38 protein-coding genes are annotated in these 42,123 nt (G+C 59.7%); 22 read left to right on the plus strand and 16 right to left on the minus strand.

The genetic code is table 11. The features are described from left to right. Positions 1 to 421 precede the first annotated feature (421 nt). Genes HX873_RS23960 through HX873_RS23970 form a run of 3 tightly spaced genes read left to right on the plus strand, consistent with a single transcriptional unit; the run spans position 422 to position 3,052 of the window. Positions 422 to 1,861: a cytochrome ubiquinol oxidase subunit I gene (locus HX873_RS23960; protein ID WP_008432808.1), complete on the plus strand. Its 1,440-nt coding sequence runs from the start codon at positions 422 to 424 to the stop codon at positions 1,859 to 1,861. A 3-nt stretch (positions 1,862 to 1,864) separates the two neighbouring features. Then, a complete protein-coding gene (gene cydB, locus HX873_RS23965) occupies positions 1,865 to 2,872 on the plus strand; it encodes a cytochrome d ubiquinol oxidase subunit II (protein WP_008432810.1) in 1,008 nt (335 codons plus the stop codon). A 12-nt stretch (positions 2,873 to 2,884) separates the two neighbouring features. After that, the gene (locus HX873_RS23970; protein ID WP_003215809.1) at positions 2,885 to 3,052 is read left to right on the plus strand and encodes a DUF2474 domain-containing protein; all 168 of its coding nucleotides are present in this window, start codon (positions 2,885 to 2,887) and stop codon (positions 3,050 to 3,052) included. A gap of 41 nt (positions 3,053 to 3,093) precedes the next feature. Here the strand turns inward: HX873_RS23970 and HX873_RS23975 are convergent, their stop codons facing one another. Together HX873_RS23975 and HX873_RS23980 are read right to left on the minus strand one after the other, a co-directional pair. Beyond that, entirely contained in the window at positions 3,094 to 4,218 is a 1,125-nt protein-coding gene (locus HX873_RS23975) for a methyltransferase (protein ID WP_003215811.1), read from the minus strand. Between the two features lie 128 nt (positions 4,219 to 4,346). After that, on the minus strand, positions 4,347 to 5,057 hold the full coding sequence (locus HX873_RS23980) for a LuxR family transcriptional regulator (protein WP_003215813.1): 711 nt from the start codon (positions 5,055 to 5,057) through the stop codon (positions 4,347 to 4,349). Positions 5,058 to 5,462: 405 nt separating this feature from the next. On the opposite strand from HX873_RS23980, the gene HX873_RS23985 reads away from it, so the two are divergent. Next, the gene (locus HX873_RS23985; protein WP_177123311.1) at positions 5,463 to 6,239 is read left to right on the plus strand and encodes a ferredoxin--NADP reductase; all 777 of its coding nucleotides are present in this window, start codon (positions 5,463 to 5,465) and stop codon (positions 6,237 to 6,239) included. A 40-nt stretch (positions 6,240 to 6,279) separates the two neighbouring features. On the opposite strand, the gene mscL is transcribed toward HX873_RS23985, so the two are convergent. Beyond that, complete coding sequence (mscL, locus tag HX873_RS23990) at positions 6,280 to 6,696, minus strand: large-conductance mechanosensitive channel protein MscL (protein ID WP_003215816.1); 417 nt, start codon at positions 6,694 to 6,696, stop codon at positions 6,280 to 6,282. Positions 6,697 to 6,982: 286 nt separating this feature from the next. Here mscL and katB point away from each other — a divergent pair, with 286 nt between their 5' ends. From katB to radA, 3 genes are all read left to right on the plus strand, one after another. Further along, positions 6,983 to 8,524 (plus strand): catalase KatB, encoded by a 1,542-nt coding sequence (katB, locus tag HX873_RS23995; RefSeq protein ID WP_003215817.1) that lies wholly within the window; start codon positions 6,983 to 6,985, stop codon positions 8,522 to 8,524. 105 nt (positions 8,525 to 8,629) lie between these two features. Further along, positions 8,630 to 9,169: an ankyrin repeat domain-containing protein gene (locus HX873_RS24000; RefSeq protein WP_102369936.1), complete on the plus strand. Its 540-nt coding sequence runs from the start codon at positions 8,630 to 8,632 to the stop codon at positions 9,167 to 9,169. A gap of 35 nt (positions 9,170 to 9,204) precedes the next feature. Further along, positions 9,205 to 10,572, plus strand: a complete 1,368-nt coding sequence (gene radA, locus HX873_RS24005) for a DNA repair protein RadA (RefSeq protein WP_003215821.1) — start codon at positions 9,205 to 9,207, stop codon at positions 10,570 to 10,572. Positions 10,573 to 10,687: 115 nt separating this feature from the next. Here the strand turns inward: radA and HX873_RS24010 are convergent, their stop codons facing one another. Beyond that, on the minus strand, positions 10,688 to 11,056 hold the full coding sequence (locus HX873_RS24010; RefSeq protein WP_177123312.1) for a PilZ domain-containing protein: 369 nt from the start codon (positions 11,054 to 11,056) through the stop codon (positions 10,688 to 10,690). A gap of 173 nt (positions 11,057 to 11,229) precedes the next feature. Between HX873_RS24010 and HX873_RS24015 the strand changes: the two genes are divergently transcribed. The 3 genes from HX873_RS24015 to yjiA all read left to right on the plus strand — a co-directional run bounded on the left by HX873_RS24015 (position 11,230) and on the right by yjiA (position 14,616). Beyond that, positions 11,230 to 13,296: a carbon starvation CstA family protein gene (locus HX873_RS24015; RefSeq protein ID WP_003215826.1), complete on the plus strand. Its 2,067-nt coding sequence runs from the start codon at positions 11,230 to 11,232 to the stop codon at positions 13,294 to 13,296. 15 nt (positions 13,297 to 13,311) lie between these two features. Further along, complete coding sequence (locus HX873_RS24020) at positions 13,312 to 13,509, plus strand: YbdD/YjiX family protein (RefSeq protein ID WP_003176208.1); 198 nt, start codon at positions 13,312 to 13,314, stop codon at positions 13,507 to 13,509. A 147-nt stretch (positions 13,510 to 13,656) separates the two neighbouring features. After that, complete coding sequence (yjiA, locus tag HX873_RS24025) at positions 13,657 to 14,616, plus strand: GTPase (protein ID WP_003215828.1); 960 nt, start codon at positions 13,657 to 13,659, stop codon at positions 14,614 to 14,616. Positions 14,617 to 14,813: 197 nt separating this feature from the next. Here yjiA and glyA read toward each other — a convergent pair whose 3' ends face one another. Both glyA and HX873_RS24035 read right to left on the minus strand, forming a co-directional pair. Then, positions 14,814 to 16,067 (minus strand): serine hydroxymethyltransferase, encoded by a 1,254-nt coding sequence (gene glyA, locus HX873_RS24030; RefSeq protein WP_003215829.1) that lies wholly within the window; start codon positions 16,065 to 16,067, stop codon positions 14,814 to 14,816. 241 nt (positions 16,068 to 16,308) lie between these two features. Further along, complete coding sequence (locus HX873_RS24035) at positions 16,309 to 20,160, minus strand: bifunctional diguanylate cyclase/phosphodiesterase (protein WP_023659180.1); 3,852 nt, start codon at positions 20,158 to 20,160, stop codon at positions 16,309 to 16,311. A 285-nt stretch (positions 20,161 to 20,445) separates the two neighbouring features. Here HX873_RS24035 and ettA point away from each other — a divergent pair, with 285 nt between their 5' ends. Together ettA and gdhA are read left to right on the plus strand one after the other, a co-directional pair. Continuing rightward, complete coding sequence (gene ettA / locus HX873_RS24040) at positions 20,446 to 22,110, plus strand: energy-dependent translational throttle protein EttA (protein WP_003215833.1); 1,665 nt, start codon at positions 20,446 to 20,448, stop codon at positions 22,108 to 22,110. 349 nt (positions 22,111 to 22,459) lie between these two features. Further along, the gene (gene gdhA / locus HX873_RS24045) at positions 22,460 to 23,797 is read left to right on the plus strand and encodes an NADP-specific glutamate dehydrogenase (protein WP_003215835.1); all 1,338 of its coding nucleotides are present in this window, start codon (positions 22,460 to 22,462) and stop codon (positions 23,795 to 23,797) included. Here the strand turns inward: gdhA and HX873_RS24050 are convergent. Together HX873_RS24050 and HX873_RS24055 are read right to left on the minus strand one after the other, a co-directional pair. Further along, positions 23,794 to 24,291 (minus strand): GreA/GreB family elongation factor, encoded by a 498-nt coding sequence (locus tag HX873_RS24050; protein WP_003215837.1) that lies wholly within the window; start codon positions 24,289 to 24,291, stop codon positions 23,794 to 23,796. The genes gdhA and HX873_RS24050 overlap by 4 nt on opposite strands. Before the next feature lie 70 nt (positions 24,292 to 24,361). After that, positions 24,362 to 24,718 (minus strand): hypothetical protein, encoded by a 357-nt coding sequence (locus HX873_RS24055; RefSeq protein WP_102369931.1) that lies wholly within the window; start codon positions 24,716 to 24,718, stop codon positions 24,362 to 24,364. A gap of 427 nt (positions 24,719 to 25,145) precedes the next feature. Here HX873_RS24055 and HX873_RS24060 point away from each other — a divergent pair, with 427 nt between their 5' ends. Beyond that, the gene (locus HX873_RS24060; RefSeq protein WP_177067053.1) at positions 25,146 to 25,442 is read left to right on the plus strand and encodes a DUF3077 domain-containing protein; all 297 of its coding nucleotides are present in this window, start codon (positions 25,146 to 25,148) and stop codon (positions 25,440 to 25,442) included. 67 nt (positions 25,443 to 25,509) lie between these two features. Here HX873_RS24060 and HX873_RS24065 read toward each other — a convergent pair whose 3' ends face one another. The 4 genes from HX873_RS24065 to HX873_RS24080 all read right to left on the minus strand — a co-directional run bounded on the left by HX873_RS24065 (position 25,510) and on the right by HX873_RS24080 (position 29,872). Next, positions 25,510 to 26,595, minus strand: coding sequence for a type I restriction endonuclease (locus tag HX873_RS24065; protein ID WP_177067054.1), 1,086 nt, complete (start codon positions 26,593 to 26,595; stop codon positions 25,510 to 25,512). A 389-nt stretch (positions 26,596 to 26,984) separates the two neighbouring features. Next, positions 26,985 to 27,281 carry a chorismate mutase gene (locus HX873_RS24070; protein WP_177123313.1) on the minus strand — a complete coding sequence of 99 codons (297 nt, stop codon included), beginning with the start codon at positions 27,279 to 27,281 and terminating at the stop codon, positions 26,985 to 26,987. Between the two features lie 154 nt (positions 27,282 to 27,435). Next, positions 27,436 to 29,289 (minus strand): DUF4105 domain-containing protein, encoded by a 1,854-nt coding sequence (locus HX873_RS24075; protein WP_087695249.1) that lies wholly within the window; start codon positions 29,287 to 29,289, stop codon positions 27,436 to 27,438. A 94-nt stretch (positions 29,290 to 29,383) separates the two neighbouring features. Beyond that, positions 29,384 to 29,872 carry a DUF3015 domain-containing protein gene (locus HX873_RS24080; RefSeq protein ID WP_003215845.1) on the minus strand — a complete coding sequence of 163 codons (489 nt, stop codon included), beginning with the start codon at positions 29,870 to 29,872 and terminating at the stop codon, positions 29,384 to 29,386. A gap of 267 nt (positions 29,873 to 30,139) precedes the next feature. Between HX873_RS24080 and HX873_RS24085 the strand changes: the two genes are divergently transcribed. Next, positions 30,140 to 32,578, plus strand: a complete 2,439-nt coding sequence (locus HX873_RS24085) for a Lon protease family protein (protein ID WP_003215847.1) — start codon at positions 30,140 to 30,142, stop codon at positions 32,576 to 32,578. Positions 32,579 to 32,778: 200 nt separating this feature from the next. Continuing rightward, positions 32,779 to 33,105, plus strand: a complete 327-nt coding sequence (locus tag HX873_RS24090) for a hypothetical protein (RefSeq protein ID WP_003215849.1) — start codon at positions 32,779 to 32,781, stop codon at positions 33,103 to 33,105. Positions 33,106 to 33,156: 51 nt separating this feature from the next. Here the strand turns inward: HX873_RS24090 and HX873_RS24095 are convergent, their stop codons facing one another. Continuing rightward, positions 33,157 to 34,992: a hypothetical protein gene (locus HX873_RS24095; RefSeq protein WP_003215851.1), complete on the minus strand. Its 1,836-nt coding sequence runs from the start codon at positions 34,990 to 34,992 to the stop codon at positions 33,157 to 33,159. 166 nt (positions 34,993 to 35,158) lie between these two features. On the opposite strand from HX873_RS24095, the gene HX873_RS24100 reads away from it, so the two are divergent. Both HX873_RS24100 and HX873_RS24105 read left to right on the plus strand, forming a co-directional pair. Beyond that, complete coding sequence (locus tag HX873_RS24100) at positions 35,159 to 35,647, plus strand: TIGR00645 family protein (RefSeq protein ID WP_003215853.1); 489 nt, start codon at positions 35,159 to 35,161, stop codon at positions 35,645 to 35,647. A gap of 113 nt (positions 35,648 to 35,760) precedes the next feature. Beyond that, positions 35,761 to 36,378 (plus strand): FKBP-type peptidyl-prolyl cis-trans isomerase, encoded by a 618-nt coding sequence (locus HX873_RS24105; protein ID WP_003215854.1) that lies wholly within the window; start codon positions 35,761 to 35,763, stop codon positions 36,376 to 36,378. A gap of 54 nt (positions 36,379 to 36,432) precedes the next feature. Here HX873_RS24105 and HX873_RS24110 read toward each other — a convergent pair whose 3' ends face one another. The 3 genes from HX873_RS24110 to HX873_RS24120 form a co-directional block, all read right to left on the minus strand. Further along, a complete protein-coding gene (locus tag HX873_RS24110) occupies positions 36,433 to 36,690 on the minus strand; it encodes a hypothetical protein (RefSeq protein WP_003215856.1) in 258 nt (85 codons plus the stop codon). Positions 36,691 to 36,887: 197 nt separating this feature from the next. Continuing rightward, complete coding sequence (locus HX873_RS24115; RefSeq protein ID WP_003215858.1) at positions 36,888 to 37,229, minus strand: zinc ribbon domain-containing protein YjdM; 342 nt, start codon at positions 37,227 to 37,229, stop codon at positions 36,888 to 36,890. Between the two features lie 188 nt (positions 37,230 to 37,417). Further along, positions 37,418 to 38,386: a polyprenyl synthetase family protein gene (locus tag HX873_RS24120; protein ID WP_003215860.1), complete on the minus strand. Its 969-nt coding sequence runs from the start codon at positions 38,384 to 38,386 to the stop codon at positions 37,418 to 37,420. A 239-nt stretch (positions 38,387 to 38,625) separates the two neighbouring features. Here HX873_RS24120 and rplU point away from each other — a divergent pair, with 239 nt between their 5' ends. The 5 genes from rplU to HX873_RS24145 all read left to right on the plus strand — a co-directional run. Continuing rightward, positions 38,626 to 38,940 carry a 50S ribosomal protein L21 gene (gene rplU / locus HX873_RS24125; protein WP_003176051.1) on the plus strand — a complete coding sequence of 105 codons (315 nt, stop codon included), beginning with the start codon at positions 38,626 to 38,628 and terminating at the stop codon, positions 38,938 to 38,940. A gap of 34 nt (positions 38,941 to 38,974) precedes the next feature. After that, a complete protein-coding gene (gene rpmA / locus HX873_RS24130) occupies positions 38,975 to 39,250 on the plus strand; it encodes a 50S ribosomal protein L27 (RefSeq protein WP_003215862.1) in 276 nt (91 codons plus the stop codon). A gap of 193 nt (positions 39,251 to 39,443) precedes the next feature. Next, complete coding sequence (gene cgtA / locus HX873_RS24135; protein ID WP_003215864.1) at positions 39,444 to 40,667, plus strand: Obg family GTPase CgtA; 1,224 nt, start codon at positions 39,444 to 39,446, stop codon at positions 40,665 to 40,667. A 123-nt stretch (positions 40,668 to 40,790) separates the two neighbouring features. After that, entirely contained in the window at positions 40,791 to 41,909 is a 1,119-nt protein-coding gene (gene proB / locus HX873_RS24140) for a glutamate 5-kinase (protein ID WP_003215866.1), read from the plus strand. 17 nt (positions 41,910 to 41,926) lie between these two features. Next, positions 41,927 to 42,123: CreA family protein (locus tag HX873_RS24145; protein WP_173909392.1), on the plus strand; the 197-nt coding region annotated here is incomplete at its 3' end.

A 42,123-nucleotide genomic window follows, 5' to 3' on the forward strand; every position in this document is an offset into this window, starting at 1 on the left:
GAGGGCACACCGAGCCTAGGCGAGGTGCCGAGTGGTGGGGCAAGAGCGTTTTGCTTACTTTTGCGCTTTTCAAAAGTGAGCCGCTGTAAGAGCGGAACCAATACCAGCCATCACCCAAATAACGGATATACACCCAAAACACGCCCAATCTCACCAAAGACAACACCCAGTGACCACTGAGGCAACCTGTCACGCGGCAAAAGACCACGCCTTGCTCTCGCGAAAATGGGACTACTCTTTCAGCAATGCTTGATCCAGATCAAAACCTTCGCCGGGATTGCTCTGGCGGCCGCAAGGCCAGAATCCCTGCGTGGTTGGTTATAAAAAGAAACGAATTTGAATTCGCCACACTCCATATCCGTGGGGGCAGTGGGTGCAGGCCTCCAGCCAGCATTCGGTATTACCTGACAGAGGAAGACTTATGTTCGGTTTGGAGGCGCTAGATCTCGCCCGAATTCAATTCGCGTTCACCATCTCATTCCATATCCTGTTCCCGGCCATCACCATCGGCCTGGCCAGTTACCTTGCGGTGCTGGAAGGCCTGTGGCTCAAGACCCACAACGACACCTACCGTGACCTCTACCATTTCTGGTCGAAGATCTTTGCCGTCAACTTCGGCATGGGCGTGGTCTCCGGCCTGGTCATGGCCTATCAATTCGGCACCAACTGGAGCCGCTTCTCGGACTTCGCCGGTGCCGTCACCGGGCCGTTGCTGACTTATGAGGTGCTCACGGCGTTCTTCCTCGAAGCCGGCTTCCTTGGGGTCATGCTGTTCGGCTGGAACAAGGTCGGACGCAAGCTGCACTTCTTTGCCACGGTGATGGTGGCCGTCGGCACGCTGATCTCGACTTTCTGGATTCTTGCCTCCAACAGCTGGATGCAGACGCCACAGGGCTTTGAAATCATTGATGGCCGGGTGATTCCAACCGACTGGCTGGCCGTGATCTTCAACCCGTCGTTCCCCTACCGCCTCATGCACATGGCCACGGCCGCGTTCGTCGCTACCGCGTTCTTCGTCGGCTCCTCGGCGGCCTGGCACTTGCTGCGCGGCAAGGACAACCCGGCGATCCGCACCATGCTGTCGATGGCAATGTGGATGGCGCTGATCGTTGCGCCGATCCAGGCGGTCATCGGTGACTTCCACGGCCTGAATACCCTCAAGCATCAACCGGCGAAGATCGCCGCGATTGAAGGCCACTGGGAAAATATCGGCAACGAGCCCACGCCGCTGATCCTGTTCGGCTGGCCGGACATGAAGGCTGAAAAAACCAAGTTCGCGGTGGAAATCCCATACCTGGGCAGCCTGATCCTGACCCACTCCCTGGACAAGCAGGTGCCGGCCCTCAAGGAGTTCCCGCCTGAGGATCGTCCGAATTCGACCATCGTGTTCTGGTCGTTCCGGGTCATGGTGGGCCTGGGCTTCCTGATGATCTTCACCGGCCTGTTCAGCCTCTGGCTGCGCCGTGGCGACAAAATGTACACGTCCAAGCCGTTCCTGTACCTGGCGCTGTGGATGGGCCCGTCCGGCCTGATCGCGATTCTCGCCGGCTGGTTCACCACCGAGATCGGCCGTCAGCCGTGGGTGGTCTACGGGCTGATGCGCACGGCGGACGCCTCGTCCAACCACAGTTTTGCGCAGATGAGCATTACGTTGGTGTTGTTTGTGGTGGTGTACTTCGCGCTGTTCGGCGCGGGCCTGGGCTACATGATGCGCCTGGTGCGCAAAGGGCCTGTGACCCACGAAAGCACCGAGCCTACTCACGGTGGCCCTGGGCAGAAACGCACACCGGCGCGTCCGTTGTCGGCGGCTGATGACAGTGCCGATGCCGATCACGGCGACACCTTGAACAAGGGGAACTGAGCCATGGGTATTGATCTTCCGCTGATCTGGGCCGTGATCATCATCTTCGGCATCATGATGTACGTGGTCATGGACGGCTTCGACCTGGGGATCGGCATTCTCTTCCCGTTCATCCCGGGCAAGACCGACCGTGACGTGATGATGAACACCGTCGCCCCCGTGTGGGACGGCAACGAAACCTGGCTGGTACTCGGCGGCGCGGCGTTGTTTGGCGCGTTCCCGCTTGCCTATTCGGTGGTGCTCTCGGCGCTGTACCTGCCACTGATGCTGATGCTGATCGGGCTGATCTTTCGCGGCGTGGCGTTTGAGTTCCGCTTCAAGGCCAAGGACGACAAGCGTCACCTGTGGGACAAGGCCTTCATCGGCGGCTCGCTGGCAGCGACGTTCTTCCAGGGCGTGGCGCTGGGGGCGTTCATTGATGGCATCCCGGTGGTCGACCGGCAGTTTGCCGGTGGCTCCCTGGACTGGCTGACGCCGTTCACGATGTTCTGCGGCGTGGCCCTGATCGTGGCGTATGCGCTGCTGGGCTGCACCTGGCTGATCATGAAGACCGAAGGCAGCTTGCAGGAGAAGATGCACAACCTGGCTCGGCCCCTGGCCTTCGTGGTGCTGGCGGTGATCGGTATCGTCAGCCTCTGGACGCCGCTGGCCCACCCGGAAATCGCCTCGCGCTGGTTCACCCTGCCGAACCTGTTCTGGTTCCTGCCGGTGCCGATCCTGGTGCTGGTGACCATGTACGGCCTGATTCGCGCCGTGGCCCGCAATGCGCACTACACGCCGTTCCTGCTGACACTGGTGCTGATCTTCCTTGGCTACAGTGGCTTGGGGATCAGCCTGTGGCCGAACATCATCCCGCCGTCAGTTTCGATCTGGGACGCCGCCGCACCGCCGCAAAGCCAGGGCTTCATGCTGGTGGGCACCTTGTTCATCATTCCGTTCATCCTGGGCTACACCTTCTGGAGCTACTACGTGTTCCGCGGCAAGGTCACCCACGAAGACGGTTATCACTAGGAGGATTGACTCATGTCCGGCAAACCTTCGTTGCACGACATCGAACAGGCCGAGAAAAAGCCGCTCTGGCAGCGCCTGGGCTGGCTGGCGATGATCTGGACCGGCAGCGTCCTGGCCCTGTTCGTAGTGGCCAGCCTGATGCGCATGTTCATGAATGCCGCGGGCCTGACCACCCACTGACATCCCGTTGTAACTATTGCCCTCCTTTGTGGAGGGCTTTTTTATTTGCGCGCCTTGAGGACCACGAACTTCGGCGTGGTCGCCACTTGCTCGACGCCACGGAACAACCGCGCCAACTTGGTGTGATAACCCAAGTGACGGTTGCCGACGATATACAGGGCGCCGCCCACTACCAACGCTTCCCGCGCCTGCTGGAACATGCGCCAGGCGAGGAAGTCTCCCACCACTTGCTGCTGGTGGAACGGCGGGTTGCACAGCACCACATCCAGTGACTGCGCTTCCTGATCGGCCAGGCCGTCGCCGGGGCGAATCAGCACGTCACGTTCGCCCAGCGCCGCGCGCCAGTTCTCGGCCGCCGATTGCACCGCCATATAAGACTCGTCGACCAGCGTGTACTGCGCCTCGGGGTTTTGCAGCGCGCTGGCAATCGCCAGGACGCCATTACCGCAACCCAGGTCGGCTACGCGGGCGCCGCCCAGGTTTTGTGGCAGGTGCGGCAGGAAGGCCCGGGTGCCGATATCCAGGCCTTCGCGGCAGAACACGTTGGCGTGGTTGAGCAGTTCGATGGCCGGGGTTTCCAGGCTGTAGCGCGTCGGGTAGGGCGATACGGCGTGTGGCCGATCGGCCAGGGTGGCGATCAGCAGTCGGGCCTTTTTTACCGCCAGTGAGGCGTGCATCGGGCCGATGTAGCGCTCCAGCAGTTCGCCGGCAGCCCGTGGCAGGTGCTTGACCATCGCCCCGGCAATCACTTCGGCGCCGGGTGCCAGTTGACCTTGCAGGCGAATCAATTGTTCTTCGAGCAGGGCCAGGGTTTTCGGCACGCGGATCAGTACGCGGTCGAACGGCCCGGCAGGTGTCTGGCTGGCGGGCAGGAACGTTACCGCGTCGAAAGCCTTGCCGTTGCGCGCCAGGTTTTTCTCCAGGCCCAGGGCGCCGAGGAACGAGTCACCACTGGAGGTGACCTGCACATGCCCTTCGAGGCTGGCCGCCAGGGCGCCGAAACTGTCGTTGAGCACGAGTACGCGGGTCGCCGTCGTCAGCTGTTGTTCCGCCAGGTAGCTGAGCAAATACTCATCGGCTGCATCAAACGCTTGCAGCGGGTCGTTGTGCTGTTCTGGCTGACGGATCAGGTCGAGTTGGGCGAAGGGGCTGTCGAGCAGGGGCATGGCGGGGGAGACTCTGGGTAAGCGAACCATCGGGGTGAGCGGCGACGCGAGGCGCATCAGGAGCTCGCGTCATCACCCGGAACTGGCCGCAAATGTTACGTTTTTTTCCCCTGGATTACATGCGGTGTTTAAAACAACCCGCATTTGACTGCCGTGATCACTGCGGCAATCTTGTTACTGACCCCCAGTTTCTTCATCGCACTGCTGATATGGAAGCCGACCGTGCGTTCGGACAGGCACAGGATGGTGGCGATGTCCGAGGCGGTCTTGCCCAAGGCCGACCATTGCAGGATTTCGGTTTCCCGCGGGGTCAATTTGCTGGGCGCTTGCGGGCTGGGATTGTCTGCGTATTTTTTGGCCACCACCGCGTGCATGGCGTGGCAAATCCAGAGCACTTGCCCGGCTTTTTCATAGAGTTCTTCAGGGCCCACTGGGCCGGTGGCACGCCCCAGGCTCAACATGCTGAAAACACCCTGGAAGTCATGAACCGATTGGGTCCATCCGAAATTCAGTCCGTTGGACTGGGCATGGGCCCATAAGTCCGGTACCGAAGAAAAGGTTTTCTCGTCCCATACGATCGGTAGAACCGAGCGTTTGCAATGCGCAACCACAGGGTCGAGATCAAAGTAGTGCTCTTGTCTGTACAGCGTATTCCATTCATTGGAATAGTTGTTGAGGTTGATAGTTTTCGTTTGGTTGTTGGGTAGATGGGAACTAAGGGTGAATGCGCAGTATTGGAAGCCAAGCTCGTAGGTAAGGTTGAGGGCAGCTTCGTACATACTGGTTATTTCGCTTTCCCCTTCGAGTTTGGGCAGGCGAGTGTTGTGCCAGTTGACCATCGGTAACTCTCCATGCGAACGGTTTTTACATGGGGTACTTCCAAGGCCCCCGGTTACAACGTGAAAAAATAGTGTAGGACAACGGCTACAGCTCGAAATAAAAATTTGGTTATGTTCAAGCGGGCGTTAGGCCAATAACATTTGTACAACCTGGCTACGGTGTACAGGTTTCAGGCGTTCGATAAGATTTTTTTCCATTAGTTTTAAGAACTTGCTCTAAATGCGCCTTATTGATATTTAGTTGCACTCCCTCATCTAATGGCTTGTTGGAAGGCGACTAATAGCCAAATATTTAGTACCGCCCAGCGGTTGCCACAATGGGCAGCGGCAATGCCAGCACAAACCATCGGTGTTTCCAGGCGGCGCTTTGGGGGACACTAGGGGCCTCTGCAAATGGAGTTTCCCATGACGGCCAGTGCTGAAAAATACACCCGCCAGACCCTGCTTGACGTGAAATCGCTGACTCCCAGCCTGTTTACCCTGCGCACTACCCGAGACCCTGGTTTTCGTTTTCGCGCCGGACAATTCGTGCGCCTGGGGGTGACCAAGGCCGATGGCGGCATTGTGTGGCGTGCTTATTCGGTGGTGTCCTCGCCCTTTGATGAACACCTGGACTTCTTTTCCATCGTGGTGCCGGGCGGTGAGTTCACCAGTGAGCTGAGCCGCCTGCGGGAAGGCGATACCTTGCTGGTGGAGCGCCAGGCCACGGGCTTTTTGACCCTGGACCGGTTTGTGGATGGTCGTGATCTGTGGCTGTTGGGCACCGGGACCGGTATTGCGCCGTTTCTCTCGATCCTGCAGGACTTCGAAGTGTGGGAGAAATTCGAGCGGATTATCCTCGTCTATAGTGCCCGCGAAGCAAGGGAGCTGGCTTACCAGTCGTTGATCCATGAACTGGGCGAACGTGAGTACCTGGCAGAATACGCCCACAAGCTCACCTACATTCCCATTGTCACCCGCGAGCAACATCCGGGCGCGCTGAATGGGCGGATTACCACCCTGATCGAGAACGGCGAATTGGAGCGCGCCGCAGGCATCGAGCTGACCCCCGAGCATTCCAGGGTGATGATTTGCGGTAACCCGCAGATGATCGACGACACGCGTCAGTTGCTGAAACAGCGCGACATGCAACTGAGCCTGACCCGCCGTCCGGGGCAGGTCGCGGTAGAAAACTACTGGTAAAACAAAGGCGCCCTGCAGGCGCCTTTACTTTTTGCCGAGCTTACTCGGGCTTGCTGTTCTGTGCCTTGAGCAGATCGCGGATCTCCCCCAGCAGCACTTCTTCCTTGGTCGGGACCGGCGGCAGGCTAGGTGCCACGGCCTCTTCACGCTTCAGGCGGTTGATGGCCTTCACGCCCATGAAGATCGCAAACGCAACGATCACAAAGTCGATCACGCTCTGGATGAACTTGCCGTACGCCAGTACGACGGCCGGCGCATCGCCCTGGGCGGCTTTAAGCGTTACGGCCAGGTCGCCGAAGTCGACACCCCCGATCAACAGGCCGATAGGTGGCATCACCACGTCGCCTACAAAGGATGAAACAATTTTGCCGAAGGCGGCGCCGATGATAATACCGACCGCCATGTCGACCACATTACCTTTGACCGCGAAGGCCTTGAACTCACTTAACACGCCCATAGGTTATTCCTTGTTACAGATGAGGAGGTAGAAGCCAGTGTAAGACAGTGTGGCGAGGCTTGCTCGACACAACTGCTAACAGTGTCCGTTTTTATCGACACATTAAATCGCAAATAGTTTGCAAAGTGCCACCAATCGCGCGCGGAATACCCGCTATTTCAGTGGGTTACCACACTATTTTCTTTATCGGGGTGGTACGGCTTTTCTATTTATCTTCTGACTCGCGGGTCACTAGCCTCTGGCAAGCACAACTCAATATGCACTAAAAAAACCAGAGGATACCTCGATGAAAAACCCTATTAGCCGCGGGCCTATTTCTGCGCGACAGGTGCTGTTTGCAGTGAGCGCCAGTCTTCTTTCGCTGTCCGTACACGCCGCCAACCTCACGCGCGATAATGGCGCGGCGGTCGGTGACAATCAGAACTCTCAAACCGCCGGTGCGAATGGCCCGGTCCTGTTGCAAGACGTGCAACTGATCCAGAAGTTGCAGCGCTTTGATCGCGAGCGTATTCCGGAGCGCGTTGTGCACGCCCGTGGCACCGGCGCTCACGGTACTTTCACCGTCACCGATAACCTCAGCGACCTGACCAAGGCCAAGGTGTTTGCCGCCGGCGAAGCCACGCCGGTATTTGTGCGCTTCTCTGCGGTCGTTCACGGCAACCATTCGCCGGAAACCCTGCGTGACCCGCGCGGCTTCGCCACCAAGTTCTACACCGCCGAAGGTAATTGGGACCTGGTCGGTAATAACTTCCCGACGTTCTTTATTCGCGATGCGATCAAGTTTCCGGACATGGTTCACGCCTTTAAACCAGATCCGCGCACTAACCTGGACGATGATTCCCGTCGCTTTGACTTCTTTTCCCATGTTCCGGAGTCCACTCGTACGTTGACCGAGTTGTACTCGGACTCCGGTACTCCAGCCAGTTACCGGGAAATGGACGGTAACGGTGTACATGCCTACAAGTTGATTAACGCCAAGGGCGAAGTGCACTACGTCAAGTTCCACTGGAAGAGCCTGCAAGGCATCAAGAACCTCGATCCTAAACAAGTGACTGAAGTACAGGGCCGTGACTACAGCCATATGACCAATGATTTGGTCACGCACATCAATAAGGGAGACTTCCCCAAGTGGGACCTGTATGTGCAAGTGCTGAAACCGGAAGACCTGGCCAAGTTTGATTTCGACCCGTTGGATGCCACCAAGATCTGGCCGGACGTGCCGGAGCGCAAAGTCGGGCAGATGGTGCTGAACCGCAACCCGGCCAACGTCTTCCAGGAAACCGAGCAAGTCGCCATGGCGCCGGCCAACCTGGTGCCGGGCATCGAGCCGTCGGAAGACCGCCTGCTGCAAGGCCGGGTGTTCTCCTATGCCGATACGCAAATGTACCGCCTGGGGCCAAACGCCCTGCAACTGCCGATCAACGCACCCCGGGTGACCGTCAACAACGGTAACCAGGACGGCGCGATGAATTTCGGCAAGACCACCACTGGCGTGAACTACCAGCCAAGCCGCCTGCTGCCACGGGAAGAGCCGCAAACCGCGCGGTACAGCCAGTCGGCCCTGTCGGGCAGTACCCAGCAAGCGAAGATCCAGCGTGAGCAGAACTTCAAGCAGGCCGGCGACCTGTACCGCTCGTTCAACAAGAAAGAGCGTCAGGACTTGATCGACAACTTCGGCGGCTCCCTGGCCACCACCGATGACGAGAGCAAGCACATCATCCTGTCGTTCCTCTACAAGGCGGATCCGGAGTACGGCACAGGCGTGACCAAAGTGGCCAAGGGCGACCTGGCCCGCGTCAAGGCATTGGCCGAAAAGCTGACCGACTAACCGCCCACGCTCCCTGTAGGAGCCGGCTTGCCGGCGATAACGCCCACAAGTACGCCATCGCCGGCAAGCCGGCTCCTACAGGTGGCACATCATTGAGAATTTGCCATGCGAATCTTTATAGGCGCTGTCCTTGCGTGTTTGTCGTTCAGCGTATTGGCCGAACAAGCTGCCCCGGCCGCGCTTAAGGCACAACTGCAGGATTACTACTTCGACGCCGCCCGCCGTGGCGACGTGGAAATGCTCAACACCTTCATCGAATCCGGCTATTCGCTGAACACCCAGGATGAAAAAGGCTACACGGCGCTGATTCTCGCCGCCTATCACGGTGAAAGTGCCTACGTGGACCGATTGCTCGCCGCCGGCGCCGATGCCTGCGTGCAGGACAAACGCGGCAACACCGCGTTGATGGGCGCGATCTTCAAGGGTGAGCTGAAAATCGCCCAGCGCCTGCTCGCCACCGACTGCAACCCCGACCAGCGCAACGGCGCCGGACAAACGGCGGCCATGTATGCCGGGCTGTTCAAACGCGTGGAACTGCTGGATGAACTGAAAGCCAAGGGCGCCGATCTGAATGCCGAAGACCCGATCGGTAACAGCGCTTCACGTTTGGCCAGCGGTGAAATCCGTACCCCGGCGCCGCGCTGAGCTATCATCGCGGTTTTTCGGTTGGAGGTTCTCAAATGGCAAAGGCCAAGCGCATGTATGGCTGCACGGAGTGCGGCGCGACCTTTCCCAAGTGGGCCGGCCAGTGCACGGAATGCGGTGCGTGGAACACCCTGACCGAAACCATGATCGAGAGCGGCGGCGCCGTGGCCCCCAGTGGCCGTTCCGGCTGGACCGGGCAACAAACCCAGATCAAGACCCTGGCCGAAGTCAGCGTCGAAGAAATCCCGCGTTTCTCCACCGCTTCCGGTGAACTGGACCGGGTGCTGGGCGGCGGCCTGGTGGATGGTTCGGTGGTACTGATCGGCGGTGACCCGGGCATCGGTAAATCCACGATCCTGCTGCAAACCCTGTGCAGCATCGCCAGCCGCATGCCGGCGTTGTATGTCACCGGCGAAGAATCCCAGCAGCAGGTGGCCATGCGTGCGCGCCGCCTGGGCTTGCCTCAGGACCAACTGCGGGTGATGACCGAAACCTGCATCGAAAGCATCATCGCCACCGCGCGCCTGGAAAAGCCCAAGGTGATGGTGATCGATTCGATCCAGACGATTTTCACCGAGCAACTGCAATCGGCACCGGGTGGCGTGTCCCAGGTGCGGGAAAGTGCCGCGCTGCTGGTGCGCTATGCGAAACAGAGCGGCACGGCGATTTTCCTGGTGGGCCACGTGACGAAAGAAGGCGCACTGGCCGGCCCGCGGGTGCTGGAACACATGGTCGACACCGTGCTGTATTTCGAAGGCGAGTCCGACGGGCGGTTGCGTTTGTTGCGGGCGGTGAAGAACCGTTTTGGCGCGGTCAACGAGTTGGGTGTGTTCGCCATGACTGACCGGGGCTTGAAAGAAGTCTCCAACCCGTCAGCGATTTTTCTTACCCGCGCCCAGGAAGAAGTCCCAGGCAGTGTGGTGATGGCAACGTGGGAAGGCACCCGGCCGATGCTGGTGGAAGTCCAGGCGCTGGTGGACGACAGCCACTTGGCCAACCCGCGTCGTGTCACCCTGGGCCTGGACCAGAACCGGCTGGCGATGTTGCTGGCGGTATTGCACCGCCACGGCGGCATTCCCACCCATGACCAGGACGTGTTCCTCAACGTGGTGGGCGGGGTCAAGGTGTTGGAAACCGCGTCTGACCTGGCGTTGATGGCGGCGGTGATGTCCAGCCTGCGCAACCGGCCGTTGCCCCATGACTTGCTGGTGTTTGGCGAAGTGGGCCTGTCGGGTGAAGTACGCCCGGTGCCCAGCGGGCAGGAGCGCCTGAAGGAAGCGGCCAAGCACGGCTTCAAGCGCGCCATCGTGCCCAAGGGCAATGCGCCGAAAGAAATGCCACCGGGGCTGCAAGTGATCGGGGTGACGCGCCTGGAGCAGGCGCTGGATGCCCTGTTCGAATAGTCGCCAGCCACCCATCACCCCTGTAGGAGCCGGGCTTGCCCGCGATGGCGGTGTATCAGCTGATTGATATGCAAACTGACACACCGCCATCGCAGGCAAGCCAGCTCCCACATGTTCAGGTCTCCAGCAAGGCGGCGAATTCCCGCTCCAGCTCTGCCTGATCACCGAGGTTCAGCTCGATTATCCGCCGCAGGTGGCTGATGGAGTCGAGGTCGATGTGTTCGCACACAAAGCCGAGCTGCCCATGATCGTCGTGGGTCAGCCGCACCTGCATCTTCACGTCGGTCTCGGCGTCGAGATGAATGTCCACATCGAACGATTCGTAGCGATGGCCGTGCCATTCTTGCGGCCGTTGCACCAGCAAGCCCTTGAGCGACAAATCCACCAATTGCACCGACCAGACACGGCCGTCTTGCGTGAGCTCGGTCCTGGCGTCGAAGGCAATGCGTCGGAAACGGCGTCGGTCTGAAGGCTGTTCGCTCATGGTGAAACCCTCTGTGGATAAAGGAATTGTAGCCGTGCGCCATCATGGGGCGGTTTTTTCTGCTTTTTTTGCCCCGGCAAGGCTCTAGACCAACGTAGGGGGGTGGCCTTTAAGGCCAGTAGCGCTAAACTCGGGATGGCTGTCTTTCTGTCCACCCTGGCTGGAATATAAAAATGAAAAATAATAATAGCCTGCTACGCCATCTACCCTGGCTGCTGCTGGCAATCGTAGGAGCGTGCGCCCTGGGCGTAGTGGCCTTGCGCCGCGGCGAGGCGATCAACGCCTTGTGGATCGTGGTCGCAGCAGTGGCCATTTATCTGGTTGCTTACCGTTACTACAGTCTGTTCATCGCTAACCATGTGATGCAGCTCGATCCACTGCGGGCTACCCCCGCTGTGCTGAACAACGACGGTCTGGACTATGTGCCGACCAACAAACACATCCTTTTTGGTCACCACTTCGCGGCAATCGCCGGCGCAGGGCCTTTGGTCGGCCCGGTACTGGCGGCGCAGATGGGCTACCTGCCCGGCACGTTGTGGCTGATCGCCGGCGTGGTGCTGGCCGGGGCGGTGCAGGACTTCATGGTCCTGTTCCTGTCCACTCGTCGCAACGGCCGTTCCCTGGGGGACATGGTCCGCGAAGAAATGGGCCGTGTGCCCGGGACCATCGCGCTGTTCGGCTGCTTCCTGATCATGATCATCATCCTCGCGGTGCTGGCGCTGATCGTGGTCAAGGCCCTGGCCGAAAGCCCGTGGGGCATCTTCACGGTGATGGCAACCATTCCGATCGCGATGTTCATGGGCATTTACATGCGCTACATCCGCCCGGGCCGCATCGGTGAAATCTCGATTGTCGGCGTGCTGTTGCTGCTGGGTTCGATCTGGCTGGGCGGGCAGATTGCCGCTGACCCGGTGTGGGCCAAGGCCTTCAGCTTCACCGGGATCCAGATCACCTGGATGCTGGTGGGTTATGGCTTCGTGGCTGCCGTGTTGCCGGTGTGGCTGATCCTCGCGCCACGCGACTACCTGTCTACTTTCCTGAAAATCGGCACCATCATCGCCCTGGCGATTGGCATCCTGGTGACCATGCCCGACCTGAAAATGCCGGCGCTGACCCAGTTCATCGATGGCACCGGCCCGGTGTGGAAGGGCGGCCTGTTCCCGTTCCTGTTCATCACCATCGCCTGTGGCGCGGTCTCGGGTTTCCACGCACTGATCTCCTCGGGCACCACGCCCAAGTTGCTGGCCAGTGAAGGGCACGCCCGTTACATCGGCTACGGCGGCATGTTGATGGAGTCGTTCGTGGCCATCATGGCGATGGTTGCCGCTTCGGTGATCGAGCCAGGGGTGTACTTCGCCATGAACAGCCCGGCCGCGATTGTCGGCGGTGACGTGGTGGCTGTGGCGCAAACCGTCAGCAGCTGGGGTTTTGCAATTACCCCGGAAGCGTTGCAGGCGGTGGCCCATGACATTGGTGAGTCCACCATCCTGGCCCGTGCCGGTGGTGCGCCAACCCTGGCGGTGGGTATCGCGCAGATCCTGCACAGCGTCCTGCCGGGTGAAAACACCATGGCGTTCTGGTACCACTTTGCGATCCTGTTCGAAGCGCTGTTCATCCTGACTGCGGTCGACGCCGGTACCCGTGCCGGTCGCTTCATGCTGCAGGATTTGCTCGGCTCCTTCGTGCCGGCGCTCAAGCGTACCGAGTCCTGGACGGCCAACCTGATCGCCACCGCAGGTTGCGTGGCGATGTGGGGTTACCTGCTGTACCAGGGCGTGATCGACCCACTGGGCGGCATCAACACCTTGTGGCCGCTGTTCGGTATCTCCAACCAGATGCTGGCCGGTATCGCGCTGATGCTCGCCACGGTTGTGCTGATCAAAATGAAACGCCAGCGCTACATCTGGGTGACCATGCTGCCAGCCGTATGGCTGCTGATCTGCACCGTGACCGCAGGCTTCATCAAGCTGTTCGACGCCAACCCGGCGATCGGCTTCCTGTCGCTGGCCAAGAAATACAGCGATGCCCTGGCCGGCGGCCAGATCCTCGCACCGGCCAAGAGCATCGACCAGATGCAACACGTGATCTGGAACGCCTACACCAACGCAACGCTGACGGCGCTGTTCCTGTTCGTGGTCTTCAGCATCCTGTTCTATGCGCTCAAGGTCGGCATTGCTGCCTGGGGCAAAAAGGAACGTACGGATAAAGAAGCGCCATACCAGGCCATCCCGGACGCTTGATAGAGGATTGCAATCATGTTCAATGACATCAGTCGCCTCGGTAAATACCTCGGTCAGGCCGCGCGCCTGATGGTCGGCATGCCCGACTACGACACCTACGTCGAGCATATGCAAACCAAACACCCGGACAAACCGATGATGGACTACAAGGCGTTCTTCCGGGAACGCCAGGAAGCCCGTTACGGCGGCAAGGGTGGGCCCAAGTGCTGCTAGCCCGGTAGTTCGGGCTGCGGTGATCCCTTGTGGGAGCGGGCTTGCTCGCGAAGGCGGTCTTTCAGTGATGCATGTGCTGACTGACACGCCGCCTTCGCGAGCAAGCCCGCTCCCACATTTGTTTTGTGTTTCTTCAAGGAGAACTCTTTGTCCTCTCCCATCCCCGTCACCGTCCTCAGCGGCTTCCTCGGCGCTGGCAAGACCACCTTGTTGCGTCACCTGCTCAAGGCCGAGCACGGCTTGAAAATCGCCGTGATCGAAAATGAATTCAGCGACGCCGGTATCGACACCCAATTGCTGGGCAGCGAGCCGGTGCAAGTCATGACCCTGTCCAATGGCTGCGTGTGCTGCACCATCCACACTGACCTGACCAAGGCCCTGTACCTGTTGCTGGAGCGCCTGGACAGCGGCGAGATCGCGTTCGACCGCCTGGTGATCGAGTGCACCGGCCTGGCCGACCCGGCCCCCGTGGCCCAGACCTTTTTCATCGATGAAGAACTGCGCGAGCGCTACATCCTCGACGGCATCATCACCCTGGTGGACGCGGCCCACGCCGAGCACCACCTGACCCAGACCATCGCCCAGGCGCAGATCGGGTTTGCCGACCGCCTGCTGGTGAGCAAGCGCGACCTGGTGGACGATGCCACCTTCGACGCCCTCAGCGAGCGCCTGACTCGTATCAACCGCCGGGCGCCGATTCGTGTGGTGGAACACGGCAAGATCGACCTCGCCGAACTGCTGGATGTGCGCGGCTTCAACCTCAACGCCGGCATGAGCCTGCGCCCGGTGAGCCAGGCGCCGTCCATCGACCGTATTTCCAGCCTGGTGCTGCGCACTGACCAGCCGCTGGATATCGACAAACTCAGCGAGTTCATGAACGAGCTGCTGGAAGACCACGGCAAGCAATTGCTGCGCTACAAAGGCGTGCTGAACATTGCCGGGGAAGACCGGCGCATGGTGTTCCAGGGCGTGCTGAAGCTCTACGGGTTCGATTGGGACACCGAATGGGCCGAAGGCGAAGCGCGGGAAAGTGTGATTGTGTTTATTGCTGACGAGTTGCCGGAAGAGAAGATTCGCGAAGGCTTTGCGCGGGTTTACCAATCCTGACTTGAAACGCAGTCAAAATGTGGGAGCGGGCTTGCTCGCGAAAGCGGTGTATCAGTCAGCCCATGCATCAACTGACACAGCGCTTTCGCGAGCAAGCCCGCTCCCACATTTGATGTCATTTCAAATTGAGAAAGCAGCGTTTTCAGGCATAAAAAAGCCCGGCTCTTGAGCCGGGCTTTTTGTTCAAGCTACTGCAATCAAGCGCCGTATACCGGCAGCTTCTTGCAGATGGCCTTGACCTTCTCACGAACAGAATCAATCACTGCTTCGTTGTTCAGGTCAGCCAGGATGTCGCAGATCCAGCCAGCCAGTTCCTTGCACTCTGCTTCCTTGAAGCCACGAGTGGTCACAGCCGGGGTGCCGAAGCGCAGGCCGGAGGTGACGAACGGCGAACGTGGGTCGTTCGGTACCGAGTTCTTGTTCACGGTGATGAAGGCTTTGCCCAGAGCGGCGTCAGCGTCTTTACCGGAGATGTCCTGCTTGATCAGCGACAGCAGGAACAGGTGGTTCTCAGTACCGCCGGACACCACGTCAAAACCGCGCTCGATGAACACGCCGGCCATGGCCTTGGCGTTTTTCACCACTTGCTGCTGGTAGGTCTTGAACTCAGGCTGCAGGGCTTCCTTGAAGCAGATCGCTTTGGCGGCGATCACGTGCTCCAGCGGGCCACCCTGGCCGCCCGGGAATACCGCGGAGTTCAGCTTCTTCTCGATCTCGGCGTTGGCGCGAGCCAGGATCAGGCCGCCACGTGGACCGCGCAGGGTCTTGTGGGTGGTGGTGGTCACGACGTCAGCGAACGGCACCGGGTTCGGGTAGACGCCAGCGGCGACCAGACCGGCCACGTGGGCCATGTCGACGAACAGGTAGGCGCCGACCTTGTCAGCGATTTCGCGGAAGCGTGGGAAATCCAGGATCTGCGAGTAGGCAGAGAAACCGGCCACGATCATTTTTGGCTTGTGCTCAACGGCCAGGCGCTCGACTTCGTCGTAGTCGATCAGGCCGTTGCCGTCGATGCCGTACTGAACGGCGTTGTACAGCTTGCCGGAGGAGGAAACGCTGGCGCCGTGGGTCAGGTGACCGCCGTGGGCCAGGCTCATGCCCAGGATGGTGTCGCCCGCTTGCAGCAGGGCCAGGTACACGGCGCTGTTGGCTTGGGAGCCGGCGTGTGGCTGGACGTTGGCGTAATCGGCGCCGAACAGTTCCTTGGCGCGGTCGATGGCCAGTTGCTCAACGATGTCGACGAACTCGCAACCGCCGTAGTAGCGCTTGCCCGGATAGCCTTCGGCGTACTTGTTGGTCAGAACCGAACCTTGAGCCTCCATCACGGCGGGGCTGGTGTAGTTTTCCGAAGCGATCAGCTCAATGTGCTCTTCCTGGCGCTGAGCTTCTTGCTCCATGGCGGCAAAGAGATCGGCGTCGTACTTGGCAATAGTCAAATCACGGCTGAACATGGCGGTCCTCAAGGATCGGGGGCAGAAAAGAAGCGCATTCTAACCCAATGGGTTTTAGATGGCATATGAAAGGACATCATGTCGCGGACAAGCGGGGCTCATCTGGGGATAGGTGGTGTTTGTTCGGGCCCCTTCGCGAGCAAGCCCGCTCCCACATTCAATCGGGTTCCTTCAGGTGGAATACGGTCGAATGTGGGAGCGGGCTTGCTCGCGATGAGGCCATCAGCATCACCTGAGGATTTCAATCGAACATGAACAGCGCATCATTGCTGAACTGCGCCTCAAACCGGTTCGCCGGCATCGGTCGCCCGAACAGGTAGCCCTGCACCTCATCGCAACCGTGCTCCCGCAGGAAGTCCAGCTGCTCATGGGTTTCCACACCCTCGGCGATCACCGCCAGGTTCAGGCTGTGGGCCATGGCGATAATCGCCCGGGCAATCTGCGCATCCTGCTCACCCGACGGCAGGCCGTCGACAAAGGTACGGTCGATCTTCAGCACGTCGATGGGGAACTGCTTGAGGTAGTTCAACGATGAATAACCGGTGCCGAAGTCATCTACCGCGATGCTCAGGCCGAGGTTTTTCAGGCTGGCGAGGATCTGCATCGCTTCGTTGACCTCGCGCATCAGGATACTTTCGGTCAGCTCCAGCTCCAGGCACGCCGGCGGCAGGCCGGTGTCCTTGAGGATGGTGGCGATGCGCTCGCCCAGTTGCCCGTCGGAGAACTGCCGGGCCGAAATGTTGACCGAGACCTTGGGTACCCGCACCTTGTTCTGGTGCCAGGTCTTGAGTTGGCGGCAGGCTTCGCTGATCACCCAGTCACCCACGTCCACCACCAGCCCCAACTCCTCCAGCACCGGGATGAAGTCCCCCGGCGGCACCAGCCCGCGACGCGGATGGCGCCAGCGCAGCAGGGCTTCGGCGCCGGTCAAACGTTTGCCGTCGCCGCTGAACTGCGGCTGGTAATACAGCACGAATTCGTTCTGTTCCAGGGCGTGGCGCAGGTCGCTTTCCAGCTCCAGGCGTTCCAGGGCGCTGGCGTTCATGTCGGCCTGGTAGAACTGGAAGTTGTTCTTGCCCCGCTCCTTGGCGTGGTACATCGCCGTGTCGGCGTTTTTCATCAACTGGCTGAGTTCGTTGCCGTCCTGCGGGCTCAGGGCGATGCCGATACTGGCGGTGACGAAGAACTCGCGGCCCTCCAGCACAAACGGCTTCACCAGGCTGGCCAGAATCTGCTCGGCCACGTGAATCGCCCGGTTCAGCGCCATCTCACGGTTGACCCGCGGTTGCAGCAGCAAGGTGAACTCGTCGCCACCCATGCGCGCCACGGTGTCGTCTTCGGCGACGCAGCCCAGCAGGCGGGTGGCCATTTCCTTGAGCATGCGGTCGCCGGCGGCGTGGCCCAGGGAGTCGTTGATCGGCTTGAAGCGGTCGAGGTCGAGGAACATCAACACCACCCACGACTTCTGCCGTTCCGCCGATTGCAGCGCGGTGTGCAGGCGGTCCTGGAACAGCGTGCGGTTGGGCAGGTGGGTCAGGGCGTCGTAGTAGGCCAGGCGGTGGATGCGCTGCTCGCTGGCCTTGCGTTCGCTGATGTCGCTGAAGAAGCACACGTAGCTGGCCAGGTCGCCTTCGTCATCGAACACGGCAGTAATTCCGACCCAGGCCGGGTAATGCTCGCCGTTGCGGCGCTTGAGCCACACTTCGCCTTCCCAGGTGCTGTGCTGGTGCAATTGCTTGAGCACGTAGCGCAGGTGGGCTTCCTGCTGTTCGTCGACGGTGAGCATGTTCGGCAACTGGTCGAGCACGTCCGCCACCGCATAACCGCTGACCCGGCTGAACGCCTCGTTGGCCTGCACGATGTAGCCGGCCGGGTCGGTGATCAGGATCGCCGAGGTGGAGTGTTCGAATACCGTGGCCGCCATGCGCAGGTCTTTTTCCGCACGGCGCTGCTGGCTGATATCGCGACCCACGCCAAGGATGCCCTCGAACGCGCCGTGTTCGTCCCACACCAGCACCAGGCGCAGTTCGATGGGGATCTTGCGCCCGTCGGCCCGCAGGCAGTCGAACAGGAACAGCTGGGTCTGCACGTCGTTGCGCAAGGCCGCGAGGGATTCGGGTTGGTCCAGGGCTCGGCTGACTTGCTCCACCAGGGAGTAGATACCGGTCAGTTGCTGCGGGTTGGCGATGGTCGATTGCCAGCCGTTTTCGAAGATCCAGTCGACGTCATAGCCCAGCACCGCGTTCACCGAAGGGCTGACGTAGTTTAGGGCCAGCTTGCTGTCGGTGGAGAAGATTACGTCGCTGATGCTTTCCGCCAGCATGCGGTAGCGCTGTTCGCTGTCACGCAGGGATTCACTGGCTTCGATCTGGTCGGTGATGTCCTTGGCCACGCCGATGATGCGCGTCACCTGGTCAGTCTTGTCACGGGCCAGGGCCTGTTCGCGGATGTCGAAGCGCCGCCATTGGTTGTTGCGGTGGCGAAAGCGCAACTGGCACTGCAACTGGCTCAGGTAGCCGGCCTGGCGCTGTTGCAGGCGCAGGTCGTGGTAGCGCTCGGCGTCTTCGGGGTGCAGCAGGATCTCCCAGAAGTACTCGCCCATCTGCTGCAGCTCGGGCTTGTTGTAGCCCAGGGTGTGGCCCAGGTGGTGGTTGCTGAAAATCATCCGCTGGCTGATCACGTCCTGCACATACAGGTGATCGGGCACGGTGCGCACCACGTCCGACCAGAAACTCTCGCGCTCCACCAGTGACAACTCGATCAGCTTGCGGCTGGTGATGTCGCTGATGCTCAGGATCACGGCCTTGAAGTCGTCCTGCTGTTCCGGCAGGCGCATCACCAGCCACAGGTATTGGTCGTTGCCTTCGATATCGCTGAGCTGGATTTCCAGTTCAAGCTGCTTCTGCTGGGTCAGCACCGCGTCGATCACCTGGTTGCCGATGGCGGTCGGGCTCGACGGGCAGGCGTCGATCAGGCGTTCCCAGGCCTGCTCGCAAGAGGCAACATTCAGCAAGCGCACCGCCACCTGGTTGACCTCGGTGATGCGCAGTTCCTTGAGCAGTTGCTGGCGCTGTTCCGGGTTGTCTTGCAGCAACTGTTGCAACTGCTCGCGGGTTTGCAGTCGGGCTCTATCGAAGAACGCGCGCAGGCCCGACAGGTCGAGCACGCACAGCGCCACGCCGGTGCCTTCGAAAATATCCTGGTAGCGCCGGCGCCCCTCGTGCACCTGGCGCTGGCGGCGGCGCATGTTCAGCAGCACGATCACCGGGATCAGCGAGAAGGCCAGGCCCAACAGGCATTTGCCGATAAAGGCTGGCAGCAGTTGCTCCAGCACGGCGGCGCGGTCGAACAGGCCGCGCAGTTGCCAGTCGCTCTTGCTCAGGGGCGTGACCAGTACACTTTTGTTCAACTCGTCCGGGGTCAACGCGGTGGCCCATTGGGCCGGCATCCCGCTGTCACGGCTGACCACCCGGTGGTTCAGGCGGTTTTCGATGACCCACATCGGGCGCTGGCCCTGGCCGTCCTGGCGGGTCAGGTTGGCCAGGTAATTGGGGGCCAGGCGCAAGGCCCAGTACATCTTGGTGCCGCCGCTGGGCTGGTGCAGCAGCAGGTAGATGACGGTGCCGTCGTTGTTGTTGCTCAGGTAATAGGACTGGGCGTGGCTGCGCTTGACCAGTTCTTCGAGCCAGGCGCTGTCCTGGCTGTCGCTGGCGCTGTCACTGATCATCGCGCCGCTGGGGGCGAGCAGGGCGACGCTGCGCAACTCCGGCAAGGAGCGTTGCAAGGTGCGCATCAGGATTTGTTGCTGTTCGGCGTCCCGCGGCGGTTCGACGATCGGCAGCAGGTTCAGCGCAATCTGCGCACTGAGGGCCATGTTCAGGCTGATCTGTTCGGCCAGGTCGGCGCTGTAGTCGATGGTGTATTGCTGCTGGTTTTTCTGGTTTTGCTGCAACTGGTCCAGCAGTTGCCAGAACAATAACGCGAGCAGCAACAGGACCAGCGTCGCCAATGCGCCCTTCAGGGTTCCGTGCAGGGGCGCTCCCGGCGCTATATGAGCGGCGCGCAGGGGAGTTGGCGGCGTTACGTTGGACAAACTGTGATCCTGCGGTTTGGCTGGACTGGCGCGCGACGTGCACTATAAGCCGGACGCCCGGAGGGCGGCTAGCATGCCTTGTGTTGTGGCAAAGTGCCAGCCCCGCCTGGCTGGACTGCCCACCCGCATTCAGGTAGCTTTGCCGGTTACGCGAGGGCGTTCCAGCCCCAGACAATCAGGCATCTACCGCACGCAGGCATTGATAGACATCAACGGCCCGCGCGGCGCATGGCCTGGCACGGGTTTCGCCCGCTTAATTCATCAGTCACTGACGCTAGGTTCACCATGGCTCAATACGTCTTCACCATGCATCGGCTGGGAAAAGTTGTTCCGCCGAAGCGGGAAATCCTGAAAAACATTTCTCTGTCCTTCTTCCCGGGCGCCAAGATCGGCGTGCTCGGCCTCAACGGTTCGGGTAAATCCACCCTGTTGAAAATCATGGCCGGCGTCGACACCGAGTTCGACGGCGAAGCCCGCCCGATGCCCGACCTGAACATCGGCTACCTGCCACAGGAACCTATCCTGGACCCGACCAAGACCGTGCGTGAAGTGGTCGAGGAAGCGGTCAGCGTGATCAAGAACGCCCAGGCCCGCCTGGACGAGGTCTACGCGGCCTACGCTGAAGAAGACGCCGACTTCGACAAACTGGCGGCAGAACAGGCCAAGCTCGAAGCCATCCTGCAAGCCGCCGACGGTCACAACCTGGACCGCCAGCTGGAAGTCGCCGCCGACGCGCTGCGCCTGCCGGCGTGGGACGCCAAGGTTGAACACCTGTCCGGTGGTGAAAAGCGTCGTGTGGCCCTGTGCCGCCTGCTGCTGTCGGCCCCCGACATGCTGCTGCTCGACGAACCGACCAACCACCTGGACGCCGATTCCGTCGCCTGGCTGGAGCATTTCCTGCACGACTTCCCGGGCACCGTGGTTGCGATCACGCACGACCGGTACTTCCTGGACAACGTTGCTGGCTGGATCCTCGAGCTCGACCGTGGCGCCGGTATCCCTTACGAGGGCAACTACTCCGGTTGGCTGGAAGCCAAGTCCGACCGTCTGGCCGCCGAATCCAAGCAACAGTCGGCCCATGAAAAGGCCATGAAAGACGAGCTGGAATGGGTGCGTAAAGGCGCCAAGGCGCGTCAGTCGAAATCCAAGGCCCGTCTGGCGCGTTTCGAAGAGATGCAGTCCCAGGAATTCCAGAAGCGTTCCGAGACCAACGAAATCTACATCCCGGCCGGTCCGCGCCTGGGTGACAAGGTCATCGAGTTCAAGAACGTCTGCAAGGGCTACGGCGACCGCGTGTTGATCGACAACCTGTCGTTCTCTATGCCAAAAGGCGCCATCGTTGGCGTGATCGGCGGTAACGGTGCGGGTAAATCCACACTGTTCCGCATGCTGATGGGCAAGGAACAACCGGACTCGGGCACCATCGAAGTCGGCGAAACCGTGCAGCTGGCTTGCGTTGACCAGAGCCGCGACGACCTCGACGGCAGCAAGACGGTGTTCCAGCAGATTTCCGACGGTTCCGACCAGATCCGTATCGGCAACTACGAAATCCCGTCGCGCACCTACGTGGGTCGCTTCAACTTCAAGGGCGGCGACCAGCAGAAGTTCGTCAAGGATCTGTCCGGTGGTGAGCGCGGTCGCTTGCACCTGGCCCTGACCCTGAAAGAAGGCGGCAACGTATTGCTGCTCGACGAACCGTCAAACGACCTCGACGTTGAAACCCTGCGTTCCCTGGAAGAAGCCCTGCTGGACTTCCCGGGCGCCGCCATTGTGATCTCTCACGATCGGTGGTTCCTTGACCGCGTGGCCACTCACATCCTGGCGTACGAAGACGACTCCCAGGCGGTGTTCTTCGAAGGCAACTACACCGAATACGAAGCCGATCGCAAGAAACGCCTCGGCGAAGCTGCTGCCCAGCCGCATCGTGTACGGCACAAGAAACTGGCCTGATTCGGGTTGGTGGTTTGAACAAGCGGGGCCTTCGGGCTCCGCTTTTTTTTGCGTGTTTTCAGGTGCACCGCGTCGTCTGCATCGCAGGCAAGCCAGCTCCCACAGTTGACCGCATTGTCATGGATGTACTGGATCAAATGTGGGAGCTGGCTTGCCTGCGATAGCGGATTAACTGTTGGTGCAAGGCCTGGATCGAAATCCTCATTAAGGTGCAAAAAACGCCTGTATTTATATCTAATGCACCATTTAAATTCACAAAAGCGACATTTTGCCCTGTCGCGGTGCGACATGAATTGATAAAGTCCGGGACAAATCTCCTTTAACGACAATAAATTTGCCGAGACTTTTCATGATCGAATCCGTTGAATCCTTCCTTGCCCGCCTCAAGAAACGCGACCCCGACCAGCCGGAATTCCACCAGGCCGTGGAAGAAGTCCTGCGCAGTTTGTGGCCGTTTCTTGAAGCCAATCCCCACTACCTGAACTCGGGCATCCTGGAGCGCATCTGCGAGCCGGAGCGTGCGATTGTGTTCCGGGTGTCGTGGGAAGATGACCAAGGCAAAGTACGGGTCAACCGCGGGTTCCGGATCCAGATGAACAGCGCCATCGGCCCTTATAAAGGTGGCCTGCGCTTCCACCCGTCGGTGAACCTGGGCGTGCTGAAATTTCTCGCCTTCGAACAAACCTTCAAGAACTCCCTGACCTCGCTGCCCATGGGCGGCGGCAAGGGCGGCTCGGACTTCGATCCCAAGGGCAAGAGCGACGCCGAGGTGATGCGTTTCTGCCAGGCGTTCATGAGCGAGCTGTATCGACATATCGGCTCGGACGTGGACGTGCCCGCCGGTGATATTGGCGTGGGCGCCCGGGAGATCGGCTTCCTGTTCGGCCAGTACAAGCGCCTGAGCAACCAGTTCACCTCGGTGCTGACCGGCAAGGGCATGAGCTACGGCGGCAGCCTGATTCGCCCGGAGGCCACCGGTTTTGGCTGCGTGTACTTCGCTGAAGAAATGCTCAAGCGCAACGGCGAGCGGGTCGAAGGCAAGCGCGTGGCCATCTCCGGCTCCGGCAACGTCGCCCAGTACGCGGCGCGCAAGGTCATGGACCTGGGCGGCAAGGTGATTTCCTTGTCCGACTCCGAAGGCACTCTGTACTGCGAAAGCGGTTTGACCGAAGAACAATGGTCGGCACTGCTTGAACTGAAAAACGTACAGCGCGGGCGCATCAGCGAGCTGGCATCGCGTTTTGGCCTGGAATTCCGCGCCGGCAAAGCACCATGGGAACTGGCCTGCGACATCGCGTTGCCCTGCGCCACCCAGAATGAACTGGACGCCGAAGCGGCGCGCACCCTGTTGCGCAATGGCTGCGTCTGCGTGGCCGAAGGCGCCAACATGCCGACCACCCTGGAGGCGGTGGATATCTTTATCGAGGCCGGCATCCTGTTCGCGCCAGGCAAGGCGTCCAATGCCGGCGGGGTGGCGGTGAGCGGGCTGGAGATGTCGCAGAACGCCATGCGCCTGCTGTGGACCGCCGGTGAAGTGGACAGCAAGCTGCACAACATCATGCAGTCGATCCACCATGCGTGCGTGCACTACGGCGAAGAGAACGGCCGGGTCAACTACGTGAAGGGCGCCAACATTGCAGGCTTCGTGAAGGTTGCGGATGCAATGCTGGCCCAGGGCATCGTTTAACCCTCGGGTTCGATGCGCAGGATTTCGATCAACTGATCACCGACGGGGCGCCTCCACAGCACCTCGTCGCCCACCTGTGCACCCAGCAGCGCGCGGCCCAGTGGCGAACCCCAGTTGATCAGGCCCACCGTGGCGTCGGCCTGGTCTTCGCCCACTAACTGAATGCGCTGCTCTTCGTCCTGTTCGTTGGCAAAGGTCACCCAGCTGCCGATTTGCACCTTGTCGGTGGAGGTTGCCGGCGCCACCACCTGTGCGCTTTGCAGGCGCTGGTTGAAGTAACGCAAATCCCGCTCAAGGTCGGCCTGGCGCTGTTTATCGGCCTGCTCGCCCTTGGCGGATTCTTCGCTGTGCTCATGCTGCAACTGCGCGACCCTGGCCTGCAATTGTGCAAGTCCGCGGGCAGTGAGGTGATTGGGTTGCGCGCTGACCTGGCGTTCCACCGGTTGGCTGGCCTGGGCAGCGGCGCTGTCTTCGTTGACGAAAGCTCGACTCATGACGTTCTCCTGCTATGGAGTTTGGGCCATGGTCGCAAGGGTTAAGTTTCGCTGGATGTCTGGAAGCGACCTATTGCGAGCGAAAGGCCCTGGCAGCGTCGCGGTCTTTTTCCTGTTGCCAGGCGCGTTCGCGGTCGTCCCAGTGGCGATTCTTGTAGTCGTTCAGGTCTTCGTTCTCGCGCATGGCCTTGCATTGGCGAAAGCCATCATCCCAGCCTTCGGCGTAGGTGCGGTCTTTCAGGTAGCGCGGGACGTTCTTGCGAAATTCCCCGGTGATCACCCCGGCGGCCTGGCGGCCGCTGCTGCAACCGTCGTCATAGCCATCGGCGAAGGCGGGTGGATAACCCTTGGCCAGCAAATCCTCATGGGTTGATTGGCAACCCGACAGCAGGGCCAACAGGCCCAGCACTCCAGCGTACCGCCACATCGCTTGCTCCCTGGCCGTTGAACGGCTGATGGGGGAAGTTTAGAAGTGGAGTCGTTGGATAGATGTGAAAGGGACGTGAGAAAGGTGTTGAGTTAAAGGGCCATCAACGACGATTCCCTTTAAATTGCAGGACGATTCCTAGAGAATCTCAACACTATTGCGCCTTAGAGTCTGGGTCACTAGCCTCCTGACTTCGCTGTGAAAACAGTGAACGGGTTTAGCGGCCCGAACCACCAAGACGCAACCTCTTTACATACTTGGCAGGCGGTTTTTTGCCGGCCATATCGTGCTATGGCGGCTGTGCGCGGGAGATCTTCGGATCTGCCGGGTGTCTAGGTGACCGGTTCGCTAACCTGCGTACAGCTGCCACCCCTTTATGTTTAGCGACATGTCGCGGTGGTCCCTTTTTTCACTTAGAAGAGACATCATGGCTAAAATCGTCCCCGATCCACCGCTGTCCTCAATCATTACGCTCGGTCTAGTTACCTTCGGCGACTATGGCGAAAATGAGAAACCTCTGTTCCGCGTCAACGCAGGCATGCCCATTGGTGAAGCGCTTGAACATGTATCCACACTGCTTCACTACTCCAAGACACTCGCAATGGAGGCCGCCATGGATGTACGGGGTGAGCAATATGCGTGGGCAGCGCATTATCTATGCGAGATGGGCAAGGCAGTTGTAGACGATCTCGCTCAAGCGATGACGCCTGCCACCGAGAGATAAATATTTATCCCTGTGGTGAGCGGGCTTGCCCGCGTAGGGCTGCGTAGCAGCCCTCATCAGCCGGTCTTCAGTCGTAGTAACCCACAGTTTTCTTCAGGTGGTCTGAGTACTCGTAAATATCGTCAATCGACGAAATCGGATGTCGTGTTTCATTTTTCTCCTCGTCAAAAATCCCAATGTATTTCTGACTGCGGTTGAAATGAAGGCGACAAATCGGCTTGCGATTATTGTCGTCCAGCAATATCCCAAAATAGCTCTGCGTATCACGTTGCACAATTCGTTTGGCATCCACCACCGAGCGTACGACAGCTCTTACTATGTGATATCCCTCAAGTTCCTCAAGGGTGGTGAGTATTTTATCCTCTGACTCGTCACGCTCTGTAGCTTCGGTATTAGCGGCGGGAGACGTGGGCAGTGAGGCCAGCGCCGGCTGGATAGAGCCACTCATCGCTGACTTAAGTCGATCATTGATCTGATCGTTGAGGAACTGACTTAACGCCTTTCGAGTTAATTCAAAAAACTGCTCGCGAACTTTCTGTGTAATCACCCCTTCGTACACGCGAGAGGCGAAAACTTTGACGAAATCGTCATCTGGCTTGATGACTTGTGCGGCGATCACTTTTTTGATTTGGCTGACGTATTTCAGCTCTCCGGCCGCATTGATGATCGAATCTACATCGAAGGCGGACTTCGTCAGCTTGGTCAGCTCTGGTACTGAGTATTCGTCAATATCTAGCAAATCCAACTCTAAAAATGGTTTTTCATCCATTTTATTGGGTGCGTCCAGATCAGTGAAAAAACGATAGACCTGGCCATTGGTGAGAATCGAAATCCTCGCGCTTGTGACGTGGAAATAGCGAAATAGCTGTGACGCGTGATTGATGCTGAGTGACTCACCGATTTTTTTGCATTCGATAAGTATCTGAACCTCTCCGTTTTTCATAATGGCGTAATCGATTTTTTCACCTTTTTTCGTCCCAATGTCGCAGACAAATTCAGGCGTTACTTCCTGTGGATCAAATACGTCGTAGCCCAAAACTGTATTTATAAACGGCATTACAAAAGCGTTTTTTGTGGCTTCTTCTGTTTGAATTGCGGGGCCTTGTAGTCGGACTTTAGCCGCCAGACTGGTGAGCTTTTCAAAAAAATCCATATGAGCCTCTTACCTATTCAGATCCGTGTATAGACGTGGTGGCAATTTGATTGCCATCCGATACTAGACATTAATTCTGATAAAGAGAATGGAATAGAGCCGATTCGCGCCGGATGAAAAAAGCTAAAAAAATGTATGAATTTTCGTCCTTATTTTTCAATGAGTTGGGAGGGGCAAGAAAATTTCTTAGTCGAGAAGGATCCCTAGGGAGGAATTGCTACTTCTAGGCGGGCGCTGACCTTGTGGCGAGGGAGCTTGCTCCCGCTGGGGCGCGAAGCGGCCCCTGTTCAGGGTATAGCGATATTACAGAGAGGGTGAGGTGTCTGGTTTTGGGGCTGCTGCGCAGCCCAGCGGGAGCAAGCTCCCTCGCCACAAGGTTATTGTGCGGTTCAGTCTGGTGTCAGCGCGGCGTGCTCTGCGAGTTCTTGCTGGATGAACGCTGCAATCATCGCCCGGTAGACGTGCTCTGTGACGTCCGGATTGGCGCCAGCGGTATCAGCGAGATCGCGAACCTTGGCAATTACCTGCTCAACCCGCTGCGGTGCCTTGACGCCATCGCTGTCTTTTTTGAACTGCGCAGCCTGGGAAACGAAGCCGCCCCGTTCGGCCAATAGTGCGACGATCTGGCGATCAAGACGGTCGATGTTTTCCCGGACTTGTTCAAGGCTGGTGCAGTTGACGGCCATGTCGGTTGAAGCTCCTTATGGACTATGTGACGTTCCCACGCTCTGCGTGGGCATGCCGCTCTGGACGCTCTGCGTCCGCTTTTAAAGGTCGTGACGCAGAGCGTCACAGGATGCATTCCCCCGCGGAGCGTGGGAACGATCTACGGCTCAGGGATTAATAGTGATACCACTTCACTTCCAGCATCACTTCGTTCACCGGTGTCGCGAGGTGGCTGTATTCCCGCTGCGCACTCAGTCTCAGCCCCAGGTTGCGCGACAATTCCCACTGTTGATTCAGGCTGATACTGCGCCGCACCTCGCCATTGGTGAAGAAGTCACCCTTGGCTTCCAGGCTCAGGTTGCCCAGCGGGTTGCGCCACAACACACCTGTATTGAACCCGGCAGCCGGGGAGATGGCTTCACCGAAGTCGCTGTTGTGCTCCACGCGCACCGTGCCGAGGGCGAAGCCAAGCATGTCGTCGCGCAGTTGCCAGGTGCCGCCCGCGCCACCGTTGACGTGGCTGACGAGTGTCTCGTCGTCATGCTTGCCCGGTACGCGCTCCAGGCCGCCGGTGACTTGCCACGACCACGGCTGCAGCAGCTCGTTGCGTGGAGTCAGTGAGCGGATGGTTGCCAGATCCAGTTGCTGCAATTGCCAGTGGTTGCCTTCGTACTGGCGCAGTTTCATTTGCAGGATTTCAATCTGCGCGCCCAAGGGGAAGCCTTCGGCGTTGTCGTTCAGGTCGTGGTAGGCCATGCGCAGGCCGTATTCGCCGAAAGCCTTGTCGCCCCGGGTGCCGATGCCGGCTTGCCAGGTGCGGGATTCGTGGCCGTCTTCGGGCAGGCCGGGGCGTTCGATCTTCAGGTCCGGCGCCGGGTTCTGGTTGATCGCCCGCAGCAGTTCGAAGCTGCGCTGGGAGCGTTCGGTGTCGCGCTCCAGGCCGTTGGCGCGGTAGCGGCCAAGGCGGTAGGCGGCGTCGATGATCAGGGCCTGGCGGTCTTTGGCGATGGCCTTGAATGCCGGGTCCTGCAGTTGTTTCTGGTCGTCGCTGATCTTCAGCACCCATTGCTGCTCGTCGCTGTCCAGCGGCTTGGCGCGTTCCAGCAGCTCCCGTTCACGGGAAGGGCGGTAATCGATTTTCTCCACCAGGCCGGCTTCTTTCACGGCTTTTACCGTGTCGGTAGGGATCGCGGTCAGCGGGAATTGTTCGGTCAACCGCAGGCTTGGGCGGGCCACTTGCAGCAGTTCCAGCAGGCGATAGGAGCAGTTTTCGTCGAAGAAGAAGTAGTCGAACTGGATCTGCTTGAGTTCCCACACGTGCTCGACCATGCGCTCGGTCTCGACCTGGGTCAGGTTCAGGCGGTATTCCCACAGGTCGCGGTTCTCCAGGCTACGGTATTCCGAGAGTTTTTCCTGGTAGGGCACCAGCGCGAACAGGCCCGGGTAGCCGCCCATCAGGCCCTTCCAGGCGTAGAGGATGCTGTTGTCCGAGCCTTCGATATAGGCGCCAAAGTTGATCGCGTAGCTGAGCAGGGCGGTGTTGTTGCTCTGCACATCAGCCTGGTCGATGCGCAGCAGGGTATGGCCGAACATCGATGACGGGCTGTTGAGGTAGGCCGCCGGGAAGATCATCACCGCGCTGTGGGGGGCGACGTCCTTGAACCATTGCTTGAACTCCTTGCAGTCCAGCGCCGGCAAGTCGCTCAGGTGCAACTGGTCCTTGAGCCAGCGTGTACGTGCCGGGTAAACGCATTGGGCGTGCTTTTCGCCGAGGCTGGCCGGGGCATACAGCGCCTCGACAGTGGCCTTCAGCTCCTGGTCCGGATGGTGGGCGCCATCGGGAGCGAGGAAGAATTTCTTGTCGCTGACATAGCTGCGCCAGCCTTTGAACTTGCCGGATTCGTAGTGCCCCAGCGAAAGCCAGAACGGGTCGTTGGCCAGTTGCTGCAAACGTTGATCATCAAGGTGCGGCGCCGCATACAGCGGGGCGCAGGCGAAGAGTGCCAGGTAGGCAAGGCGTTTGAGCATGTGGGCAACTTAAGTCGAGATAAAAAGACCCAAAGGGGAGGCAGGTCCAAAAATAATAAAAACCCGTGCCTCGAAAGGCACGGGCGGGTCGAGCTTAAGCCTGGGTAGCGTATTTCGCCAGACGGGTGTCGCTTTTCAGTACAGCCAGGGTGTTGTTGTGCACGTCATCAGCGGTTACGTCAGCCTTGCTGAAGATTTGCTGGAAGTGCTCGTGAGTCACAGCGGCAAAGTGCTCGCGGTCTTCAGGAGCAACGCCCAGTACTACAGCGTAGGTAGTCAGCGCTTCGCCGTTACCCTTGGCCATGTCTTCGGACAGCTCGTTCATCATGCCATTCATGGCAATCCACGATTTGCCACCGTAGGTCAGTGCGCTGTTGGTGCTGCAGCCGTTGGTGCCCGAGGTCATGCCGAACGTGGCGTTACCCGAGGTACCGTTGGTGGTGGAGGCCAGGAAGTGAGCCGGAGTGCCGCGTTGGCCTTCGAACAACATGTTGCCCCAACCGCAGTTCGGGCCACCTGGCGCTTCTGCCATTGCATTGAGGGAGACGACGGTGAAGAGAGTACCGAGAAGGATCCGTTTCATAGCTTTGTTCTCTTTGTGTGCAAACCAATGGACAAGGGTTCAGGTGCCTGACAGCACCCTAGGGGTCGGTTATTAGTCCAACCCGCAGCAGGTTGGAGTTTAGGCATGATCCAAGGGTTCCGTGACTTTTTATGAAACAAGCCGGAAACACTCGGTTTTTTTACAGCCCCGAACACGGGGCTATGCTTTCCCCAAGCCGTCCTTGCCAGCCGGCCCAACCCGGCGCCAGAATGCCGTCATCTGCCCCGCCTGATGTAAGGAAGCCCGATGCCTGATCCTGTTGCTGCCAGCTTGCGTCTAGCGCCCGAAGCGCTGACTCGTCCTTTTTCCGCTGAACAGTTCAGCTTCTCGACCACCAATGATTTGGAGCCCTTTCGCGGTGTGCTTGGCCAGGAACGTGCGGTCGAAGCCTTGCAGTTTGGTGTGGCCATGCCACGCCCCGGTTACAACGTATTTGTCATGGGCGAGCCCGGTACCGGGCGCTTTTCGTTCGTCAAACGCTACCTCAAGGCCGAAGGCAAGCGCCTGCAGACCCCGGCCGACTGGGTCTACGTCAATAATTTCGATGAGCCTCGCGAACCCCGCGCGCTGGAACTGCCTGCGGGCGGTGCTGCCGCGTTCATCTCCGATATCAACGGCCTGATCGACAACCTGGTCGCGACCTTCCCGGCGGTGTTTGAACACCCGACGTATCAACAGCGCAAAAGCGCCATCGACCGTGCCTTCAACCAGCGTTACGACCGTGCCCTGGACGTCATCGAGCGCCTGGCCCTGGAAAAAGACGTGGCGCTGTACCGTGACAGCACTAACATTGCGTTTACCCCGATGCTCGACGGCAAGGCCCTGGACGAGGCCGAGTTCTCGCAGTTGCCCGAAGCCGACCGCGAGCGTTTCCACACCGATATTTCCGAACTGGAAGAACGCCTCAACGAAGAACTCGCCAGCCTGCCCCAGTGGAAGCGCGAGTCCAATAACCAGATGCGCCAGTTCAACGAAGAAACCATCACGCTGGCCTTGCAGCCACTGCTGGCGCCGTTGTCCGAAAAATATGCGGAGAACGCGGCCGTCTGCGGCTACTTGCAGGCGATGCAGGTCTACCTGCTGAAAACCGTGGTCGAGCAGTTGGTGGACGACGCGAAAACCGACGCCCAGGCCCGCAAGTTGCTGGAAGAACAGTACTGCCCGAGCCTGGTGGTGGGGCATCCGATCAACGGTGGCGCGCCGGTGGTCTTCGAGCCGCATCCGACCTACGACAACCTGTTCGGCCGTATTGAATACAGCACCGACCAGGGCGCGCTCTACACCACCTATCGCCAATTGCGTCCGGGTGCGCTGCACCGTGCCAACGGTGGTTTCCTGATCCTTGAAGCCGAGAAGATGCTCAGCGAGCCGTTTGTATGGGACGCCCTCAAGCGTGCCTTGCAATCGCGCAAGCTGAAGATGGAATCACCGCTGGGCGAGCTGGGGCGCCTGGCCACGGTGACCCTCAACCCGCAAGTGATCCCGTTGCAACTCAAGGTGATCATCATCGGCTCCCGCCAGTTGTACTACGCGTTGCAGGACGCGGATCCGGACTTCCAGGAGATGTTCCGGGTACTGGTGGATTTTGACGAAGACATCCCGATGGTGGATGAAAGCCTGGAACAGTTCGCCCAGTTGCTGAAAACCCGCACCTCGGAAGAAGGCATGGCGCCGTTGACCTCCGATGCGGTGGCGCGGCTGGCGACCTACAGCGCGCGGTTGGCGGAGAACCAGGGCCGCTTGTCGGCGCGTATCGGTGATTTGTTCCAGCTGGTCAGCGAGGCGGACTTCATTCGTCACCTGGCCGGTGATGAGCGCACCGACTCCGGGCACATCGAGCGCGCACTCAAGGCCAAGGCCACGCGCACCGGGCGGGTGTCGGCGCGGATTCTCGACGACATGCTCGCCGGAGTGATCCTGATCGACACCGCCGGCGCGGCGGTGGGCAAGTGCAACGGGCTGACGGTGCTGGAGGTGGGTGACTCGGCGTTTGGTGTGCCGGCGCGGATTTCTGCCACGGTGTACCCGGGCGGCAGCGGCATCGTCGATATCGAGCGTGAAGTTAACCTCGGCCAGCCGATTCACTCCAAGGGCGTGATGATCCTCACCGGTTACCTGGGCAGCCGTTATGCCCAGGAATTCCCGTTGGCGATCTCGGCGAGTATCGCCCTTGAGCAGTCCTACGGCTATGTCGACGGCGACAGCGCGTCCCTGGGCGAAGCCTGCACCTTGATCTCGGCCCTGTCGAAGACGCCGCTCAAGCAGTGCTTTGCCATTACCGGCTCGATCAACCAGTTTGGTGAGGTGCAGGCGGTCGGCGGGGTCAACGAGAAGATCGAAGGTTTCTTCCGTCTTTGCGAGGCCCGCGGGCTGACCGGCGAGCAGGGGGCGATCATTCCCCAGGCCAACGTCGCGACACTGATGCTCGATGAGAAGGTGTTGCAGGCCGTGCGGCAGGGGCAATTCCACGTCTATGCCGTGCGTCAGGCCGACGAGGCCTTGAGCCTGCTGGTGGGTGAGCCTGCGGGTTCGCCCGACGAGGAGGGGCAGTTCCCCGAAGGCAGCGTCAATGCGCGGGTGGTGGAGCGTCTGCGGGCGATCGCCGAGATGATCAGTGAAGATGACCTGAAGGAAGCCGAGAAGGAGTTGGCGCAGGAAGCACTGGCTGAGACCAAGCCGGTGTAATCAATGCCGAAGGGGCCTGGTTCCAGGTCCCTTCGGCATATTTTTGACGCCGTCGTGACGGCAGTCATCCGTTGGTCCCCCAGCCTTGGTTTGTACCGGGTTTCTTCTATTCTCAGCTCAAGGGATAGCCACAGGAGTCGCTGGATAGAAACAGTCTTGCCTTGCGAGGCTGAATACCGGATCTACCGAGGGTCGCCGCCATGTCGCGCAACCTCTGCCTCACCCGCCAGTGCCTGGGCCTGGTCACCCGTATCGAATGTTCCATTCGCCCTCTCGCGGGGGATACCGGGATGTGGACCTTGTTGTTTGCCGCCGGAATGACCGGCGAACAACCCTCCACCATCAAGTCCCAAGGCCCGTTCCACGGACCTTTCGTGGCACAAACCATCCTCGATTCGATTGTTGAAAGCCTGACCCTGCACGGCTACGAGCTGGCTGACGACCCGCAGATCTGGTGCCTGCACCTGCAGGCGCACTTGCGACAACTCAACGGTGGGCGGCAGACGGTGCTAAGCGATATCCGCTGACCGCACTCCCCCCGTAGCAGCTGGCGCTCGACAGCTGCTACGGGGGAGGGGCTATGGCTTGGGGGCAGGGGCCGCCTCGGGTTTGTCCAGCTTCACCTCAAACCCATACTGCACCGTGTCCAGGCCGGTGCGCTGGTAGGTTTCCAATGTCGTCGGCTGGCCGTAGAAGTAATGCACGTCGAACAGCGCCGTGCCGTATTCCTCGGCGCGGTGGCTGACGCCGAGAATTTCCTTCAGGTAGTTGCCGCTGGCGTCCTTGGCATAGAACCGCCAGCTGTCAGAGGGGAACAGCTTCTGGTCGACAATCAGTGCGTTGTCCTTCAGCTCCAGGCCCTTGGGCAGTTGGCCGGCAGTGAGGCTGCCTTTCTCGATGGTCGCCAGGAACAGCGGCATCGATCCGACGGCAAACCCCGGGTTTTCAGGGAACAGGTTCAGGTCATAGGTGATGGTGCCGCGCCCCGGGTCGACCTCGTAGGCTTCGGCGGGCAGTTCGATCGGCTCGCCAAGCTTGCCTTCGTCGTTGGCGGTGAGGAACGTCACCGGGGCATCGCCGCCGCCGCGGTCCTCGCCCAGCAGGTCGTCGTTGAAGGTGTAGGGGTGATCGAACTCAACGTGCGCCGCACTGGCGTCATCCACCGACTGGTTGATGGTGACGCTTTTCTTCAGTTGGTCTTCGGACAGGGTGGCGTCCTTGAGCCAATCCGCGGCCTGGTCGTCATACACGGTGACGGGCATCGGCAACGGCTGTACGGTTTTTTCCAGGCTGTTCTTGTCGAAGCGCCGTACGGGCAGGTCCAGGTCCTTGCGGGTCACCGTGGCCTGGGAAAAGTCGAGCACGCTGACTTGCACATTGTCGATCAGGCCATTGAAGTACACCTTGGTGTAGTGGCTGTTCTGCTTGAGCTCGAAGGCTTTCTGCTCGTCTTCCAGCTGTTTCTCGAAGGCGTCGGACCAGGCCTTCTGCTTCTGCATTTCGGCCAGTTGCTTCTCGTAGAACGCCAGTTGCGCGGCGTTTTCGTTGATCGAGCCCGAGCGCGAGAGAAATTGCCCGGTGGTGTCACGAGCCTGCACCAGCAACGGGTTCGGCGATTCGTCCGCGACTTCCGGCGCCAGCGGGGCGCTGTTGGTCAGTTCGATCTCGGCGTAGTTCTTTTCCAGGGCCAGCAGGGTGACGGTGACGTTTTCTTCGGTGCGCTTGCGGCCCACGTCCTTTTTCGACAAGTCGAAGGTGAAGACTTTACGCGGGGCAATCACTTCCACCTTGCCCTTGAGGGTGACGGGCTGCGGCTGGCTTTTGTTCTCCGTCTCGACGCCTTCGACGAACGGGTAGGTCACCGTCAGGTCATCGGGGTTGGTCAGGTTGGAACTGGTGGGGCTCAACTGGATGCCCGGGTCGGTTTCCGACCATTCCGGCTGGAACGGGATGACCTTGTTGTTGCTCAGGGTCACCGACTGCCATTCCAGGCCGTGTGGGAAGGGGAACTGGTCGGGCATGTTGAAGTTGAACGGGAAGATCGGCTGCAGGTCCGTCAGGTAGTCCGAATGGGACGCCTTGCGCAGGACAAACAGGCCATTGATGTAGGTATCGACCAGGGCCTGCGGCGTAGGGTAATGCTTGAGCAGCGCCAGGGCGTCTTCGCTGTACTCGGCCTCGATGGGCTTGGTGGCGAGCTTGGCGCGCGCCCGTTCCAGCAACAGCAGCGAGCCTCCGAGCTCGGACACGGCGTCCTTGAGCTTGGGGTCCTGGATGGCGTCCAGGGATTGTTCGAACTTGGCGGTTTTCTCTTCGAGACTGGCTTGCTTGTGTTCATCGCTTGGGGAACAACCGCTGCCCATCAGCAACGCCGCACACAGGCCAAGGCTGGCCAAAGGGGATCGCACATCCATTATCTGAGTTTTCCTGTCCGACATCATCGAGCCGAGTTGATGAGCTCGACACTAGCAGAAAAATTCCTTAACAGATGCCGTACAGATCAGTTTTCTCGACGGTTTCTGGGGTTTGGGTGCGGCTGGTATACTCGCCGCCATTTTTAGCCAAGCTGTGTGAGATTCAATGGAACGCTTTATCGAAAATGCAATGTATGCCTCACGCTGGCTGTTGGCGCCGATCTATTTCGGGCTGTCCCTGGGGCTGCTGGCGCTGGGCCTGAAGTTCTTCCAGGAAGTGTTTCATGTGATTCCCATCGTGTTCACCATGAGCGAGTCGGATGTGATCCTGGTGCTGCTGTCGTTGATCGACATGGCCCTGGTGGGCGGCCTGCTGGTGATGGTGATGATCAGCGGCTACGAGAACTTCGTCTCCCAGCTGGACATCGACGAAAGCAAGGAGAAGCTCAACTGGCTGGGGACCATGGACTCCTCGTCGCTGAAGATGAAGGTCGCGGCGTCCATCGTGGCGATTTCGTCGATCCATCTGCTGCGGGTCTTCATGGACGCCAAGAACGTCGATCCCGAGCACCTGAAATGGTACGTGATCATTCACATGACCTTCGTGGTGTCGGCGTTTGCCATGGGCTACCTGGACAAGGTTACCAAGCATTAATCAGCCCCTGGCGCTCTCCTGCGCGGGGCTCATCAAGGGCGTGGCTTGTGTGCTAGTCTGCTCGCCCTTTTAGTTTGGACGGCACCTGTGTCGTCCTACAGCGGAGCCTTTCCATGTCCGAAGTTAATCTGTCCACCGACGAAACCCGCGTGAGCTACGGCATTGGCCGTCAGTTGGGCGACCAGCTGCGCGACAACCCGCCACCGGGCGTGAGCCTGGACGCGATCCTGGCTGGCCTGACCGACGCTTTTGCCGGCAAGCCTAGCCGTGTGGACCAGGAGCAAATGGCCGCCAGCTTCAAGGTCATCCGCGAAATCATGCAAGCCGAAGCCGCTGCAAAGGCTGAAGCTGCTGCTGGCGAAGGCCTGGCTTTCCTGGCTGAAAACGCCAAGCGTGACGGCATCACCACCCTGGCTTCCGGCCTGCAATTTGAAGTGCTGACTGCAGGTAGCGGCGCCAAGCCGACCCGTGAAGACCAGGTGCGTACTCACTACCACGGCACCCTGATCGACGGCACTGTGTTCGACAGCTCCTACGAGCGCGGCCAGCCTGCGGAATTCCCGGTTGGCGGCGTGATCGCCGGCTGGACCGAAGCCCTGCAACTGATGAATGCCGGCAGCAAATGGCGCCTGTACGTGCCGAGCGAACTGGCTTACGGCGCTCAAGGCGTTGGCAGCATCCCGCCGCACAGCGTTCTGGTGTTTGACGTCGAGCTGCTCGACGTTCTGTAAGACCTTACCTGCAGGAGCGAGCCTGCTCGCTCCTGCAGTGTTTTGCGCGGTTGCTCATGGATGAAACTTGCCATTGAGATCCGTCACCGGGCGCAACGCTCGGGCATAGCAGAACAGAAACAGATTTCTCACCACTTCCTTCAGCACCCCGGGCTCACTGGAACTCAGGCCATTGACGTCCAGGTCGCCCTGATCCTGCAGTTCGCTTAACGCCTCTTCTTCCAGCACCGCGCAGACTTCCCCGGTTTCCCGATGGAGGATTCGCAAGTAAGGGTGTGGACGGTCCAGCCAGGCATCGATCAAATAAGTCATGGGAAGTATCTCCTTGATGGGTTTCAATGAGAATAATTCTTATTCGTAGAATAGCAAGTCCCTATTGGCCATTTCCGGACTTTTCTGTGTGGATATTGTTTTTGATCAAAAGGCCTGGCCTTTTGCCGCCAGTGCGGAGCTGACGCGGGGAGGGTGAAGCGCCATCCCGTGCAGGGCACGGGATGGAGGCAGCATATTCAGACCTTGCGGACGAACTCGGACTTGAGTTTCATCGGGCCGATACCGTCGATCTTGCAGTCGATATCGTGGTCGCCATCGCACAGGCGGATGTTCTTGACCTTGGTGCCGACCTTGACCACCAGGGACGTGCCCTTGACCTTGAGGTCCTTGATCACGGTGATGGTGTCGCCGTCCTGCAGGACGTTGCCCACAGAGTCTTTCTTCACGGATTCATCGCTGGCCGCCTCGGCTTCGCCGCCGACGGCCCACTCATGGGCGCATTCCGGGCAAATCAGCTGGGCGCCATCTTCGTAGGTGTATTCGGAATTGCATTTCGGGCAGGGTGGCAACGTGCTCACTAAAGCTCCTTTGGTTTCAGGATGGCTAAAAAGCGCACATTGTATAGGGTTTTAGCCGGGCAGGGGGCAGCAACGCCAGAGAACGCTGTGGGAGCTGGCTTGCCTGCGATGCAGGCACCTCGGTTTGTCTGTTACACCGCGGTGATGCAATCGCAGGCAAGCCAGCTCCTACATGGAGCAGAGCAGAATCAGTGAGTACGGGCGACCGCGAACTCACTCAGCTCAACCAGGGCATCCCGGTATTCGCTGGCTGGAAGGGCTTCCAGGCATTGGATCGCGCGAGCCACGTAGTCACGGGCCAGTTGCGCGGTGTATTCGAGGGAACCCGAGGCTTCCACGGCTTCGCGGATGCTTTCCAGGTCTTCGATCCCGCCTTTCTGGATCGCCTTGCGCACCAGGGCGGCCTGTTCCGGCGTGCCTTCGCGCATGGTGTAGATCAGTGGCAAGGTCGGCTTGCCCTCGGCCAGGTCGTCACCGACGTTCTTGCCCAGGGTTTCGGCGTCGCCGCGATAGTCCAGCAGGTCGTCCACGAGCTGGAAGGCCACGCCCAGGTGATCGCCGAACGTGCGCAGGGCTTCGCTCTGCTCGGGCGTCGCTTCGCACAGGGCGGCGGCGCTGTGGGTCGAGGCTTCGAAGAGCATCGCGGTTTTGCCGCGAATCACTTCCATGTAGGTTTCTTCGGTGGTGCTGGCGTCGCGAACCTTCGACAGCTGCAACACTTCGCCTTCGGCGATGATGCGCGTGGCCTGTGAAAGAATCTTCATCACCGGCATCGAGCCCAGCTCGACCATCATTTCGAACGAGCGCGAGTACAGGAAGTCGCCCACCAGCACGCTCGGCGCATTGCCCCACATCGCGTTGGCCGTCTCGCGACCACGGCGCATGCCGGACATGTCGACCACGTCGTCGTGCAGCAGGGTGGCGGTGTGCAGGAACTCGATGGTCGCGGCCAGCAGGCGCAGGTCATCGCCTTCGCGGCCCAGGGCCTTGCCACACAGCAACACTAATAAAGGACGCAGGCGTTTACCGCCGGCCGACGTAATGTAGTCGCCAATTTTGGAGACCAGCGGCACTTTAGAAGTCAGCTGCTTCTTGATGATGCCGTCGACGGCGCTAAAATCGTCCGCCACCGCGCGGTAGAAAGCTTGGGGTTGCATCAGCGACAGTCGCTCCAGAAGGGTTGCGCGGCATGCTAGGACCCGCGTCCCGTAGTGTCAAGGCGCGATAGACGGCTACTTGCAACACCTCCATAGCTTGCGTACAATCGCGCACCCTGAACTTCCTGGGCAGCACCTGCCTTACGCAATTGCATTCGGGACGTCCATCCCATGCAGCCATGCCAGCCAATACCTCTTCTTATAAAGCGCTGGGTGAGCAGGATTATCGGAGAAATACCATGTCGTACGCAGTAATTGTTACTGGTGGCAAGCAATACAAGGTCGCCCCAGGTGAATACCTGAAGATCGAGAAGCTGGAAATCGCTACTGGCGAATCCGTTACTTTTGATCGCGTTCTGTTGGTCGCCAATGGCGATGACGTGAACATCGGCGCTCCAGTTGTTGCAGGCGCTACCGTTGTGGCTGAAGTGATCTCCCAAGGTCGTCACGATAAAGTCCGCATCATCAAGTTCCGTCGTCGTAAGCACCACATGAAGCGTATGGGCCACCGCCAGTGGTACACCGAGATCAAAATCACCGGTATTCAGGCTTAATTTCAGCCTAATTCCTCACTAGGAGAATTGACTCATGGCACACAAAAAAGCTGGTGGTAGTACCCGTAACGGTCGCGACTCAGAAGCCAAACGCCTTGGCGTGAAGATGTATGGCGGCCAGGTTATCATTCCGGGCAACATCATCGTGCGTCAGCGCGGCACCCAATTCCACGCCGGTTACGGTGTTGGCATGGGTAAAGATCACACTCTGTTCGCTAAAATCGACGGCGTGATCAAGTTTGAAGTAAAAGGCGCTTTCAACCGCCGTTACGTGAGCATTGTCCCGAAGACTGAAGTCGTCGCGGCATAATTACGTAGTTGCTGGAAAAGCCCTGTCTCGCGACGGGGCTTTTTCGTTTGTGGGGTGAGTCTCTTGCAAAGCTGTTTGTGATGGGCGAAAGCAGTGGATTTGCGGTCGTTGCTTGAGGTCGCTGCGCTCATTTTTGCAAGAGTCTTATGTCTTGGTTTCTTAAGCTCGTCCGTGCGACGAGAGGCGTTTTGTTATGAAGTTCGTTGATGAAGTTTCGATCCGAGTAAAAGCTGGCGACGGCGGTAACGGTTGCATGAGTTTCCGTCGGGAAAAATTCATCGAAAACGGTGGTCCTAACGGTGGTGATGGTGGTGATGGCGGCTCGGTCTACATGATCGCCGACGAAAACCTCAACACCCTGGTGGACTACCGTTACACCCGGCACTTTGATGCCGAGCGTGGCTCCAACGGCGGCAGCACTGACTGCACCGGTAAAAAAGGCGAAGAGTTGGTGCTGCGGGTTCCGGTTGGTACCACCGTGATCGACTCCGCAACCCAGGAAGTCATTGGTGACCTGACCAAAGCCGGTCAGCGCCTGCTGGTGGCTCATGGCGGCTGGCACGGTCTGGGTAACACCCGTTTCAAGTCCAGTACCAACCGTGCGCCACGCCAGACCACGCCGGGCAAGCCAGGCGAGCAGCGTGACCTGAAGCTGGAAATGAAGGTGCTGGCTGACGTGGGCCTGCTGGGTTTGCCGAATGCCGGCAAAAGTACGTTCATTCGCTCGGTGTCTGCTGCCAAGCCGAAAGTCGCCGATTACCCGTTCACTACCCTGGTGCCGAACCTGGGTGTGGTCAGCGTCGACCGCTGGAAAAGCTTCGTGGTTGCGGACATTCCGGGCCTGATCGAAGGCGCTTCCGACGGCGCAGGCCTGGGGATCCGTTTCCTCAAGCACTTGTCCCGCACCCGTTTGCTGCTGCACCTCGTCGACATGGCGCCGCTGGATGACACCAGTGCACCGGACGCTGCTGAAGTGATCGTCAGCGAGCTGACCAAGTTCAGCCCGTCCCTGGCTGAGCGTGATCGCTGGTTGGTGCTGAACAAGTGCGACCAGATCCTCGAGGAAGAGCACGAAGAGCGCGTCAAGGAGATCGTTGATCGCCTGGAATGGACCGGTCCGGTCTACGTGATCTCGGCCATTGCCAAAGAAGGCACTGAGCGCCTGACTCGCGATATCATGCGTTACCTCGAAGACCGTGCCGATCGCCTGGCCGCCGACCCTGTCTACAAGGCCGAGCTGGCTGAACTGGATCAGCGCATCGAAGACGAGGCTCGTGCCCAGTTGCAGGCGCTGGATGATCAGCGTGCCCTGCGTCGCAGTGGCGTCAAGTCGGTCCATGATATCGGTGACGATGATTGGGACGAGGAAGACGTGGATGATGAAGATGGTCCGGAAATCATTTACGTGCGCGACTGATTCGTTGCAGTAAACTTAAGCGCCGCTCAATCGAGCGGCGTTTTGGTATCTGGAAATCGGTAGTCACGAATAACGTTATGGGCGGCGCTGGGTCGCGCGGCCCTCTATCTAAGGTTGAAGATGATGCGGAGCAAGGTGACAGGTGCGCAGCGTTGGGTCGTTAAGATCGGTAGCGCGCTGCTGACGGCGGATGGCAAGGGGCTGGATCGTGCGGCCATGAGTGTCTGGGTGGACCAGATGGTGGCCTTGCATGAGGCCGGCGTCGAGTTGGTGTTGGTGTCGTCCGGGGCGGTTGCCGCCGGCATGAGCCGCCTCGGCTGGACCGCGCGACCCAGCGCGATGCACGAGCTGCAAGCCGCTGCTGCCATTGGTCAGATGGGCCTGGTGCAGGCCTGGGAGTCCAGCTTTGCCGAGCACGGGCGCCACACGGCGCAGATTCTGCTGACCCATGACGACTTGTCCGACCGCAAGCGCTACCTGAACGCCCGCAGCACCCTGCGTGCCCTGGTTGAACTCAAGGTGATCCCGGTGATCAACGAGAATGACACCGTGGTGACCGACGAGATTCGCTTCGGTGACAACGACACCCTGGCAGCGCTGGTGGCCAACCTGGTTGAGGCTGATTTGCTGGTGATCCTCACGGATCGCGACGGCATGTTCGACGCTGACCCGCGCAATAACCCTGAGGCTCAGCTGATTTATGAGGCGCGTGCCGATGATCCGGCGCTGGATGCGGTGGCTGGCAGTGTCGGCGGTGCCCTGGGGCGTGGCGGCATGCAGACCAAGCTGCGTGCGGCGCGGCTGGCGGCGCGTTCCGGCGCGCATACCATCATCGTTGGCGGTCGGATTGAGCGGGTGCTGGATCGTCTCAAGGCGGGCGAGCGCATCGGTACGCTGCTGTCGCCTGAGCGTGGCATGCTGGCGGCGCGCAAGCAGTGGCTGGCGGGGCATCTTCAGACGCGCGGTACCCTGGTGTTGGATGCTGGTGCGGTTTCAGCGTTGTCCCAAGGCAACAAAAGCTTGCTGCCGGTGGGTGTAAAACTGGTCCAGGGCAGCTTCCGCCGTGGCGAAATGGTGGTGTGCGTGGCGCCGGACGGTCGTGAGATTGCCCGTGGCCTTGCCAACTACAGCGCCCTTGAGGCGCAGAAAATCATCGGGCAGTCGTCTGAGGCGATTGTCGGTCTGTTGGGTTACATGGCTGAGCCGGAGCTGGTTCACCGGGATAACCTGATTCTGGTTTAAGTAAAAAGGAAGTCTCGATGCGCGTAATGAAGGGATTGCTCGGTTTGCTGCTGGCGATGCCGTTGCTGGCGTCGGCCGAAGAGATTGGCCAGGTGTCGACAGTGTTCAAGTTTGTCGGCCCCAATGACCGGATCGTGGTCGAGGCCTTTGATGACCCGAAGGTGGATGGCGTGACCTGCTACCTGTCTCGCGCCAAGACGGGCGGGGTAAAGGG

Origin of the sequence: Pseudomonas sp. P7758, assembly GCF_013386485.1 — a bacterium.
Classification (GTDB): Bacteria; Pseudomonadota; Gammaproteobacteria; order Pseudomonadales; family Pseudomonadaceae; genus Aquipseudomonas.

Bases quoted from the DNA above. Each gene is read 5' to 3' on its own strand.
- HX873_RS23960 (WP_008432808.1), top strand. From the start codon at position 422: ATGTTCGGTTTGGAGGCGCTAGATCTCGCCCGAATTCAATTCGCGTTC.
- cydB (WP_008432810.1), top strand. From the start codon at position 1,865: ATGGGTATTGATCTTCCGCTGATCTGGGCCGTGATCATCATCTTCGGC.
- HX873_RS23970 (WP_003215809.1), top strand. From the start codon at position 2,885: ATGTCCGGCAAACCTTCGTTGCACGACATCGAACAGGCCGAGAAAAAG.
- HX873_RS23975 (WP_003215811.1), bottom strand. From the start codon at position 4,218: ATGCCCCTGCTCGACAGCCCCTTCGCCCAACTCGACCTGATCCGTCAG.
- HX873_RS23980 (WP_003215813.1), bottom strand. From the start codon at position 5,057: ATGGTCAACTGGCACAACACTCGCCTGCCCAAACTCGAAGGGGAAAGC.
- HX873_RS23985 (WP_177123311.1), top strand. From the start codon at position 5,463: ATGACGGCCAGTGCTGAAAAATACACCCGCCAGACCCTGCTTGACGTG.
- mscL (WP_003215816.1), bottom strand. From the start codon at position 6,696: ATGGGCGTGTTAAGTGAGTTCAAGGCCTTCGCGGTCAAAGGTAATGTG.
- katB (WP_003215817.1), top strand. From the start codon at position 6,983: ATGAAAAACCCTATTAGCCGCGGGCCTATTTCTGCGCGACAGGTGCTG.
- HX873_RS24000 (WP_102369936.1), top strand. From the start codon at position 8,630: ATGCGAATCTTTATAGGCGCTGTCCTTGCGTGTTTGTCGTTCAGCGTA.
- radA (WP_003215821.1), top strand. From the start codon at position 9,205: ATGGCAAAGGCCAAGCGCATGTATGGCTGCACGGAGTGCGGCGCGACC.
- HX873_RS24010 (WP_177123312.1), bottom strand. From the start codon at position 11,056: ATGAGCGAACAGCCTTCAGACCGACGCCGTTTCCGACGCATTGCCTTC.
- HX873_RS24015 (WP_003215826.1), top strand. From the start codon at position 11,230: ATGAAAAATAATAATAGCCTGCTACGCCATCTACCCTGGCTGCTGCTG.
- HX873_RS24020 (WP_003176208.1), top strand. From the start codon at position 13,312: ATGTTCAATGACATCAGTCGCCTCGGTAAATACCTCGGTCAGGCCGCG.
- glyA (WP_003215829.1), bottom strand. From the start codon at position 16,067: ATGTTCAGCCGTGATTTGACTATTGCCAAGTACGACGCCGATCTCTTT.
- ettA (WP_003215833.1), top strand. From the start codon at position 20,446: ATGGCTCAATACGTCTTCACCATGCATCGGCTGGGAAAAGTTGTTCCG.
- gdhA (WP_003215835.1), top strand. From the start codon at position 22,460: ATGATCGAATCCGTTGAATCCTTCCTTGCCCGCCTCAAGAAACGCGAC.
- HX873_RS24050 (WP_003215837.1), bottom strand. From the start codon at position 24,291: ATGAGTCGAGCTTTCGTCAACGAAGACAGCGCCGCTGCCCAGGCCAGC.
- HX873_RS24055 (WP_102369931.1), bottom strand. From the start codon at position 24,718: ATGTGGCGGTACGCTGGAGTGCTGGGCCTGTTGGCCCTGCTGTCGGGT.
- HX873_RS24060 (WP_177067053.1), top strand. From the start codon at position 25,146: ATGGCTAAAATCGTCCCCGATCCACCGCTGTCCTCAATCATTACGCTC.
- HX873_RS24065 (WP_177067054.1), bottom strand. From the start codon at position 26,595: ATGGATTTTTTTGAAAAGCTCACCAGTCTGGCGGCTAAAGTCCGACTA.
- HX873_RS24070 (WP_177123313.1), bottom strand. From the start codon at position 27,281: ATGGCCGTCAACTGCACCAGCCTTGAACAAGTCCGGGAAAACATCGAC.
- HX873_RS24075 (WP_087695249.1), bottom strand. From the start codon at position 29,289: ATGCTCAAACGCCTTGCCTACCTGGCACTCTTCGCCTGCGCCCCGCTG.
- HX873_RS24080 (WP_003215845.1), bottom strand. From the start codon at position 29,872: ATGAAACGGATCCTTCTCGGTACTCTCTTCACCGTCGTCTCCCTCAAT.
- HX873_RS24085 (WP_003215847.1), top strand. From the start codon at position 30,140: ATGCCTGATCCTGTTGCTGCCAGCTTGCGTCTAGCGCCCGAAGCGCTG.
- HX873_RS24090 (WP_003215849.1), top strand. From the start codon at position 32,779: ATGTCGCGCAACCTCTGCCTCACCCGCCAGTGCCTGGGCCTGGTCACC.
- HX873_RS24095 (WP_003215851.1), bottom strand. From the start codon at position 34,992: ATGGATGTGCGATCCCCTTTGGCCAGCCTTGGCCTGTGTGCGGCGTTG.
- HX873_RS24100 (WP_003215853.1), top strand. From the start codon at position 35,159: ATGGAACGCTTTATCGAAAATGCAATGTATGCCTCACGCTGGCTGTTG.
- HX873_RS24105 (WP_003215854.1), top strand. From the start codon at position 35,761: ATGTCCGAAGTTAATCTGTCCACCGACGAAACCCGCGTGAGCTACGGC.
- HX873_RS24110 (WP_003215856.1), bottom strand. From the start codon at position 36,690: ATGACTTATTTGATCGATGCCTGGCTGGACCGTCCACACCCTTACTTG.
- HX873_RS24120 (WP_003215860.1), bottom strand. From the start codon at position 38,386: ATGCAACCCCAAGCTTTCTACCGCGCGGTGGCGGACGATTTTAGCGCC.
- rplU (WP_003176051.1), top strand. From the start codon at position 38,626: ATGTCGTACGCAGTAATTGTTACTGGTGGCAAGCAATACAAGGTCGCC.
- rpmA (WP_003215862.1), top strand. From the start codon at position 38,975: ATGGCACACAAAAAAGCTGGTGGTAGTACCCGTAACGGTCGCGACTCA.
- cgtA (WP_003215864.1), top strand. From the start codon at position 39,444: ATGAAGTTCGTTGATGAAGTTTCGATCCGAGTAAAAGCTGGCGACGGC.
- proB (WP_003215866.1), top strand. From the start codon at position 40,791: ATGCGGAGCAAGGTGACAGGTGCGCAGCGTTGGGTCGTTAAGATCGGT.